Annotated in this window: 53 protein-coding genes (1 of these 53 only partly in view); 11 read left to right on the forward strand and 42 right to left on the reverse strand. The window is 72.9% G+C overall.

The window, feature by feature from the left end; all coding sequences use genetic code 11:
• Positions 1–256 precede the first annotated feature (256 nt).
• Entirely contained in the window at positions 257–631 is a 375-nt protein-coding gene (locus AB0B76_RS45525) for a VOC family protein (protein ID WP_360388154.1), read from the reverse strand.
• A gap of 60 nt (positions 632–691) precedes the next feature.
• Here AB0B76_RS45525 and AB0B76_RS45530 point away from each other — a divergent pair, with 60 nt between their 5' ends.
• The 3 genes from AB0B76_RS45530 to AB0B76_RS45540 all read left to right on the forward strand — a co-directional run bounded on the left by AB0B76_RS45530 (position 692) and on the right by AB0B76_RS45540 (position 3,545).
• On the forward strand, positions 692–1,543 hold the full coding sequence (locus AB0B76_RS45530; protein ID WP_360388157.1) for a metal ABC transporter substrate-binding protein: 852 nt from the start codon (positions 692–694) through the stop codon (positions 1,541–1,543).
• Positions 1,544–1,553: 10 nt separating this feature from the next.
• Positions 1,554–2,981 (forward strand): M1 family metallopeptidase, encoded by a 1,428-nt coding sequence (locus AB0B76_RS45535; RefSeq protein WP_360388160.1) that lies wholly within the window; start codon positions 1,554–1,556, stop codon positions 2,979–2,981.
• 240 nt (positions 2,982–3,221) lie between these two features.
• Positions 3,222–3,545 (forward strand): GYD domain-containing protein, encoded by a 324-nt coding sequence (locus tag AB0B76_RS45540; protein WP_360388163.1) that lies wholly within the window; start codon positions 3,222–3,224, stop codon positions 3,543–3,545.
• Positions 3,546–3,565: 20 nt separating this feature from the next.
• Here the strand turns inward: AB0B76_RS45540 and AB0B76_RS45545 are convergent, their stop codons facing one another.
• The 7 genes from AB0B76_RS45545 to AB0B76_RS45575 all read right to left on the reverse strand — a co-directional run bounded on the left by AB0B76_RS45545 (position 3,566) and on the right by AB0B76_RS45575 (position 11,215).
• On the reverse strand, positions 3,566–4,249 hold the full coding sequence (locus AB0B76_RS45545; RefSeq protein ID WP_360388165.1) for a hypothetical protein: 684 nt from the start codon (positions 4,247–4,249) through the stop codon (positions 3,566–3,568).
• Between the two features lie 309 nt (positions 4,250–4,558).
• Entirely contained in the window at positions 4,559–4,744 is a 186-nt protein-coding gene (locus tag AB0B76_RS45550) for a hypothetical protein (protein WP_360388168.1), read from the reverse strand.
• 77 nt (positions 4,745–4,821) lie between these two features.
• On the reverse strand, positions 4,822–6,546 hold the full coding sequence (malQ, locus tag AB0B76_RS45555) for a 4-alpha-glucanotransferase (protein WP_360388170.1): 1,725 nt from the start codon (positions 6,544–6,546) through the stop codon (positions 4,822–4,824).
• 27 nt (positions 6,547–6,573) lie between these two features.
• Positions 6,574–7,428 carry an MEDS domain-containing protein gene (locus AB0B76_RS45560; RefSeq protein ID WP_360388172.1) on the reverse strand — a complete coding sequence of 285 codons (855 nt, stop codon included), beginning with the start codon at positions 7,426–7,428 and terminating at the stop codon, positions 6,574–6,576.
• Between the two features lie 120 nt (positions 7,429–7,548).
• Positions 7,549–8,436 carry a polyphosphate kinase 2 gene (gene ppk2, locus AB0B76_RS45565; protein ID WP_360388175.1) on the reverse strand — a complete coding sequence of 296 codons (888 nt, stop codon included), beginning with the start codon at positions 8,434–8,436 and terminating at the stop codon, positions 7,549–7,551.
• Positions 8,437–8,501: 65 nt separating this feature from the next.
• Positions 8,502–10,163, reverse strand: a complete 1,662-nt coding sequence (locus AB0B76_RS45570; protein WP_360388177.1) for a VWA domain-containing protein — start codon at positions 10,161–10,163, stop codon at positions 8,502–8,504.
• Entirely contained in the window at positions 10,160–11,215 is a 1,056-nt protein-coding gene (locus AB0B76_RS45575; RefSeq protein ID WP_360388180.1) for a hypothetical protein, read from the reverse strand. Before AB0B76_RS45575 ends, AB0B76_RS45570 begins: the two co-directional genes overlap by 4 nt.
• 303 nt (positions 11,216–11,518) lie before the next feature.
• On the opposite strand from AB0B76_RS45575, the gene AB0B76_RS45580 reads away from it, so the two are divergent.
• Complete coding sequence (locus AB0B76_RS45580) at positions 11,519–13,204, forward strand: hypothetical protein (protein ID WP_360388183.1); 1,686 nt, start codon at positions 11,519–11,521, stop codon at positions 13,202–13,204.
• A 5-nt stretch (positions 13,205–13,209) separates the two neighbouring features.
• On the opposite strand, the gene AB0B76_RS45585 is transcribed toward AB0B76_RS45580, so the two are convergent.
• Positions 13,210–13,389 (reverse strand): hypothetical protein, encoded by a 180-nt coding sequence (locus AB0B76_RS45585; protein ID WP_360388186.1) that lies wholly within the window; start codon positions 13,387–13,389, stop codon positions 13,210–13,212.
• 138 nt (positions 13,390–13,527) lie between these two features.
• Between AB0B76_RS45585 and AB0B76_RS45590 the strand changes: the two genes are divergently transcribed.
• Positions 13,528–16,143: an AAA family ATPase gene (locus tag AB0B76_RS45590; protein ID WP_360388188.1), complete on the forward strand. Its 2,616-nt coding sequence runs from the start codon at positions 13,528–13,530 to the stop codon at positions 16,141–16,143.
• Positions 16,144–16,591: 448 nt separating this feature from the next.
• Here the strand turns inward: AB0B76_RS45590 and AB0B76_RS45595 are convergent, their stop codons facing one another.
• The 9 genes from AB0B76_RS45595 to AB0B76_RS45635 all read right to left on the reverse strand — a co-directional run bounded on the left by AB0B76_RS45595 (position 16,592) and on the right by AB0B76_RS45635 (position 26,314).
• Positions 16,592–18,208: a fucose isomerase gene (locus AB0B76_RS45595; RefSeq protein ID WP_360388191.1), complete on the reverse strand. Its 1,617-nt coding sequence runs from the start codon at positions 18,206–18,208 to the stop codon at positions 16,592–16,594.
• A 19-nt stretch (positions 18,209–18,227) separates the two neighbouring features.
• Positions 18,228–19,691 (reverse strand): FGGY family carbohydrate kinase, encoded by a 1,464-nt coding sequence (locus tag AB0B76_RS45600; RefSeq protein WP_360388193.1) that lies wholly within the window; start codon positions 19,689–19,691, stop codon positions 18,228–18,230.
• Complete coding sequence (locus AB0B76_RS45605; protein ID WP_360388196.1) at positions 19,688–20,671, reverse strand: LacI family DNA-binding transcriptional regulator; 984 nt, start codon at positions 20,669–20,671, stop codon at positions 19,688–19,690. The genes AB0B76_RS45600 and AB0B76_RS45605 overlap by 4 nt, the downstream gene beginning before the upstream one ends.
• A complete protein-coding gene (locus AB0B76_RS45610) occupies positions 20,668–21,516 on the reverse strand; it encodes an alpha/beta fold hydrolase (RefSeq protein ID WP_360388199.1) in 849 nt (282 codons plus the stop codon). Before AB0B76_RS45610 ends, AB0B76_RS45605 begins: the two co-directional genes overlap by 4 nt.
• On the reverse strand, positions 21,513–22,106 hold the full coding sequence (locus AB0B76_RS45615) for a hypothetical protein (protein WP_360388201.1): 594 nt from the start codon (positions 22,104–22,106) through the stop codon (positions 21,513–21,515). Before AB0B76_RS45615 ends, AB0B76_RS45610 begins: the two co-directional genes overlap by 4 nt.
• A complete protein-coding gene (locus AB0B76_RS45620; RefSeq protein WP_360388203.1) occupies positions 22,106–22,933 on the reverse strand; it encodes a carbohydrate ABC transporter permease in 828 nt (275 codons plus the stop codon). Before AB0B76_RS45620 ends, AB0B76_RS45615 begins: the two co-directional genes overlap by 1 nt.
• The gene (locus AB0B76_RS45625; RefSeq protein WP_360388206.1) at positions 22,930–23,868 is read right to left on the reverse strand and encodes a sugar ABC transporter permease; all 939 of its coding nucleotides are present in this window, start codon (positions 23,866–23,868) and stop codon (positions 22,930–22,932) included. Before AB0B76_RS45625 ends, AB0B76_RS45620 begins: the two co-directional genes overlap by 4 nt.
• Before the next feature lie 13 nt (positions 23,869–23,881).
• Complete coding sequence (locus AB0B76_RS45630; RefSeq protein WP_360388208.1) at positions 23,882–25,201, reverse strand: sugar ABC transporter substrate-binding protein; 1,320 nt, start codon at positions 25,199–25,201, stop codon at positions 23,882–23,884.
• Positions 25,202–25,348: 147 nt separating this feature from the next.
• On the reverse strand, positions 25,349–26,314 hold the full coding sequence (locus AB0B76_RS45635; RefSeq protein ID WP_360388211.1) for a LacI family DNA-binding transcriptional regulator: 966 nt from the start codon (positions 26,312–26,314) through the stop codon (positions 25,349–25,351).
• Between the two features lie 82 nt (positions 26,315–26,396).
• Between AB0B76_RS45635 and AB0B76_RS45640 the strand changes: the two genes are divergently transcribed.
• Positions 26,397–28,814 (forward strand): GH116 family glycosyl-hydrolase, encoded by a 2,418-nt coding sequence (locus AB0B76_RS45640; RefSeq protein ID WP_360388214.1) that lies wholly within the window; start codon positions 26,397–26,399, stop codon positions 28,812–28,814.
• Here AB0B76_RS45640 and AB0B76_RS45645 read toward each other — a convergent pair.
• Positions 28,712–29,605 (reverse strand): SRPBCC domain-containing protein, encoded by an 894-nt coding sequence (locus AB0B76_RS45645; RefSeq protein WP_360388217.1) that lies wholly within the window; start codon positions 29,603–29,605, stop codon positions 28,712–28,714. The two genes, AB0B76_RS45640 and AB0B76_RS45645, sit on opposite strands and share 103 nt — an antisense overlap.
• A complete protein-coding gene (locus AB0B76_RS45650) occupies positions 29,595–29,945 on the reverse strand; it encodes a metalloregulator ArsR/SmtB family transcription factor (RefSeq protein ID WP_360388219.1) in 351 nt (116 codons plus the stop codon). Before AB0B76_RS45650 ends, AB0B76_RS45645 begins: the two co-directional genes overlap by 11 nt.
• A gap of 78 nt (positions 29,946–30,023) precedes the next feature.
• Here AB0B76_RS45650 and AB0B76_RS45655 point away from each other — a divergent pair, with 78 nt between their 5' ends.
• On the forward strand, positions 30,024–30,896 hold the full coding sequence (locus AB0B76_RS45655; protein WP_360388222.1) for a hypothetical protein: 873 nt from the start codon (positions 30,024–30,026) through the stop codon (positions 30,894–30,896).
• Here AB0B76_RS45655 and AB0B76_RS45660 read toward each other — a convergent pair.
• Positions 30,887–31,483: a TetR/AcrR family transcriptional regulator gene (locus AB0B76_RS45660; RefSeq protein WP_360388225.1), complete on the reverse strand. Its 597-nt coding sequence runs from the start codon at positions 31,481–31,483 to the stop codon at positions 30,887–30,889. The genes AB0B76_RS45655 and AB0B76_RS45660 overlap by 10 nt on opposite strands.
• A 59-nt stretch (positions 31,484–31,542) precedes the next feature.
• Between AB0B76_RS45660 and AB0B76_RS45665 the strand changes: the two genes are divergently transcribed.
• The gene (locus AB0B76_RS45665) at positions 31,543–32,739 is read left to right on the forward strand and encodes an FAD-dependent monooxygenase (protein WP_360388228.1); all 1,197 of its coding nucleotides are present in this window, start codon (positions 31,543–31,545) and stop codon (positions 32,737–32,739) included.
• On the opposite strand, the gene AB0B76_RS45670 is transcribed toward AB0B76_RS45665, so the two are convergent.
• The 6 genes from AB0B76_RS45670 to AB0B76_RS45695 all read right to left on the reverse strand — a co-directional run bounded on the left by AB0B76_RS45670 (position 32,706) and on the right by AB0B76_RS45695 (position 35,920).
• Positions 32,706–32,933: a hypothetical protein gene (locus AB0B76_RS45670; RefSeq protein WP_360388231.1), complete on the reverse strand. Its 228-nt coding sequence runs from the start codon at positions 32,931–32,933 to the stop codon at positions 32,706–32,708. The two genes, AB0B76_RS45665 and AB0B76_RS45670, sit on opposite strands and share 34 nt — an antisense overlap.
• 182 nt (positions 32,934–33,115) lie before the next feature.
• A complete protein-coding gene (locus AB0B76_RS45675) occupies positions 33,116–33,550 on the reverse strand; it encodes a hypothetical protein (protein WP_360388233.1) in 435 nt (144 codons plus the stop codon).
• A complete protein-coding gene (locus AB0B76_RS45680; protein WP_360388236.1) occupies positions 33,547–33,921 on the reverse strand; it encodes a hypothetical protein in 375 nt (124 codons plus the stop codon). The genes AB0B76_RS45675 and AB0B76_RS45680 overlap by 4 nt, the downstream gene beginning before the upstream one ends.
• A 231-nt stretch (positions 33,922–34,152) precedes the next feature.
• A complete protein-coding gene (locus AB0B76_RS45685) occupies positions 34,153–34,602 on the reverse strand; it encodes a plastocyanin/azurin family copper-binding protein (protein ID WP_360388238.1) in 450 nt (149 codons plus the stop codon).
• 83 nt (positions 34,603–34,685) lie between these two features.
• Entirely contained in the window at positions 34,686–35,354 is a 669-nt protein-coding gene (locus AB0B76_RS45690) for a Rieske (2Fe-2S) protein (RefSeq protein ID WP_360388241.1), read from the reverse strand.
• On the reverse strand, positions 35,351–35,920 hold the full coding sequence (locus tag AB0B76_RS45695; RefSeq protein WP_360388244.1) for an RNA polymerase sigma factor: 570 nt from the start codon (positions 35,918–35,920) through the stop codon (positions 35,351–35,353). The genes AB0B76_RS45690 and AB0B76_RS45695 overlap by 4 nt, the downstream gene beginning before the upstream one ends.
• A 146-nt stretch (positions 35,921–36,066) precedes the next feature.
• Here AB0B76_RS45695 and AB0B76_RS45700 point away from each other — a divergent pair, with 146 nt between their 5' ends.
• Positions 36,067–37,674, forward strand: coding sequence for a family 10 glycosylhydrolase (locus AB0B76_RS45700; protein WP_360388247.1), 1,608 nt, complete (start codon positions 36,067–36,069; stop codon positions 37,672–37,674).
• Positions 37,675–37,921: 247 nt separating this feature from the next.
• Here the strand turns inward: AB0B76_RS45700 and AB0B76_RS45705 are convergent, their stop codons facing one another.
• The 4 genes from AB0B76_RS45705 to glgX form a co-directional block, all read right to left on the reverse strand.
• The gene (locus tag AB0B76_RS45705; protein ID WP_360388249.1) at positions 37,922–39,409 is read right to left on the reverse strand and encodes a carbohydrate-binding protein; all 1,488 of its coding nucleotides are present in this window, start codon (positions 39,407–39,409) and stop codon (positions 37,922–37,924) included.
• Between the two features lie 76 nt (positions 39,410–39,485).
• A complete protein-coding gene (gene treZ, locus AB0B76_RS45710) occupies positions 39,486–41,186 on the reverse strand; it encodes a malto-oligosyltrehalose trehalohydrolase (protein WP_360388252.1) in 1,701 nt (566 codons plus the stop codon).
• A 9-nt stretch (positions 41,187–41,195) separates the two neighbouring features.
• Complete coding sequence (gene treY, locus AB0B76_RS45715; RefSeq protein WP_360388255.1) at positions 41,196–43,394, reverse strand: malto-oligosyltrehalose synthase; 2,199 nt, start codon at positions 43,392–43,394, stop codon at positions 41,196–41,198.
• Positions 43,391–45,496, reverse strand: coding sequence for a glycogen debranching protein GlgX (glgX, locus tag AB0B76_RS45720; RefSeq protein WP_360388257.1), 2,106 nt, complete (start codon positions 45,494–45,496; stop codon positions 43,391–43,393). The genes treY and glgX overlap by 4 nt, the downstream gene beginning before the upstream one ends.
• 242 nt (positions 45,497–45,738) lie before the next feature.
• Here glgX and AB0B76_RS45725 point away from each other — a divergent pair, with 242 nt between their 5' ends.
• On the forward strand, positions 45,739–47,763 hold the full coding sequence (locus tag AB0B76_RS45725; protein ID WP_360388260.1) for an amylo-alpha-1,6-glucosidase: 2,025 nt from the start codon (positions 45,739–45,741) through the stop codon (positions 47,761–47,763).
• A gap of 25 nt (positions 47,764–47,788) precedes the next feature.
• Positions 47,789–49,249 (forward strand): glycosyltransferase family 4 protein, encoded by a 1,461-nt coding sequence (locus AB0B76_RS45730; protein WP_360388262.1) that lies wholly within the window; start codon positions 47,789–47,791, stop codon positions 49,247–49,249.
• A gap of 3 nt (positions 49,250–49,252) precedes the next feature.
• Here AB0B76_RS45730 and AB0B76_RS45735 read toward each other — a convergent pair whose 3' ends face one another.
• The 11 genes from AB0B76_RS45735 to AB0B76_RS45785 form a co-directional block, all read right to left on the reverse strand.
• Positions 49,253–49,870, reverse strand: a complete 618-nt coding sequence (locus tag AB0B76_RS45735) for a DUF2461 domain-containing protein (RefSeq protein WP_360388265.1) — start codon at positions 49,868–49,870, stop codon at positions 49,253–49,255.
• Between the two features lie 10 nt (positions 49,871–49,880).
• On the reverse strand, positions 49,881–50,519 hold the full coding sequence (locus AB0B76_RS45740; protein ID WP_360388267.1) for a DJ-1/PfpI family protein: 639 nt from the start codon (positions 50,517–50,519) through the stop codon (positions 49,881–49,883).
• 1 nt (position 50,520) lies between these two features.
• A complete protein-coding gene (locus tag AB0B76_RS45745; RefSeq protein WP_360388269.1) occupies positions 50,521–51,462 on the reverse strand; it encodes a GlxA family transcriptional regulator in 942 nt (313 codons plus the stop codon).
• A 223-nt stretch (positions 51,463–51,685) separates the two neighbouring features.
• A complete protein-coding gene (locus AB0B76_RS45750; RefSeq protein WP_360388272.1) occupies positions 51,686–52,414 on the reverse strand; it encodes a MerR family transcriptional regulator in 729 nt (242 codons plus the stop codon).
• Between the two features lie 925 nt (positions 52,415–53,339).
• Positions 53,340–53,804, reverse strand: a complete 465-nt coding sequence (locus AB0B76_RS45755; protein ID WP_223093836.1) for a bifunctional nuclease family protein — start codon at positions 53,802–53,804, stop codon at positions 53,340–53,342.
• Between the two features lie 296 nt (positions 53,805–54,100).
• A complete protein-coding gene (locus AB0B76_RS45760; protein WP_360388372.1) occupies positions 54,101–54,748 on the reverse strand; it encodes a MerR family transcriptional regulator in 648 nt (215 codons plus the stop codon).
• A gap of 73 nt (positions 54,749–54,821) precedes the next feature.
• Complete coding sequence (locus AB0B76_RS45765) at positions 54,822–55,262, reverse strand: FHA domain-containing protein (protein WP_350613525.1); 441 nt, start codon at positions 55,260–55,262, stop codon at positions 54,822–54,824.
• Between the two features lie 162 nt (positions 55,263–55,424).
• Positions 55,425–55,805, reverse strand: coding sequence for a glycine cleavage system protein GcvH (gene gcvH, locus AB0B76_RS45770; protein ID WP_360388276.1), 381 nt, complete (start codon positions 55,803–55,805; stop codon positions 55,425–55,427).
• A gap of 25 nt (positions 55,806–55,830) precedes the next feature.
• Positions 55,831–56,526 (reverse strand): DUF881 domain-containing protein, encoded by a 696-nt coding sequence (locus AB0B76_RS45775; protein ID WP_360388279.1) that lies wholly within the window; start codon positions 56,524–56,526, stop codon positions 55,831–55,833.
• Between the two features lie 3 nt (positions 56,527–56,529).
• Positions 56,530–56,862: a small basic family protein gene (locus AB0B76_RS45780; RefSeq protein WP_350613529.1), complete on the reverse strand. Its 333-nt coding sequence runs from the start codon at positions 56,860–56,862 to the stop codon at positions 56,530–56,532.
• Positions 56,859–56,934 carry the end of a DUF881 domain-containing protein gene (locus AB0B76_RS45785; protein ID WP_360388282.1) on the reverse strand. Its footprint extends 755 nt past the window's final position, so only the last 76 of its 831 coding nucleotides appear in the window; the start codon falls outside the window, past its right edge; its stop codon occupies positions 56,859–56,861. The genes AB0B76_RS45780 and AB0B76_RS45785 overlap by 4 nt, the downstream gene beginning before the upstream one ends.

The following is a 56,934-nucleotide window of genomic DNA, read 5'->3' on the forward strand; positions in this document are numbered from 1 at the left end:
CTGCCGGGTCGGCCGTGTGCCGTGCGCTGCGCGTCGTGCCGTGCGATGCCGGGTCGGCCGTGTGCCGTGCGCTGCGCGTCGTGCCGTGCGATGCCGGGTCGGCCGTGTGCCGTGCGCTGCGCGTCGTGCCGTGCGATGCCGTGTGCTTCGTGTCGGGCCTCGGTGGCCGGGCTGTGCGGTGCGGTGTGTGCGACATGTCGGATTTTTCGCCCGGCAGGGGATTAGCGAGTGCTGCGCGGCCGGGGTGTGCGGTCGTTCAGGCGAACTGCGTCAGCGACAGGTTGTTGCCGTCCGGGTCCGGGAACCACGCGATCAGGTCGCCGCCTGGTGTGGTCCACACGCCGTCCGGGTCCTGGGGTATGGCCTCGTACCGTGTGAACGCCACCCCCGCCGCGACCAGCCCCGCGACGGTGGTCCGCAGGTCCGGCACCGCCCAGCCCAGCACCGTGAACGGCTGCGCACGCAGTTCCTCCACCTTCGTCACACGCAGCATCGCCGGGCCCGCGCGGAACACGCACGCGAACGGGGTCTGCTCGGTCAGCTCCAGGCCCAGCACCCCGGCGTAGAAGGCGTGCGACCGGTCGAGGTCGGTGGACGGGACGAACGCGATGGCGGCGGCGTCGGTCAGCATGGCGCCCATCGTCTCATGCGTTTTTGACAATGATTGTCATCGCCAGGGAGACTTGCCGGCATGTACCTGCGGGCGGCGGCACTGGCGGCGGCCGTGCTCGCGCTCGCCGGCTGTGCGGTGCACCAACCGGCCGACGACGGGCGGGTGCACGTCGTGGCCGGGTTCTATCCGCTGCAGTTCGTGGCCGAGGAGATCGGCGGCGACCGCGTCGGCGTGCAGAACCTGACCCGGGCCGGCGCCGAGCCGCACGACCTGGAGCTGCAGCCCAGCCAGCTGGCCGCGCTCGAGGACGCCGACCTCGTGCTGTACCTGCGCGGCTTCCAGCCCGCCGTCGACGAGGGCGCCGGCCTGCAGGAGAAGGCGAAGACGTTCGACGTGTCGGCGATCGCATCCCTGCGCAACGCCGACCCGCACGTGTGGCTCGACCCGGTGCGGCTGGCCGCGATCGCCGACGGCGTCGCCAAGCGCATCGCCGCGGCCGACCCCGCCCACGCCGGCGAGTTCACCGCGCGCGCCGCCGACCTCGAGCGGCGGCTGGGGGAGCTTGACGGGGAGTACCGCCAAGGGCTGGCGCATTGCGTCCGGCACGACGTGGTCACCAGCCATGAGGCCTTCGGCTATCTCACCGCGCGCTACGGGCTGACCCAGGTCCCGGTCACCGGGTTGAACCCGGACGAGGAGCCCGGCCCGCAGCGCGTGCGCGACGTGGCCCGCGTCGCCCGGGAGCGCGGCGTCACCACGATCTTCTTCGAGTCGCTGGTCAGCCCGAAGCTGTCGGAGACCGTGGCCCGCGAGATCGGCGCGAAGGCCGCCGTGCTCGACCCGATCGAGGGCGTCGAGACCGGGGAGACGTACTTCACCGCCATGCGCACCAACCTCGCGACCCTCCGTGACGCGCTGGGCTGCGGTTAACCTGGGTTCGGTGCGACGCGCCCTGGCAACGACGGTCACGGTACTGCTCCTCGCCGGTTGTACACCCGGCGCGGTGCGGTCCCAGGGGCAGCCGCTGACCGGGGCGAGCACGATCGTCGAGGACCGCGGCAACCGCGACGGCACCTCGGCCCCGGTGGCCGATCCGCTCTACCCGGCCTACGGCAACCCCGCGCTCGACGTGCTGCACTACGACCTGGCCCTGACCTGGGCGCCGCAACCGCGCACCCTCACCGGCACCGCCACCATCCGCGTCCGGGCCGTGAGCGCCGTGCCGTCTTTGCGGCTCGACTTCTCCAGCGCGTACACCCTGGGCAATATCAGCGTCGACGGAGCCCCGGCCTCCGGGCGGGTCGCGGACGGCGACCTCGTCGTCGACAAGGCGCTGCCGGCGGGGGCGGTGGCGACCCTCGCCGTCCGGTACAGCGGCACTCCGGCCACCGTCCCGATGCCCTCCCACCGCGGCGACGTGGAGCCGCTCGGCCTCACCGTCACCGCGGACGGCGGCCTGTGGACGATGCAGGAGCCGTACGGGGCGAGCACCTGGTACCCGGCGAACGACCAGCCGTCGGACAAGGCGCTGTACGACATCTCGGTGACGGTGCCGGCGGGCTGGTCGGCGGTCGCGAGCGGCACGCCCGGCCCCAGCGGCGACGGCACCTTCCGCTACACGTCCACCGCGCCGGTCGCCTCGTACCTGACCACCCTGGCGGTCGGGCAGTACACGAAGACCGTCGTCACGGGCCCGCACAACCTCCCGATCACGCTGTGGACCCGCCCCTCCGACGACGCCACCCGGCTCGATGCGTTGCGCCGGATGCCGGTGTACGTCCAGTGGCTGGAGGACCGCTTCGGCCCCTACCCGTTCCCCTCCACCGGCGTCGTGCTCGTCCCGTCGCAGTCGGCGATGGAGACGCAGCAGATGCTGACCGTCGGCGGCGACGTGGTCAAGGACCCCGCGGGCGCGGCCGGCGTGCTGGTCCACGAGCTCGCGCACCAGTGGTTCGGCGACGCGGTCGGCCCGGCGACCTGGCAGGACGTGTGGCTGAACGAGGGCTGGGCCAGTTACACCGAGCAGTTGTACCGTGCCCAGTCCGACCCCGCCGCGATGGCCCGCTGGGAGCAGGCGGCCCGCAACGCCGACACCGACCTGCGCCGCCGCCTCGGTCCGCCGGGGAGCCCGCGCGCGGACAGCTTCGCGGAGAACAACGTGTACGTGTGCCCGGCCCTGATGCTGCGCCAGCTGCACAAGGCCCTGGGCGACGCGCGCTTCTTCGCGCTGGGCCGCGCCTGGGCCGCGTCCAACGCCGGCACCGCCCGCACGCGCGCCGACTTCATCGCGTTCGTGAACAAGCAGACGGGCCGCGATTTCACGGGCCTCATCAACGCCTGGCTGGACTCTCCGACCACGCCGGCCTAGAAGTACATTGCCGCTGGTCGAGCCTACTGACTGTCGCTGGCTGCGGCGGCGCCGAGCTCGACATCCGCTGGAGCCACCGGCTTGCTGATCGGACGAGCTGTTGGAATGTTTGTGTCGCCGTTATGAGGAAACTGTTCGGCCCTGGCGCCGCCATAGAAGGCGCAAGCCTGAGGTGGCCGTGGGTGGAACTTCCGTTTGGTTGCCAACAGAGGCCAACAACCCTAGAAGAAGGTGACGTGCGTGGCGAAGTACCTGTTTCAAAGCACCTACACCACCGACGGCGTTCGTGGCCTCCTCGACGAAGGCGGCAGCGGCCGCGTTACGCAGACCGAGAACTTGATCACCCGTCTCGGAGGCCGGCTGGAGTCGTTCTACTTTGCCTTCGGTGGTGCGGACGTACACATCATCGCGGATCTGCCCGACAACGCGACGGCCGCCGCCGTCAGCTTTGCCGCCACCGCCTCCGGCGCAGTCAGGACGAAGACGGTTGTACTACTAACGTCAGAAGAGATTGATCGAGCCGCCCAGCAAAAGGTCGGTTACCGACCACCCGGTGTCCAGTAGGGCAGAATCCACGGCCGCGGCTAGTGCGCGCGTTCCCGGGTCCGGATCGCGCGACCGACCATCCAGGGCGTCACCGGCCGCCCCAGGCGCCCGGTCAGCGTGCCGGCCGCCCGTTCGAGGACGGCGCGGCCCTCGTCCGGTGTCGCCGGTACGCCGTGGCGCGCGAGCCACCGCAGGATCAGCCGGTCGGGCTCGCCCGCCGTGTCGTCGCCGCAGTGCATCCACAGGCAACCGCGCCGGATGCCGAGCCGCCCCTCGCCGGGCACCGCGGCCAGGGCCAGGTTCACGGCCTCCCAGCGTTCCCGGTCGGCTCGGAGCCCCGCGACGGCGTGGAGGTCCGGCACGTCGTGCGCGTCGAGAATGCCCGCGTACCGCAGCGCCGCGTCGGCCTTGCTGATGCCGCCGGTCGTGGACGTCCGCTCGCCGTTCGTGTCGGACCGCAGCGCCATCGCGTCGGGGTAGCGCGCCCGGAACGCGGCCAGGGGCAACGGATCGGCGGGCAGCGGCTCGCCGGCGCCGACGAGCGGCCGCGGGTCGCCGTTGCGGGCCGCGACCCGACCGACGAGGGGGAGCACCACCTGGTCGTACCGCGCGGAGATGGACCACACCGCGTCGACGACGCAGTAGGAAATACTCGCCCACCGCGGCCCGCGCGGCTCGAGCGCCATCCCGGCGAGGGCCTCCACGACCAGATCGAACCCCATGACGCGCACGATGCCGGATCGCCAACCGGAACGGCATCGACGGACAGCGGGCCGGATCTGGCTGAACTCCTAGCTCGCTGCGCTCGCGGTGGGGGAGCTTCGCTCCACCCACGCCCCCTCAAGATCTGCGCCACGTCGCCCGGCACCGCGCCGGCTGCTCGTTGTTCAAGCGCGCCGCTTGGACGGTGAGCTGCCGGCCACCTTGCCGAGGCTGACGCGTGCCCTCGGCCCGCGCAATTCAACCGCGGCAGAAGAGTTTGCGGTTCGCCGAAGTCCGGCTCAGGGCCGAGCGGCGCTTTCGGGTCGGGTTTATCGCGAAACCGCGCGGATGAGCGCCGTCAGGATGGAGACGAAGCCCTTGATGATGGCGATCGTCAGGCTGAACATGCCCGAAATGAGTGAGACGACGATGCCCACCGCAACCTCCATGCCCGTCGGTGGCCGGCGCCGCCGAACTGTAAAGGCATCGTTCCGGCGGGCGATGTGGATGGCCATCGCCCGAAGCGATCGCTGTGCGCGCCGCGGGGCGGACTCATTCCGGCAATGAGGTCCGGCACAGCCGGACAGCAGGGTCAGGCTGAGCCGTCGAGGATTTCGGCGATGTGCAGCATGCGCGGGTCGGCCGTCAGGGACTCCAGGCTCAGCGGCAGCGGGATGCGCCAGTTCGGGTACTGCCCCATGGTCCCCGGCAGGTTGGGCTGGCGCGGCTCGCCCAGGACGTCGTACGGGGACGCGAGCAGGATTCGGCACGGGGTTCGGGTCAGCAGGCGGTGCATGGCCACCACGATCTCGGCGTCCGTGCTGTCCGGGGTGGCCAGGCCCTCGGCCGTGAGCAGGTCGAGCAGGGCCGTGCGGTCCTTCTCGGCCGCGGCCCGCTCCTCGGCCACCGGGCGGGTCAGCACGCCCGCCTCGGCGCGGGCGGTCACGTGCTCGCCGGTGAGGAAGCCCGTCGCGGTCGGGAGGTCGTGGGTCGAGATGCTCGCCATGGCGTTCGCGGGCCATCGGGCCGGCGGGATGAAGCGGCCGTCGTCGTCGCGGGTGAACCACAGGACGGCCGAGCCCAGGATGTTGCGGGCCTGCAGGGTCTCGGTCACGACCGGCTCCACGGTGCCCAGGTCCTCGCCGACGACCACGGCGCCGGCGCGCACGGCCTCCTCGATCAGCACGCCCAGCATCGCCGAGGCGTCGTAGTGCACGTAGGCGCCGCCGGCCGCGCCGTGGCCCGGCGGGATCCACCACAGCCGCCACAGGCCCGCCACGTGGTCGACGCGCAGGCCGCCGGCGTGGGCGAAGATGCCGCGCAGCAGGTCCCGGTACGCCTCGTAGCCCGTCGCGGCCAGCCGGTCGGGGCGCCACGTCGCCAGGCCCCAGTCCTGGCCCTGCTGGTTGAACGCGTCCGGCGGGGCGCCGACCTTCGCGTCCTGGGCGATCACGTCCTGCAGGGTCCACGCGTCGGCGCCGCCCGGGTCGATGCCCACGGCCAGGTCGTGCACGATCCCGACCGCCATCGTGGCGGCAGCCGCGTTCGCCGTGGCCAGCTGCTCGGCGCAGCGGCGCTGGAGCCACACGTGGAAGGCGGCGCGGGCCGGGTCGGCGGCGGCGTACGCGGCCGGCCCGGGGCGGCGCAGCTCCTCCGGCCAGGCGCGCCAGTCGACGCCGTGGGCCTCGGCGAGCGCGGTATAGGTGGCGAAGTCGCGCAGCGCGGGCGCAATATCCGAAATACCCGAATCATCAGAAATATCGGAAAAGAGGAGCTCCAGCGCCGCCCGCTTCGCGCGCCACACGGCGTCGTAGTCGATCAGGTCGGCCGCCGGCGGGCGGAGGGCGTCGACCCGGGCGCGAAGGGCGGGAGCGGCGGCCTTGTACTCGGGCAGGTCGGCGATCCGCAGATAGATCGCGTTCACGAAGCGCCGCGACGACGGCGAGTACGGCGACGACTGCATCGGGTCGACCGGCGCCACCGCGTGCAGCGGGTTGACCAGCACCGCACCCGCGCCGGTGAGCGCCGCCCAGCGCGAGAACGCCGCCAGGTCCGCGAAGTCGCCGACGCCCCAGGACGCGGCCGAGCGCAGGCCGTACAGCTGGATCATCCAACCCCAGGTGCGGGGCACCTCGGGGAGCACGACCGGCGCGGTGGCCGGGGTGACGCCCGCGGTCCGCGGCTCGAGCAGCGCCATGACGGCCCGCACGACGTCGGGTTCGATGTCGACGCGCCGGTGGCCGGCGGTCTCGTACCAGGTGGCGACGCCCCGGGCGGCGGCCTCGGCATTCAGGGACTCATCTGGCGAAAGCGGCACGCCGCCAGTCTTACCCCAACGGCGCGGTCACGAAGCGGGCGACACGGAAACCGCCGGGACCCGGTCGCGCAGCACGAGGCTCGGTACCGACTCCGCGCCCACCAGCTGCAGCGCCTGGCGCACGGCGCGGCCGCAGCGCACGACGGTGTGGCGGTGCGGGCGGGACGCGGCGAAGCGGACGATGTGCCCGGCCCCGGCCGCGTCGACGAAGTCGAGGTCGCTCGCGTCGAGCATGACCACCGAGTCGGCCCCGGCCACGAGCTCGAGGATGGAGGGCAGCGACTCGGCGTTGGAGGCGTCGAGCTCGCCGGTGAGCCGCAGGTGGGCCCCCCAGCCGCCGAGGGTGAACGCGAGCAGCGGGCCCGGGTGGACGGCGCCGATGCGGGCCAGCAGCTCCTTGCCGAAGCGGCGGCGGTCGTAGAGGCACAGGCCGGTGACGCGCGGGTCGCCGAAGAAGCGGTTCACCTCGTGCTCGTACGCGAACAGGTCGGTCGGCGTCCACGCGGGCCGGTCGGTCCAGGTCATCTGGCCGGCGACGGCGACCGCCGGCCAGCCGCCGCCGAGGGTGTCGTCGGCGAGGCGGGTGAGCAGGTCGAGCATGTCCGCCACGCCGAAGATCGGGCCACCGAAGGCGTCCAGCGGGGCACCGGTCTGACCGGTGTCGAAGCGGACCGTCGTGAACTGCCCGGGCGCGGCCCCGGTCACGCCCTTGGCCACCGCCCGGGCCAGGTCGCCCGATTCGGTGTCCAGGAAGACCACCACGCGGTGACCTGCGGTGACCGCCCGTTGCGCGAAGTCCGTCAGCAGCCCGCGAATCTCGTCGTCACTTGAGTAAGCGAGCGTGACGTGCTTGCCGAACAACGCCGCCCCAAGCTCCCGCACGGGCTACACATTACGACGTGAACAACCGTGCCGTGAATGCCGCGGGCGTGAATACCGAACCTGCTCTACTCAACCGCTCGGCGTGTGGTTACTCAAGGAAAGCGAATCATCTCCTACAACTTATAGGCGCGGCGCGTCGTCGGCCTTGTCGTCGGCGAGCGCGGCCGGGCCCAGGATGAGCGGGTCGGGCGCGGCGACGATCTCGCTGTCCTTGTTGTCGTACTGGAAGCGGCTCAGCACGTGCCGCATCGCCTCGAGCCGGGCCCGCTTCTTGTCGTTGCTCTTGACGACGGTCCACGGCGCGTCGGCGGTGTCGGTGTAGAAGAACATCGCCTCCTTCGCCTCGGTGTAGTCGTCCCATTTGTCCAGCGAGGCGAGATCCATCGGCGACAGTTTCCATTGCCGCACCGGGTCCACCTGGCGAATCAGAAATCGGGTGCGCTGCTCGTTGCGCGACACCGAGAACCAGAATTTGACCAGCTTGATGCCGGAGCGCACCAGCATCCGCTCGAGCTCGGGGGCCTGGCGCATGAACTCGAGGTACTCGGCCCGGTTGCAGAAGCCCATGACCCGCTCGACGCCGGCCCGGTTATACCAGGACCGGTCGAACAGGACGATCTCCCCCTGGGCCGGCAGGTACTGGATATAACGCTGGAAGTACCACTGCGTGAGCTCGCGCTCGCTGGGCTTCTCCAGCGCGACCACCCGGGCGCCGCGTGGGTTGAGATGCTCCATGAACCGCTTGATCGTGCCGCCCTTGCCGGCCGCGTCGCGCCCCTCGAAGAGGATCACGAGCCGGTCGCCGGTGTCCTTGATCGAGTTCTGCAGCTTGAGCAGCTCGATCTGCAGCAGGCGCTTGACTCGGTCGTACTCCGCCCTCGTCAAGCGCTCGTCATAGGGGTAGTCCTCCCGCCACGTGTCGACCGGCTGGCCGTCCTTGCGCAGCAGCACCGGGTCGTCATCGTCGTCGTCCTCGACCAGGTAGTCGTCGAGCGAGAGTTCCGTCATACTTTCGATCTACCCCACGCTCCGGCGTTTCACCACTGCCGGGGCTTGAACACCGCGTTACAAGATCACTGGTACCCGCGGATCTCCTTGAACGCCGCGGGCAGCGAACCGGTGCGCGCGTCGAAGGTGCGGCCCCCGGTCAGGTCGGCGATCTGCTGCATCTCGGCGACGTTGCCCTCGCCGAAGAGGATCGTGAACACCGGTACCTTCGCCAGCTGCGGCACCCGCGACTTGAACGCGTCCAGGCGCGCCCCGGCGGTGACCTCGCCGTCGGTGAGCAGGACGATCGACGTGAACCGGTCGGGGTCCTCCTTGGCCAGGGCGGCGGCCTGGTCGTAGGCGGTGAACAGGGCGTCGTAGATCGCGGTGTCCCCGGAGACCTTCAGCCCGCCGACGTACCCGCGGATCTGGTCGAGGGTCGGCTGGAAGTTGTCCTCGGGCACGTCGAACCGGCTCACCTGGCCCGGCTTGCTGCTGAACGGGATCATCAGCACCTGCTCGCGGCCGTTGAACCGGCTGAACTGCCCGGAGAGGCTGGTGTCGGCGCCGGTGAGGCCGATGAGGGCGTTCTTGAGGCCCTCGATCCGCTCGCCCTTCATCGACCCGGACAGGTCCAGCACGTAGATCGTGCGGGCCGGCTTGCGCAGGTCGTCGCCGAACGCCCCGATGAGCGCGTTGGCCGCCTCGAGCATGCCCGGGAACGGCAGCTCCGGCAGGCTCCCGCCGCCCTTGGGCCCGAACTCGGCGCCGAGCGCCAGGTTGGGCACCGCGGGCCGCCGCCACGTGCGCTCCATGATCTGCTGCTGCACGCTCGGGCGGCGCAGGTAGTCGGCGATCGCCGCGTAGTTGGTCTTCGTCTGCTCCGGCACCCCGGCGAGCAGGGTCAGCGGGTAGTCGGCGGTGACGACGCCGTCGGACGGGTACACCACCGAAAGCTTCTCGGGCAGTTTGCCTGACGCGTTGAGCGACAGGATCACCGACTCGTAGTTGACGAGCCCGTCGACGGCGTGGTCGTTCTTCGCCACGGCGTTCTTGGTGAAGGCGTCGGCCAGCCAGCCCGATGAGCCCGCGGTCAGGTTCTGCCCGGCGAAGAACGCCCGCAGCCGCGGGGTCAGCGGGGCGATCTGCTCGGCGCTGAGCGCGGCACCCGTGCCGGAGAGCGCCGCGGCGACCCCGACGAGCGCGGAGAAGCCCGAGTTCGAGCTGGCCGGGTTGGTCATGCCGTAGGTGAACTTGTGCTCGCCGGCCGCGACCGCGATCTCCGACCACGTCGGGCGGTGCTGGTCCCAGCCGAGCTGCTTGGCCACGGTCTCGCGCAGGCCCAGCACGACCGGGGAGGTCGCGACCTTGGTGGCGGTGCCGATCTTGTCCCCGGCGCCCGGGTGCAGCTGGAGGTACCGGTTGCTGGCGAACCAGATCGCGTCGTAGCTCTTGGCGGCGTTGCCCGACACCACGTTCTCGACGCCGTCGAGGGTGCCGGTGGCCTGGAGCTTGACCTCGACCCCGGTGGCCTGCCGGGCCTGGTCGAGGATCGGCTGGAGGTCGGCGAGCTCGCTGCCGGCGAGCACGCGCAGGGTGCCGGAGCCCTTGAGGAACGCGCCCTCGCTCGCGGCGGGCTCGGCCCCCTTCGGCTTCTCGGTGCAGGCGCCCAGCAGGAGAGCCGCCGCGAGTAACGCGACGCCGAGCCGCCGCATGCCGCCGCTTCCGCTTCGCTCCGTACCGCTCACGCCATCTTCTCCTCAAGCCTCGCCAGAAAATCGTGCTGGGCGTCGTAGTCGGGTTCGGGCACGGCGCCGGCGATGGAGTCCGGGAGTGCGGCGTCGCCGGGGCGCACCTTCGCGAAGACCGGCGCGGTAAGCGTGCTGTCCGCGGTGCGGAACCCGTGCTTGGCCGCCAGGCGCTGCAGGTCGGGGTCGCTCGCGAGGAGCTTGGCCACCGTCGCGCCGGCGTCGCTCAGCGGCACGATCGTGTGCTCGCACATGAGGGTCGGGGTGGGGTACAGCACCGTCTGCCCGTTGCTCAGGCCCTGGTTGACCGCGTGGTCGACGAACTGGGCCTCGTAGATGAGCACCATCGGCGCGAAGTTCGTGCCGCGGCCCAGGTAGCTCTCGAACGGCTCCTCGCTCGTGGTGTCCACGGCGCCCTGGTCGGTGAAGAGCTTGGCCACGGCGCCCAGGTCGCCGCCGGTGACCTGGTTGACCAGCGCGGCGAACATCGCCGCGGAGTTGGAGTCGGCCGGCCGGGTCGTGGCCACGAGCACGTTCTGCGCGACCGGCCGCGTCGTGTTGCCGGGGATGTCGGTCCACTTGAGGTTGCGGCGGTTGGCGTCGACAAGCGCCTTGAGGTCGAGCCGCCAGACCCGCGCGCTGTCGCGCTCGGCGAGGTGGGCGCTGTTGAGCAGGTCCACGATCGGCTGGAAGGTCGCGACGGCCAGCGGCGAGGAGAACACCGCGACGTTGTCGCCCTTCGGCGCGCTGTGCCGGCGGACCTCCTCGGCGGCGGCCTTGCTGCTGGGGAAGGCGAAGTCGTACCCGGCGGTGCGCGTGGGCATCTGCCGGGACCCGGCCGCGTCGGCCCGCACCGCCCACCCGTGCCGGGCCAGGGCGGCCTTGACGTCGGGGTCGGCGAAGTACGGCAGCTTCTCGGAGCCGACGATGGCCGTGAGCTGCTTGACGCCGCCCGCCCCGGCCCCGCCCCCGCGGCCGAGCAGGTGCCCGGCGACGGCGCCGATGACGACCAGCACGAGCACCAGGACGATCAGGGGTCCGGTCCGCTTCACGGCCCCGATTGTGCCCCATCGGTACAAACCCCGGCCGTCAATGTCCAGTTCAAATGACGTTCATGTCGTCCACAGTGGAGGATTATGCGCCGGCCCGGGCGGCCCGGCCGGCCGGTCTGACCTGTTTCCGACGGAACCGGAGCATTCGTGTCGATGTCGTCACCCTGCGTCGCGCACTGCGGTTGATCTGCGCAGAATGCACCATCCGAACGGCCGAGGCTCGCCTCCGACCGGCTGAGCAGGGGCCGGAATCCGCTCCCCTCGATGTCATACTTGCCCGCGGCCAGGGGGAGGGTGGCGAAAATGGGTAGGCATAAGGCGGGTACGCGCTCGCTCGGCGCGGTCATGCGCGGGCTCGTGCTGCTGCTCGCCGTCGGGCTCGTCGCCGGCGCGGGCTGGTACGCCCTTCGCGGGCGGCCCACCGGCGACGACGGCACCGGCTGCCCCACCACGCTGCGGGTGGTGACCGCCTCCTCGTTCTCCACCGTGGTCTCCGCCGCCGGCCGCGTGCTGCGCTCCGGCCAGGACTGCGTCCTGCTCGACATCACCGCCGCCGACGGCCGCCCCGCGGGCGGGCAGCTCGCGCAGGTCAACGCCGACGTGTGGATCCCCGACGACGCCTCCTGGGCCACCGTCGCGCCGCCGGGCCTGCTCGTGCCCACCGACAAGGACAAGGGCGGCGCCGTACAGCAGGAGACGAGCGCCGGGGCCACGATCGCGACCACCCCGATCCTCATGGTCACCGACCAGGCCACCGCGGACAAGATCAAGGGCGCGGGCGGCGGCTGGCTGGCCCTGGCCGGGCTGCTCGACGGCAAGAGCAGCGGCGTGCGGCTCGTCGTCCGCGACCCGTCGCTGTCCGGCGACGGCCTGGTCGCGGCCGGGGCCGTGGGCGAGGCGGTCTGGCTCAAGGACGGCATGGACGCCTCCTCGCTCGCGCTGAACACCACGCGGGCGGTGACCCGCACCGTCAACCACGACCTGGCCGCGACCCCGAACGAGGTGGGCGAGGTCGGGCTGGTTCCGGAGTACGCGCTGTTGCCGATCATGAACTTGGCGCCGAACCGCGTCTATCTCAGCGGGGCGGACCATACGGCGATCATGCGGTACACCTGGCTGCCCACCGCCGCGGCGGCCCGGGACCCGCAGCGGGCCGCGGCCCTCAAGCGCCTCCTCGCGAGCTTCGAGACCACCGAGGTCCGCCAGGCCATCTCCGCCGCGGGCCTGCGCGGCCCGGGCCAGGTCCGCCCGCCGTTCGAGGGCGGCTCCGCCCTGCCCGAGCCGACCGCGCCGCCGTTCGACGTGCTCGCGGCCCACCACGTGCAGCACGTCTTCGCCACGTGGGACCCCGAGGACCGGCGCAGCAACCTGCTCATCGCCGTGGACATAGCCGGCCCCGGCACCGGCGCGGGCTCCAGCCCCGCCGTGATCGGCAGCGCCGCGCCCGGCGGCCGACAAGCCCCGATCGACGTGCTCAAGTCCGGCTGCCGCGTGGTCGGCGACCTCATGCCGGTCGGCTCCAACCTGGGCCTGTGGGAGATCAGCCCCGGCCAGCCCGGCGGGTACCGCAAGCTGCTGCCGTCGGACCGCCTCGACGACACCTCGAGGGCCGCGTTCGCCCGCTCGGTGAGCACCCTGACGACGCACAAGGCCGGCGCGGGCCTGCTGGACACGGTCGTCGCCGCGTACCAGTCGGTGCGCGACGACTGGCACGACGACATGTTCAACCAGGTCTTCATCCTGACCGACGACGCGAACAAGGACAGCACGAACGCCCAGGCCGTGGCCGCGATGGTGCAGAAGCTCACGGAGCTGCAGGACAAGGAGCGCCCGGTCACGATCAGCGTGGTGGTCCTGGGCAAGAAGGACGCGGCGGACCGCTTGAAGGCGGCCCTGCAGCCGCTGGGCGCGTACGTCGACTACGCCCAGACGGTCGACGACGTGCAGGCCGCCTTCATCCACGTCATGGCGGGCGGCCTGCACGAGTAGCACCGTCAGCCGCTCGACCGGCCCCGCAGAAACCCGATCATCGCCAGCAGGAGCAGCTCCGTGCCGCCCACCATGCCGGCCCCGGACACCACTGCGGTCGGTGCCGCGGTGCCTCCGAGCCAGACCAGCGTTCCGCCGGCCGCGCCGAGCAGCACGCTCGCCAGCAAGGTGATCGCCAGCCACACCGCTCGATCCGAACGTCCCACCGTCACCACGTCCCATCTGCCGAACCGATGGAATTCACCGGCCAGGGGTGATGCAATCCGAACATCCGTCCTCCCGCCACGCGCTGGACGAGGCTGGACGGCTGGACGCCGAGGGGGATGATGACGAGCGCCTCCGACCCGGACGCGGTGACGAGCTGGGACGGCCTGCGCCGGGGCATCGCCGCTCTGCGCGCCGCGAGCGGCCACTCGTACCAGCGGATCGCGGCGGTCGCGGTCCGCTCCGGCCATTCGATAAGCAAGAGCGGCGTGGCCAACCTGTGCACCGGCGACGGGCGGCCGACCCGGGAGTCGCTGGCCGCCTTCCTGCACGGGTGCGGCGTCCCGGCGGAGTCGCGCGCGTCGTGGCTGCGCGCGTGGGACCGGCTGAGCCTGCCGCCGCCGGCCGACACCCCGTCGATGTCGGAGATCCTGAGACGCTGGACGCTGCAGGGCACGAACGCCCGCGACCACTTCGAGCGCCGGTCCCGGGGGCTGCTGAGCTACAGCCGCGGCGGCGACCTGTTCCGCGGGCGGCGGCACGCGCTCGCCGCGGCCCGGGACTGGCTCACCGGGCCGCCGCCGGGCCGCCCGCTGGTGATCACCGGCCAGCCCGGGGCCGGCAAGTCGGCGCTGCTCGCCCGGGCCTGCCTGCACCTGGCCCGCGACACCGGGCAACGCGGGCTGTACTTCCACGCGCGCGGCGCGACCTATCCGGATCTCTTCGCCGCCCTGCGCACCGCGTGCGCCGCGGCGCCGGACAGCTCGCTCGACGGGCTCCTCGAGACGCTCGACCAGGCCGGCTCCGTCCTGGTCATCGCCGTCGACGCCCTCGACGAGGCGGCCGGGCGCGACGACCGCCGGCGCATCGCCGAGCTGCTCCGCGAGGCCGCGGTGCTGCCGACGAGCCGCATCGCCGTCGCCACCCGCCCGCTGGTCGCGCCGGACCGTTTCGCGCCGGGCTCCCTGTTCGCCCTGCTCGGCGTGCCGGGCGCGAAGAGCGCGGCGCTGATCGACCTCGACACCGACCGGTACTTCGAGCCGGCCGGCCTGCTCCTGTTCGCCGCGGCGATGCTGACGCAGGAGGGCGCCCGCCATCCCGGGCCGCCGGACGCGGCCTGGACGGCCTACCGGGCCGACCCGGCCCTGACCGGACGCCTGGCCCGGCTCATCGCGGCGCGCGCCCGCCGCAACTACCTGGTCGCGGCGATGGCGGCACTGTCGATCTCGGTGGCGTCCCGGGTCGTCGACCCGGCCGCCGCCGGGTTCAACATCACCGACGTGCCCTCGACGGTCGGCGAGGCGCTGAGCAAGTACCTCGACAACCTTCCGGAGCTGCACCGCCAGCAGATCCGCACGCTGCTGCGCGCCCTGGCGTACGCCCGGGGCGACGGCATCAACGACACGCTGTGGCTGCGGTTCAGCGCCGCACTCGGCCATCCGGCCACCGAGCTGGACCTGGCGCTGCTGCGCGACTCGGCCGCCGCCGACTACCTGCTGCACACCGTCCCCGAGCGGTCCGGGATGCTGACCCGGCTCTTCCACCAGGCCCTCAACGACGAGCTGCAGGCGGGCCGGGACGAGCGGGCCGACGAGCAGTCGGTGTTCGCGGCCCTGGTACCGCCGGACGGCTGGACCGCCGCCGGGGACTACCAGCTCCGCTACGCGGCCGACCACGCGGTCGCCGCCGGGCGTACCACGCAGCTGCTGACCGACCGCGACTACCTCGCGCACGCCGACCTGTCACGCCTGCTGGCCGTGCTGCCGGAGCCCGCGGACACGACCGACCTGGAGCGGATCGTCGTGCTGCGGGCCGGCGCCTTCCGGGTGGCCGGGCACCAGCCGTCGGCCCGGATGAAGCTGCTCGATCTCATGGCGGCGCACGTCGGGCTCCCGGACGTCCTGTCGGCGGATGCGCCGGGCGGCCACGGCGCGATGACGCCGCACTGGGCCCACGCGCTCACGATCAGCCTGCACTCGATCGACGCCGCGAACCGCGGGGTCACGGCGGTCGCGGTCGGCACCGTCCACGGAACCGACGTCATCGTGGCGGGCGGCACCGACGGGACGGTCCGGCTGTGGGACGCGTTCGCCGGACAGGTCATCCTTGCGACGCAGCCGGCCGATCCCGACGAGCCGGCGCGCCCGGCCGCGCTCGCGACGTGCACGACGGACAACGCGGACGTGCTCGTCGTCGCCACCGGCTACCAGATCCACGTGGTGGACGCGCTGACGGGCCGGGCCGGCCCCACCGCGCTGATCGGCCAGCCGAGCCAGATCACCGCCATCACGACGGGCGTCGCCGGGGACCGGCCGGTCGTGGCGGCCGGCGACGCCCACGGCCGGGTCCGCGTGCTGGACCTGCTGGACGGGGCCCTGCGGTACGAGTACCGCACCGGCACCGGCGCGGTCGAGGCCCTCGCGACCGACGGCGACCAGCTGCTGACGATGGCCGGCGACGGCGCCGTCACCGTGCGCGAGCTGGGGACGGGCCGCTGGCTGCGGGCGTTCCGGACCGGACAGCACGCCGCCCCGGCCGCGATCGCCGTCGGCCGGACCGGCGCGCAGACCCTGCTGGCCTACACCGGCCCGGACGGCGTCGTCGGCCTGCACGACGCGACGACCGGGCAGGCGCTCGACACGTACCGGATGCTCGGCCCGGGCCGGGCCCTGGCCTTCGGCCCGCAGCGGTTGTACGTCGCGGCCGGCACCACCGTCGCCGCCTTCCGCCTGTGAGCCGTCACCGCCGACGTTGACGCCCTTTGATACGAAGGGGCGGTGTTCGAGGAGCGCGCCGTCCTGGCACCGCCGCTCCCGTGACGCAGGAGGGGCCCCGCGGCACGCGGCCGGTCGAGCACCGGCAACGGGGGCGCGCCGCGGGCCACCCTTCCGGCGCCGGCCACGACGGCCGGGTGCGAGGATGTGCCGGTGGAACAGCCGGCTTGGTCCGAGATTTCGGCACGACGGGTTGCCGGATGTGGCGGCCGCGATGGTTCCGGGAGCGGGTCGTCTGGTCGTCGCGTTCGACGTGATGGGCGGGCAGTTCGTGTGGATGCCGGCCGAGCGGGGCGTGCGGCCGACGGTGCACTGGCGCGCCAGCTCGGCTTCCTCCAGTAGCCGGCAGGTCGCCGTCCAAGCGCCTGCTTGAACGGCGAACCGCCGGCGAGCGCGGCGAGCCTGGGAATCAGACCGATACGTCCCCGCAGAGGTGGACCTCTATGCCCAGCGCGGACAGCATCGCGGCCTTCGCGATGAGGGCCTTGTCGGCGGTTGCGGCGTCGGGGGCGTAGGCGACGTTGAGGTGGTTGGCCTTGTGCCGGGCCATGAACTGGTCGCGGGTGACGCCGTGCAGGACGGCGTGCATGATGGGCCACGCCGGGGTTGTCGCGTTGGAGCGGCGCTGCGACTCCTCCGCCGGCAGGGACACGGCCGATGCGCGGCCGAGGTCGGCGTGCAGGGTGCCGTGCTGGATGAAGACCCGGCTCCAGACGACTTCGCCGGGTTTGCAGATGCCTTTGATGGTCGAGCCGCCCAGCGGGAAGTACACGGGGTCCTGGCGCCAGCCCTCCGCCTCCGCGTAGCCCGTGGCGAAGTGGGACGCCGGGACCGAGCCGGAGATTTCCCAGACCCAGACGAAGTCGTCGCCGTAGGTTTCGCCCCAGCGGACGTCGTGAAGGGTCGTCGCCGGGTCCAGGCCCATCGCGGTCCAGATGCGGTTCGTGACCAGTGCGTCGACGGCGACGCCTTCGTCGGCTTCGTTGAAGTGGGGCAGTGGGGCGCCGTCCCACAAGACGCGGGTGCCGTCGCGGGTGGTGACCGGGGGGCGGGCGGCGTTGTTGAGGAGGCCTTCGGCGAGGTCGGAGGCGGGGCTGAGGTCTTTGAGGCCCTGCTGGTATTGGATGCCGATGGCGTCGAGGCCGTAGTCGTCGGCGATGCGCAGGGCGGCGATGTACATCTTGAGCTGCCACTGGACCTGTTCGCGGGTCAGGGCGGTGGTTTCGTCGGTGCCGAACCGGAAGGTCATGCCGTGGGCGGTGAGCCAGTCGAAGGCGGCGTCGGCCTCGGCGGTGGGGACGTGTTGCATTTCGGCCCAGAGGGCGCTCTGGGAAAGGCGTTCCTTGTAGATGCCGGTGGGGTTGAGGAGTTCGTCGTCGATGATGGCGTTGTACATGCCCATGCAGCCTTCGTCGAAGACGCCGATGATGGCCTTGTCCGCGAGGAGCTGCGCGGCGAGGGCCCGGCCGAGGTCGGTCTCCGGGGTGGGGGGCAGGGCGGGAAGGTCCCGGACGTGGGAGGTGTCGTGGGGGACGGTGCCGGTGGTGATCCAGGAGCGCAGGCCGGATGTGAACCAGCTGTCGGTGAAGTCGACGGACCAGAGGGTGGCGTAGTCGCGGCCCATTTTGGTCAGGCCGGCGTTGAGGCCGAGGAGGCCGACGAGGCCGGGCCAGTCCCCGGCGAAGTTCGCGACGGTGAGCAGCGGCCCGCGGTGGGTGCGTAGGCCGGCGAGGACGTGGTGACTGTACTGCCAGACGGCTTCGGCGACGACGAGCGGCGCGTCGGGCGGGATGGTTTTGAAGACTTCCAGGCCCATGCGCTGGCTGGAGATGAAGCCGTCGTGGGCGCGCCGGACGGTCCAGCCGAGTTCGGCGAAGGCGGCGGTGATGGCGGCCTCGACGGCGACCTGGGTGGGCCAGCCGGCCTGGTTGGCGGCGGGGCGCAGGTCGCCGCTGGCGATCAGGTAGACCGTGTCCGGCTCGGCCGCGGGCCGTTCGACCGCAGCGGGGAGGGTGTAGGAACTCATGGGGGTCCTCCGGGAGACGTCACGCGCGCTGCCGCTGACGGGCCGCGAGCGTATGGGCGATGGTGCGGGTGGCCGGGTAGAGGTCCCGGTAGAGCGCGTAGAGCTCGTCGTACCCGGCCCGCTCGGCCGGGTCCGGCTCGACGATCCCGGCGGGCGGGTTCCACCGGTCGATGTCGATCGGTGACGTCAGCGAGGCGGCCAGGACGGCGGCTCCGTACGACGCGCCCACCGTCACCCGCGGCACCACCTGGGCCAGGCCGGTGATGGACGAGACGATCCGGGTCCAGAGCCCGCCCCGGGTGCCGCCGCCGACCGCCACGACGCGCCGGACGTCCGCGCCGGCGTCGCGCAGGGCCTCGACGTTGTGCCGCACGCCGAGCGCGGTCGCCTCGAGGGCGGCGCGGTACAGGTCGCCGCGGGTGTGCGACAGCGTCAGGCCCGCGATCACGCCGCGGGCGTCCGGGTCCTGCAGCGGGGTGCGCTCGCCGGCGAGGTACGGCAGCATCAGCAGCCCCCGCGCGCCCGGCCCGGACGCCTCCGCCTCGGCCAGCAGCGCCGGGTAGTCCGCGCCGGTGAGCCCGGACAGCCAAGCGGTCACCGCGCCCGACGTGGCCATCCCGCCGGCGAGGCTGCGCGTGCCGGGGAGGGCGCCGACGGTACCCCACATGACCGGGCTGGTCAGCGGGCGGTCGACGGTCGCGATGAGGAACATCGTGGTGCCGTACATGAGCATGAGGTCGCCCGGGCGCTGGGCGCCGACGCTTACCGCCTCCGTCCAGGCGTCGATGGTCCCGGCGATCACCGGGGTGCCCGCGGGGATGCCGGCGACCGGGCGCGCGGTGGTGCCGGCCACGTCGCCGGGCCAGACGAGCGGCGGCAGCTCCAGGCCCGGGGCGATCAGCCCCGCCCAGGGGCGGTGCCAGGCCCGGGCGTGGGTGTCGAACAGCGGCGTGCACTGGCTGGCCGAGTGGAAGTCAAGAACATAGGAGCCGGTCAGCCGGTACACCAGGAAGGAAGCGGGCATGAAGAGCCGGCGGGCCCGGGCGGACACCGCGGGCTCGTGCGCGGCGATCCACGCCAGCTTCGGGCCGGCCGCCTGGGAGGACAACGCCGAGCCGCAGCGCTCCCGGATCGCGTCGGCGCCGCCCAGTCGCTCGGTCAGCGCCGCGATCTCGGCGGTGGCGCGGGTGTCGACGCCGTACAGCACCGCCGGGCGCAGCGGCGTGCCGTCCGCGCCGGTGAGCAGCACGCACGGGCCCATACCGCTGACCCCGACGGCGGCGACGGTCACGCCCGCGGTCAGCTCGCCGGCGAGGGACACGAACTCGTCCCACCAGACCTCGCCGTCCATCTCGACGTGGCCCGGATGCGGGCGGTCGACGGTGTGCTCGCGCACCGCCGTCCGCAGGACGGTCCCGTCGGCGTCGACGAGGACGCCCTTGCTGCTCGAGGTACCGATGTCGACACCGAGATACAAGGTCACGACTGCACCGGGCCGCTTTGACCGGTGGTGCGCAGCACCACCGTCTTCGCCGGGCCCGTGTCGCCGCCGATGCGCTCCAGCAGCAGCGTGGCCGCGGCCTCGCCCAGCTCGCGGGCCGGCACGTCCACGACCCGGATGCCGCGGCGGCCGAACGACGCGAACGGCAGGTCGCCGAAGACGGCCAGGCCGAAGCCGGGCGGGGCCAGCCCCGCGTCGTGCAGCGCGTCCAGGGCGCCCGCGGCCATGAGGTTGTTGGCCACGACCGCGGCGTCCGGCGGCTCCGGCAGGGCGAGCAGCTCGGCCATCGCGGCCCGGCCGCCGTCGACGCGGTAGTCGGCGTAGCGCAGCAGCTCCTCCAGGTAGCCGCCGCCGGCGTGGCGGGCCGCCGCCTGCCGCCAGCCCGCCATCCGCAGCTGGGCGGTCTCGACCGAGCTGGGGCCGGTGATGCACGCGACCCGGGTGAAGCCGGCCGCGAACAGCGACTCGGCCGCCGAGTGGCCCCCGGCCCGGTTGTCGACGGTGACCGCGTCGACGTCGGCGCGAGCCAGGCTGCGGTCGACGGCGACGACGGGCCGGCGGTGCGCGACCAGCCGGCTCACGTCGCTGGCGTCGTCGGCCGGGGCCAGGATCACCCCGGCCATGTGCTCGGCGAGCGCGATGCCGATGTACGTCGCCTCACGCTCCGGGTCCTCGTCGGTGTTGCACAGCACCACCGAGTAGCCGGCGGCCCGGGCGCGGTTCTCCACCCCGCGGGCCAGCGCGGTGAAGAACGGGTTCTCGATGTCGGGGATGATCAGGCCGATCACCGCCGAGTGCTGGCCGCGCAGCCGGCGGGCGGTGCGGTTCGGCGTGAAGTCGAGCTCGGCGGCGGCCGCCCGCACCAGCCGCTCGGACTCGGCGGAGACCCGGGCCCCGTTGAGCACCCGGCTGACGGTCGCGGGGGAGACGCCGGCCCGGGCCGCCACCTCGTAGATCGTCACCACGTGCGGAAGTCCTCGCGCAGCGAGCGGCGCAGCGCGGCCAGGCGGCGCTCGCGGGTGGCGACGCTGGCGGCGGCGTCCGGGTCGTAGACCTCGAACGCGTGCACCCCGCCCGGCACCAGCTCGAACACCGTCGGCACCCCGGCCTCGGCGAGCCGCCGCGCGTAGCCGGCGTCCTCGTCGCGGAACAGGTCGAGGGAGCCGGTGTCGACGTACGTGGGCGGCAGGCCGCGAAGGTCGGTCGCGCGGGCCGGGGCGGCATACGCGTCGGCGGGCGCCCCGCCGAGGTACGCGGCCCAGGCCAGGTCGGCGAGGCGCCGGTTCCACACCGGCGCGCCGGCGTTCTCCCGCGCGCTCGGGGTCTCGTGGCGGTCGTCGAGCATCGGGTAGTACAGGTGCGCGGCCGCGATCGCCGGGCCGCCCTCATCGCGGGCCAGCAGGCACAGCGCCGCCGCCAGCCCGCCGCCGGCGCTGCCCCCGGCCACCACGACCCGCTCGTAGCGCCCGGCGCACCAGGCCAGGGCCGTGCGGCAGTCGTGCACCGGGGCCGGGTGCGGGTGCTCGGGGGCGAGGCGGTAGTCCACCGCCACGACCGCGGCGCCGAGCGCGGCGGCCAGGTCGCAGCAGAAGGCGTCGTCGTACTCGGCGGCGCCGAGGAACATGCCGCCGCCGTGGATCCACAGGACGCAGGCGTCGCCCGTCCCGTGGACGCGCAGGCCCACCGGGCCGCCGACGACGGTGGGGGCGGCGGCGGGGGCGATCGGCACGCGCAGCCGGTCGTCGATGGCGCGTACCGCCGCCACCGAGAGCGGGCCGTCGGGCAGGTGTTCGGTGAGCGGGATCATCGGGCGGCCTGCAGCGCGTCGATCTCGGCCAGCAGGGCGGCGGTCTGGCGGGCCGCGATCGTCAGCAGCAGCGGGGCGGCGACGAGCGCGAGCACGCCCGCCGAGGCCGCGGCCGCGAAGGCGCCGATGACGGTCAGGCCGGTCAGCGTCAGCGCCCAGGCGGGGCGGTACGCGGCGAGGATGACCCCGCCGCGCAGCGCCGCCAGGCCGCGCTTGCCCCGAACCGCACCGTAGGCGAGCGCGTAGGGCCCGACGAGCAGGACGGCCGCGGCCGGCACGACGCCCCAGGGGGCGAGCAGCGCCAGGCCGGCGACCGAGAGGAGCAGCGCCAGGACCGGGTCGACCTTGAACAGCACCGTCAGCCGGGAGCCGTCGCCGGCGGTCAGCGCGGCGAGGCCGGTCAGCGCGAGGGTCACCGGCAGCGTCGCGGCGGCCGCGACCCAGCCGGGCGCGCCGGCGACCAGGGCGGCGCCGAGCGGCACCGCGCCGAGGCCGAGCAGCAGCCCGGCGCCCAGGTTGCGGGGCAGGTCGTGCCAGAAGGCGGTGGCGCCGGACCAGGCGAGCGCGGGAAGTGTGGTGGTGGTGTCCATCAGAGTTTCAATCCGCTCGATGCGATCGACTGCACGATGTAGCGCTGGGCCACGATGAACACGACCAGGACCGGGACGATCGCCATCGCGATGCCGGCCGCGATGGTGCCCAGCGAGCCGGTGGAGAACCGCCCGGCCAGCAGGACCAGGCCCACGGGGAGGGTCTGCCGGCCGGTGTCGCTGATCATGACCAGCGGCAGCAGCAGGTCGTTCCACCAGTACGTGAAGCACAGGATGCCCAGCGTGGCGATCGACGGGCCGGACAGCGGCAGGATGACCCGGACGAACGTGCGCAGGTGCCCGGCGCCGTCGAGCTTGGCCGCCTCCTCCAGCTCGTACGGCAGCGCCAGGAAGTGCTGGCGCAGCAGGAAGATGCCGAACGCGCTGAAGATGCCGGGCAGGATCAGCGCCCACAGCGTGTTGGTCAGCTGCAGCTTCGACATGACCAGGAACAGCGGCACGATTGTCACCTGGATCGGGATCATCAGCGAGCCGATGACGACCGCGAAGAGCACGCCCTTACCGCGGAAGCGCAGCCGCGCGAACGCGTAGCCGGCCGTCGAGCAGGTGACGAGCTGCGCCACCGTGATCGTCGTCGACACGATGATCGAGTTCAGGAAGAACCGGAAGTACGGCACCTGGTCGGTGACCTTGCCGAAGTTCGCGGTGGTCACGTTGTCGGGGTCGAACGTGGGCGGGAGCCGGTACAGCTCCGCGTCCGAGGCCGAGAACGCGCCCCGGAAGACCCACAGGAACGGCGCACTGATGGCGACGGCGGCGACGACCAGGATCGTGAACGTCGCCGCCCGGGCGAGGATGCGACTCATTCGTAGAACGTCCATCTTCTCGACAGCCGGAACTGGATCGCGGTGAGGACGATGAGTACCAGCATGAAGGTGATGCCGATGGCGGAGGCGTAGCCGAGGTCGAAGTCGCCGAAGGCGCGGTCGTAGAGGTACTCCACGATGGTCCGGCTGGCGTCGCCCGGCCCGCCCTGGGTCAGGACCCGCGGCTCGGCGAAGATCTGGAACGAGTTGATGGTGTTGATGACGACCAGGAAGAAGATCGTCGGCGACAGCATCGGGAACGTGATGCGCCAGAAGCGGGTCCACGCGTTGGCGCCGTCGACGATCGCGGCCTCCTTGAGCGCGTCCGGGATGGCCTGCAGGCCGGCGATGTACACCAGGATCGAGAACCCGATCGTCTTCCACGAGTTGACCAGGATCACCGACACCGGCGCGAACGCCGAGGAGCCCAGCCAGTCGATGCGGTCGACGCCGGCCAGGCCGAGCGCCCAGTTGACCAGGCCGAGGTCCTTGTTGAGCAGGAACCGCCAGATCAGCGCGACCGCCGAGGCCGACACGACGAACGGGAACAGGAACGACAGCCGGAAGAAGCCGCGCAGCCAGCGGGGCATGCGCGTCTCCAGCAGCACCGCGAGCAGCAGGCCCGCGACCACGTTCACGGCCAGGATCGCCACCGCCATGTAGGCCGTGGAGCCGTACACGCCGAGCAGCCGCTCGTCGTGCACGAGCCGGTCGAAGTTGGCCAGGCCCACGAACTCGCCGTCGCTGAGCAGGTTCCAGTCGTAGAAGCTCAGGTACAGCACGCCCGCGGTCGGGGCGAACACGAAGACCAGGAACGTCACGATCGACGGGGACAGGAACCCCAGGGCCGCGAGGCCGTCCCGGCGCCGGCGGCGGGGGACCCCCCGGCCGGGGTCGGCGACGACCGCGGCCGGGGGGATGGTGCCAGTTGTCATGAGATCAGCCATTTCAGCAGGTGACGATGCTGCTCAGTTCGCCCTGCATGTTCTTGAGGCCGTCGGCGACGCTCGTCTCGCCGGCGAAGATGAGCTGCAGGTGGCGCAGGACGGTCGACTCGAAGGCGCTGTACTTGGCCGGCGCCGGGTAGGGCACGAGCGTCGGGTACTTGTCGATGCTGTCGTAGTAGAGGTCGGAGTTCGCGGGCGGCACGCCGACCTTGGAGATGGTCTGGGCGAGCGAGCGCCGCGACGGGATCGAGTCGCCGGGCTTGTCGGGGGTGCCGACGTACTGCTTCTCGATCTCCTCGCTGACCGTGAACTTCTGGTACTCCCAGGCGAGGTCGGGGTTCTTGGACGACTTCAGGATCGGGTACCCGGCGCCGCCGAAGACCGTCTTGTAGGTGTCGCCCTTGGGGTACAGCTGGATGTCGAACGCCTTGAACCCGGCGGGCAGGAAGGTCGCGATCGGCCAGCGACCCGCGCCGAACATGGCGACCTGGCCGTTCTGGAAGCGGGTGAAGACGTCGCTCATGGGCATCGGCGCCGGGGCGACGTTGGTCTTGATGAGGTTCTCCAGGAACGAGACCGCCTTGTTGACCTGGGGCGTGTCGGCGGTCGGCTTGCACACGTCGTCACTGGTCAGGTTGCCGCCGGCGTTGGCGACCCAGGGCATGATGCCGGGGAAGATCTCGTTGCTGGCCCAGGTGAAGCCGTACCGGTCCGGCTTGCCGTCGCCGTTGGTGTCCGCGGTGAGCTTCTTCGCCGTCGCCTCGAAGTCGGCCCACGTCCAGTCGGCCTTCGGCGGCGCGACGCCGGCCTGCTTGAACACGTCGGTGTTGTAGTAGACGACCATGTCGTTCCAGCCGTACGTCAGCGTGACGACGTCGCCCTTGACCGTGAAGCCGTCGATGAGGCCCTTGGCGATGTCGCCGGTGAGGGTCTTCGCGTCGGCGTCCTTGTCCAGGTACTTGTTGATCGGCAGCACCAGGTTGTTCGCGTGCACGAACTGGGCGCCCTCGCCGGAGATGACCATGACGTCCGGGCGCTTGCCGGAGGCGATGAGCGTGGCCACGTTCGCGTAGTAGGTGCCCCAGTTCTCGCCGGTGACGGGGGTGAGCGTCACCTTGGTGCCGGCGTGGGCGGCCATGAAGGCGTCGGCCGTGGCCTTGTTGCCGGACTCGGCGGCGGGGCCGTAGTTCCAGTAGACGATGTCGAGCGACTTGTCGCCGCCGGAGGAGCCGGAGTCGTCGTTCGAGCAGCCCGCCAAGGGTGATACCGCGAGCGCGGCGGTCGCGCAGAGCAGCGCGAGCTTGCGTAACGGGGTGTTCATGAGCCTGCGTCCCTCTCGGATTGAGGCGGTTGGGAGGCGGTGCGGTGGGCACAGTGAAGTCCAAGAAATCGATTTCGTCAAGGACTCCTCAAGACGCGGCTCATGTCGGCCCTGATCAGGGAACTTTTCGGCTGGTATCGATTGCAGCTACGGGGCCAGCTCGGCCCGCAGGACGATCGTGCGGGGCGGCTGGGGGTCGCCGCCGATGCGCTCCAGCAGCATCGTGGCGGCGGTGGTGCCCAGGTGCCGGGCGGGCAGGCGGACCTGCACCACGGCGGGTGGGGTCAGGAACATGAACGGCAGCTCGCCGACGACCGCGAGGCCGAACGTGGCCGGGTCGACGCCGTCCTCGACGATCGCCTGCAGCGCCCCGACGCCCATGAGGTTGTTCGTGGTCAGTACCGCGTCGGGCGGCTCCGGCAGCGCGAGGAGCCGGCGCATCGCCGCGTGCCCGCCGTCCGCGCGGAAGTTCGCGTGCTGCAGGAAACCGTCGGCCACCGGGGCCCGCCGCGCGGTCATGACCTGCCGCCAGCCCAGGAACCGGTCCTCGGTCGCCTCGATGCCGACCGGGCCGGCGATGCAGGCGATGCGGCGGTACCCCGCGTCGAACAGCGCCGTCGCGGCGGCGATGCCGGCCGCCCGGTTGTCGACCTTCACCGCGTCGACCGGGTAGGGCGTGGTGCGGTCGACGGCCACGACCGGCCGGCCGAGCGAGGCGATCGCGCCGAGGTCGGCCTCGTCGGAGGCGGGGGCCAGGATCACCCCGGCCATCTGCTCGGACGCGGCGATCTGCAGGTAGCGCAGCTCCTTGCCCGGGTCGTCGTCGGTGTTGCACAGCACCACCGAGAAGCCCGAGGCCTGGGCCCGGTCCTCCACGCCGCGGGCGAGCGCGGTGAAGAACGGGTTCTCGATGTCGGGGATGAGCAGGGCGACCACCTCGGAGCTCTGCTTGCGCAGGCGGCGGGCGGTCTTGTTCGGGGTGAAGGCCAGCTTGGCGGCGGCGTCGCGCACGGCCCGCTGCTTCTCGGCCGAGACGGTGTTGCCGTTGAAGACGCGCGACACGGTCGCGGGCGAGACCCCCGCCAGCGCCGCTACCTCGTAGATCGTGGCCATGGAGCCACACTTTAGGGCCTCTTGACATGCCGGGGGCCAGGATCTACCTTCCGTGAAATCGATTTCATCTACGGAGGTGGCTGTGCGGTTCACCGGAGACGCCCGGCGCGCGGTGGCGTTCCCGCTCGGCGGGCTCGGCACCGGGCACGTCGCGCTGTGCGGCGACGGCGCGCTGCGCCAGTGGCAGCTCAACGGGCCGCCCAACCACGCGGGCCTGCTGCCCGACTCCTTCTTCGCGGTGCGGGTCTCGTCGCTGGAGCCGCCGGACGACGTCGTGCGGCTGCTGCGGGCCGCGCCCATCGGCCCGCACCCGAGCCCCGCCGCGAACGTCTCCGACGCCGACGTGCCCGACGCGGGCGAGGCCTGGCGCTGGCCGTTCGTGGCCGGCACGACGTTCGAGGCGGCGTACCCGTTCGCGAACGTCACCTACGACGACCCCGGGCTGCCCGTCGCGATCCGGCTCGAGGCGCACACGCCCTTCGTGCCGCTCGACGCGGATGCGAGCGCGCTGCCGATCGTGCGGTACCGCTTCACGGTCCGCAACGACAGCGCCGGGTTCCGGCACGGCTTCCTGCTCGGCGCGCTGCAGAACGCGGCCGGCTGGGACGGCGTGACGCCGATCCGCGGCACCCGCGGCGCCGGCTACGGCGGCAACGTGAACCGGCTCCTGCGCCGGCCCGGCCAGTCCGGCGTGCTCATGGACCATCCGGGCCTGGCCGAGGACGACCCGGCCGCCGGCGAGCTGCTGTTGTGGACCGACGCGCCCGCCGCCGTCCTGCCCCGCGCCCACGACGCCGACGCCCTGCTGCGGTTCGTGGAGACAGTCCGGCTCGCCGCCCCGACCCAGCTCGGCGACTACTCGGACGCGGCGCTGCGCTCGGCGCTCGGCCCGGGCGCGTCGCCGATGCGGGCGCCGAGCGGGCCGAGCCCGGCCGGGCACACCTGGGACGCCGGCGTCGCGGCCGCGTTCGCCCTGGCCCCGGGGGAGTCCACCACCATCGACATCGTCCACGCGTGGTGGTTCCCGAACCGGTACGCCGACTTCGACCGCTTCGGCCCCCAGCACCACTACGGCCCGAGCCGCTTCTGGGTCGGCAACCACTACGCGACCCGGTTCGGCGGCGCCCTCGACGTGCTCGACGCCTACCTGGCCGGCCGCGACCGGCTCGACGCCGCGTCGCGCGCGTGGGCCGACGCGGTGGCGGGCAGCGACCTGCCGGAGCCGCTGCGGGAGACGATCGCGGCCCAGCCGGCCCTGGTGCGCTCGCCGAGCGTGTTCCGCACCGCGGACGGGCGCACGTACGCGTTCGAGGGCGCCCTGGGCGCCTCGACCCGCAACTGGAACGGCGACGCGGGCGGCTCGTGCCCGCTCAACTGCAACCACGTGCTGAACTACGAGCAGGCCCTGGCCCGGCTGTTCCCGTCCGTGGGGCGGGACATGCGCGAGACGGAGTTCGCGGTGCAGGCCGCGGACGGTTCGATCCCGCACCGGGTCGTCCTGCCGCTGTACCTGCCGCAGCTGCACGGGGTGCCGATCGGCGGGCCGGAGCGGCCGGCGCTGGACGGCATGCTGGGCGCGGTGCTGAAGACGTACCGCAGCGTCCTGGACGGTGCCGGCGTCGAGTGGCTGTCGTCGCACTGGGCTTCGCTGGTCTCCCTCATGTCCTACGTCTCGGACACGTGGGACGTCGCCGGCGACGGGGTGCTGCGCGGCGACCAGCCGGTCACGTACGACATCTCGCTGCACGAGCCGAACATGTACGTCGGCGCGCTGTGGCTGGCGGCGCTGCGGGCCATGCGGGAGATGGCGGGCCGGCTGGGTGTGGCGGCCGCCTACGACTTCGAGCGGGCCTCGGAGGCGTACGACCGGCTGCTGTGGAACGGCGAGTTCTACGACTTCGGCGGCGGCTGCCTCGCCGACCAGCTGCTCGGGCAGTGGTGGGCGCACGAGCTCGGGCTCGGCCACCTCCTGCCGGCCGGGCGGGTCCGGGCGGCACTGCGTTCGATCGTGCGGTACAACCTCCGCACGCACTTCGAGCCGCACGGATACCGTTCGTTCGCCGACGGCGACGAGACCGGCCTGGTGGTGTGCAGCTGGCCGCACGGGGGGCGCCCGGCCGTCCCGCTGCGCTACTGCGACGAGGTGTGGACCGGCGTGGAGTACCAGGTCGCCGCCCACTGCTTCCACGAGGGCCTCGACGAGGAGGGGCTGGCGATCGTCCGCGGCGTGCGGGCCCGCTACGACGGCACGCGCCGCAACCCGTTCAACGAGGTCGAGTGCGGCGACCACTACGTGCGGGCGATGGCCGGCTGGTCGCTGCTGACCGCGTGGAGCGGGGTCCGCCACGACGCGACGGCCGGGACGCACACCAGCGGCGCGCGCCCCGGCCGGTACCCCTACGTCGCCGGCTCGTCCTGGGGCACGCTCACGGTCGCCGCGGACGGCGGGATCTCCTGCAGCATCCACGAGTTGCCGTCGGGGTCGGCGAACCCGGCGTAGAGGATCCCGCCCATGTCCATCACCTCGCCGGCCTCGACGCCCCGCTTGAGCAGCGCCTCGCGGACCTGGCGGACGTCGTCGACGACGAGGTGCAGGCCCTGCACGGCGCCCGGCGCCTGCCGCAGGCCGGGCAGGCCCGTGGAGAGCAGGATCGAGCAGGCCGAACCGGGCGGGGTCAGCTGCACGATCCGCGCACCGTCCCCGGGCTGGATGTCGTGGTCGACGTGGAAGCCCAGCTTGCCGGCGTAGAAGGCCAGGGCCGCGCCGACGTCGGCCACGGGGACCGGGACCAGCTCCAGGCGCATGGTGAACTGCCCGGCGAGGTAGGCCTCGAGGTTGGCGAAGCTCGCCTCCATGCCCTCGCGCATCCCGCTGTGCAGCGCGTTGTCCCGCGCCTCGGCCGACGGGTACGCGATGTGCGTGGTGATCCGGGTCCGGCCGCCGAGGTCGGTGAACGTGAGCGTGTTGCGGGTGGTGGCCCAGCCGCCGCTCCACGCCTCGGTGCTCACGAGCCGCCCGGGCCGCTCGATCTCCTCGAACGTGCCCGAGATCGTCAGCTCCTCGCCGGCCCCGGTGCGCCAGACGTACCGGAACGGCCCGCCCGGCCGCAGGTCGATCTCGCACACGGGCATGGTCCAGCCGGGCGGGCCGAGCATCCAGTGCGGCAGGTGCCGCGGGCTGGTGTACACGTCGAAGACCAGCTCGGGCGGGGCCGCCACGACGCGGGTGACGCGCACGCCCAGGTCGCCGTCGAGCTCGAAACCGGTCACGCCGAGGGTGTCAGTGCTCATCGTCGGGCTCCTTGATGTCGTCTTGCAGAAACTGCAGGTAGGCGTCCAGGCGCGAGTAGCTCTCGTCCCAGAACCGCCGGTACTCCTCGGTGAACGCGGCGACCTCCTTCAGGGGCCCGGCCTCCAGCCGGCAGGGCCGCCACTGCGCCTCCCGCCCGCGCGAGATCAGCCCCGCCTGCTCCAGCACCCGCAGGTGCTTGGAGATCGCGGGCCCGCTCATCGTGAACGGCGCCGACAGCTCCTTCACGGTCGCCTCGCCGGCGCTGAGCCGGGCCAGAATCGCCCGCCGCGTCGGGTCGGCGAGCGCCGCGAAGGTCATACTCAGCCGATCAGTGCTCATCCTGTACCTAACCAAGTGGTTATCTAACCTCTTGGTTACTCAAGCAGGTCAGCCACCCTTCGTCAAGAGGAGTCGCTCGTGCGGATCGACGCCGCCCGCCCCATGGCCGCCTGGGTCGCGGTGCTGCCGACCCCGGACGGGCCGCTGCTGGCGCCGTGCGGGCCGCTCTTCGACGCGCGCACGAAGGCGCTGCGGGGCAACTGGGCGGCGGTGGTGCGGGCGGCGGCGTCGCTGCCGGGCGGGCGGACCGTGCTGCTGGCCGCCGGGGTCGCCGGGCCGCGCCGGTTCGACCTCGGCGCCGGTTCCGAACTGCCGCCGGTCGACGACCCGGCCGAGGTGGCGGACGTGGCGGTGGCCCCGCTGCCGGACGGGCGGGTGGTGCTCGCCGGGGCCGGGCCGGGGGGCGTGCACCGCTGGGACGCGGCGACGGGGGAGCGCCTGGGCCGCCGCCCGCTCGTGGGGCCGGCCCTGCGCGCGGTGACCGCCGCCCTGCGCCCCGGTGGCGTGACCCTGATCGCGTGCGACGACACCGCGCTGTACCGCTGGGACGCCGCGACCGGCGAGCCGCTGCGGCCGCCGCAGCAGACGGCCGCCGAGTCCCTGGGCGGCCTGGCCCTGGCCCCGACCGGCCGCGAGATGCTGGTCGGCGGCGACTGGGACGGTGCGGTACACCGCTGGGACCCCCACACGGGCGAGGAGCTCGGCGCCGCGATCCCGGTGCCGGCGCCGGCCCGCCTGGCCGGCTGCTTCGCGGGGCGCCTCGACCGCCCGTGCGCCCTGCTGCTCGCGGCCGACGCCCGCTACGACACCGCGGTCGCCGTCGACCTCGAGCGCGGCGAGCGCATCCCGATCCCGGCCGGGACGCGGGCGGTCTTCGCGCTCGACGGCGAGACCCTGGCGGTACTGGTCCACCCGGGCGGCCAGCTGACGATCGAGCCCCTCTACGGCTGACGGCGCAGGCCGTCCAGGGTCGTGGCCGTCGCCTGCTCCCACACGCGGCGGGCGGTGTCCTCGTCGCCCAGGACCCCGCGCAGTTCCAGGGTCGCCAGGCCGTGCACGAGGGCCAGCAGGTGCCGGCCGACGGTGAACTCGTCGCGGCCCGGGAACAGGCCCAGGGCGAGGCACCGGCGGATCGTGCCCAGGACGCGGTCGAAGCTCGCGTACACCAGCCGGAACACGGGATCGCCGGGGTCGGCGCCCGCGTGGACCTGGGCCATGAACAGGTCGTAGAGCTGCGGCTTCTCCCGTGCCGCGGCCCGGAACCCGGCGACGAGCAGCGGCAGCTCGGCGAGCGGGTCGGCCCGCTCGGGCACGGCCGCGTGGTGGCGGCGCATGGTCTCGGCGACGTCGAGGGAGAGCGCGCGCAGCAGGCCGTCCTTGTCGCCGAAGAGGCTGTACACGGCCCGGGTCGTGGTCCCGACCGCGTCCGCGACCCGCCGCACCGACACGCCGGCCGGCCCCTCGGCGTGCACGAGCTCACCCGCGGCGGCCAGCAGCGCCGCCCGCGTGTCCGCGCCGTGTTCCCGGGGTCGTCCCATCGCTTGCCAGCATATCGTGACGCTGTTACGTTACGGTGTATCAAAATCGGGAGGAGCCGATGGTGTACGACGTGATCGTGGTCGGCACGCGCCCGGCCGGGGCGGCCACGGCGCTGCTGCTGGCCCGCGCGGGACTGCGGGTCCTGGCGGTCGACCGGGCCCGGTTCCCCAGCGACACGCTCTCCACGCACCAGATCCAGCCGCCGGGGGTTGCCCTGCTGCGCCGGTGGGGCCTGCTCGAAGCGCTGCTTGCCGCCGGTACACCCATGATCCGAACGGCCCGTTTCGACCATCCGGCCGCCGTGCTGGACGGCGCCTACCCGGGCCCGGACGGCGTGCTGAGCCCGCGCCGCACGCTGCTGGACGCGCTCCTCGTCGACGCGGCCCGGTCCGCGGGCGCCGAGGTCTGGGGGGGCTTCGCCGTCACCGATCTGCTGTGGACGGACGGCCGCGTGACCGGCGTCGAGGGCGCCTTCAGGCGCGGCGCCCCGGCCTCGGCCCAGGCGGTGGTCGTGGTCGGCGCCGACGGCAAGCGCTCGACGGTCGCCCGGCGGGCCGGCGCCCGCTCGTATCGGGCGCGCCCGTCGACCTCGGGCGCCTGCTACGCGTACGTGGAGGGCCTGGAGCTGGCGGGCGGCGAGGTGTACCCGCGCGCGGACCGGCTCGCCTCCGTCTGGCCGACGAACGACAACCTCGCCGTCGCCTTCCTCTCGGTACCGCGGGCCCGGTTCGACGACGTGCGCGGTCGCGGGTTCCGGGCCGGCTTCGGCGAACGCCTCGCGGGGGCCCGCCTGGCCGGGCCCGTCCGGGCGACGATGGACCTGCCGAACGGGTACCGGGTGCCGTTCGGCCCGGGCTGGGCGCTGGCCGGGGACGCCGGCCTCGTCATGGACCCGATCACCGGCCAGGGCATAGGCAACGCCCTGCGCGACGCCGACGCGCTGGCGGCCGCACTCGTGTCGGGCCTCGGCGGCGAGCGCCCGCTGCGCGCGGCCCTGGCGGCCTACCAGCGCCGCCGGGACCGGCAGCGGCGCGCGATGTACCGCATCACGACCTCGATGGCGGCGTTCGGGCCGGACCGGGTCGGGCGGTGGCTGTACCCGGCCCTGGCCCGCGACCCGGCCGGCGTGACCTGTTTCCTGGGCGTGCTGGCGGGGCTGACGCCGCCGAACCGGCTGTGGCCGGCCGCACTGCGCGGCCTGCGGCTCACCGTGCCACGAGCTCAGCCGCTGAACACGGCCGAGGAGCGGTTCTGAGCCGGCCGCGTGTCTGCACGGCGTCGCCGCGCAAGGCGGTAGAGCGGGGTGAGCGCCAGGCCGGCCGCGAACGCCCAGCCATGGTGGTCCCCGGCCCCGATCAGCACGGCCGCGGCGAGCACCGAGACCCCGATCAGCGCGAGGTCGGCCCCGCCGCGGCCAGCGGCCTCGCGCGGACTGGTAGAGCCACGCACCGGCCACGATGACCACCACGGCCGTGATCAGGTTCGTGCGGCTGACCAGGGTGATCGCGGCCAGGAAGTAGCCGACGAACATCAGGGAGACCGACGGGGCCCGCTCGCCCAGCACGACGGCCATCGCGAACAGCGTCACCGAAGACCCAGGTCAGATCAACCACGGCCGCCCGGGCCGGGGGTCAGCGGGGCCGGGCCGCCCGCACCGCGGCGACCGCGTAGGCGAGCAGGACCACGGCCTCGGCGACCACGCTGAGCGCGGCCTGCGGGGCGGGCTGCCAGCCGCGTTCCACGAAGCCGAACACCCCGACGGTACGGGACAGCACGAAACCGGCCAGGGCGCCGCCGGCGAGCGCGACGCCGGCCGGCAGCAGCCACGGCGGCTCGCGCAGCCAGGCGCCGGCCAGCAGCAGCAACGTCAGCGCGGCGCTGCCGCCCGCCTGGAGCAGGAACATCGGCCCGATCCAGGCAATGTGTTCGTACCCGTGGATGTACCGCTCCGCGTGCACGTAGCCGCTGGCCGCGAGGGCGAGCACGACCGGGAGCCGCAGCGGCAGGGCGAGCCGGGGCACGGCGGCGGCCGTGAGCCGGGACCCGAGCGCGACGGGCCCGGTCATGCCAGGCTCCGGTCCCGCAGCGCGAGCTGCTGCCGGCCGCGCACGTAGCCGACCTCGCGGATGCCCAGCGCCGCGCGCAGTCTGCCGGCCGGCAGCGTCACCGGCGCGGGCGCCGGCCCGTCGCCCGGGTGGGGCAGCGGGTAGGCGGTGGTGGTCGCGCTGTGGAACGTCACGTTTCCCTCCGTCTTGGTGAACAGCTGGTGCACGTGCCCGTTGAGGCAGGTCACCGAGGCGAACCGGCGCAGCAGGGCGAGCACCTGGGCCGCGTCGTCGGTGCCCCAGCCCCAGGCCGGGTACATCGCGAACAGCGGGATGTGGCTGAAGACCACGATCGGTGTGTCGCTGGACAGGCCGGCCACGTCCTGGCGCACGAAGGAACGACGCCTCCACGGCGGTGTTGGCCGGGCCGGTGAAGCCCAGGTGGCTGTCGCTGATCTGGACGAATCGCAGCGCGGTCGGATCGGCGGCGGCGGCCGGCGCGTCACCGCCGACGTGGCTGATCACCTCGCCGCCGCTGACGGTGAGCACGACCGCCGCGCCGAACCAGGCCGTGTGGCGCAGCAACTGCCGCCGGCTCATGCCCTGCGGGTCCCCGCCGGCGGTCATGCCGTCACCGTCACGGTCGCGGTCATGAACGGGTGGATGCTGCACAGGTACTCATAACGGCCGGGCGCGGTGAACGTGAACGTGTCGCCGGCCTTCAGCGTCCCGGAGCGGAACCCGCCGCCGGGCGCGCCCGGCTGGGTGACCACCGTGTGCGGATCCTGGTCGTGGTTGGTCCAGGTGACGGCGGTGCCGACCGGCACGGTCGCGTTCGCCGGCGCGAACGCGAAGCTCTTGATGTCGATCGCGTTGGCGCCGGCCGGTGCGTCCTGGCCCGCCGTGGCCGACGCGCTCATGCCCGGCATCCCCGGCATCGGCGTCGCGGCCCCCGTCGTCGGCGGCGCCGGGTCGCTCCCCGGTTGCCCACCGCCCGTCCCGCCACCGCAGCCGGCGAGCGCGAGCGACGCGGCCGCCGCCATCGCGACCGACACGTACCTGGGGTGTCTCACGTGGTACCTCCGTCCGGTTCGGACCCACGCTCGGGTCCCTCACCGGGAGATAGCGGCGCGGGTTACACCCGGCGGCCGGACCGCTACGCCGGAGCGAGCACCTGCACCGCCCCGTCGACCTCCCGGACCACCAGCCGGGGCAGCGGGGCGGGCGCCTTCCTGAGCTGGTGGCGCACCAGCGTGCCGTCGAGGTCGAAGGCGGCGTTGTGGCACGGGCAGGCCAGCTCCCGCCGCGGCTGGTCGAGCGCCAGGCGGCAGCCGAGGTGGGTGCAGACGCCGGAGACCGCGGAGAGCCGGCCGCCCGTGCGACGGACGAAGCCGTTGACGGCGCCCAGGTCGAACGGCTTGACCGCGCCGTCGGGCAGCTCGGCGCTGGTGGCCACGGTGCGCCAGGTGCCCGCGTTCGGGCGTAGCTCCGGCGACGGCCCGGGGCGCTGGGAGAGCTCGTTCTGCACGGTGGCCCCGACGGCCGCGCCGGCCGCCGCGGTGGCCGCCGCCGCGGAGGTCCACAGCACCAGCCGGCGGCGGGTCGGCCGCGGCGCCGGCGCCGGCGCGTCGTCCAGCTCGGCGGCGAGGCGCCGGCGCAGCCCGGTGACGAACTCCTCGCTCGGCATCCCGCTGCCCGGCCGGGCAGCGCGCAGCGTGATCGCCGCGCGCAGCATCCCGGCGTCCTCCTCGTCGGCGCGGAAGGCGGTGGGCCGCTTCCCGGCCAGCAGGGCGTTGATGTACCGCCGCAGTCGCCGGGTGCTCATCTCGTCGTCCTCTCGTTGGCCGCCGCCTGCCGCAGCGCCCGGAACTGCAGCACCTTCGCGTTGGCGACGCTGATCCCCATCCGCGCGGCCGCCTCCTTGATCGGGCACGCCTCAAGGAACCGCAGCTCGAGAATGCGACGGTACCGATCCGGCAGCCCGGCGAGAATCCGGTCCGCCCGGGCCGTCGCCTCGTGGTTCTCCGGGGCGGCCGCCAGCAGGTCGGCCACCTGCTCCGGGTCCAGCTCGGTGATCTCCCGGCCCAGGGTACGCATCCAGTGCCGGGCGAGCACGGTGCGCGCGGTGGCCAGCAGGTACGCCCGCACCTCGCCGACGCTCGCCGAGGTGCGCAGCGGGCCGAGCGCCGCCAGGAACACCTCGGTCGTCAGGTCCTCGGCGTCCGGGCGGTTGCCGACCTTCGCGAACATCATCAGGTACACCCGGTGCACGTTGTCCCGGTAGATGGCCTCCCAGTCGGGGTACCGGTCGTCGGTGACCAGCCGCAGCCGCGGCGCCGGCGGGTCCGCCGACCGCCGGCGCCGGATCCAGGACGCTCGTCCCTCTGCCACTGCCGCACCACCCAGCTTCCGGCACACATCGTCGGATACGGATAGCGGTCCGGGTTACACCGGGCCGAGCTGTTGAAAGTTGCCAACCATCGGGGTTCAATAGGCGAAATATTTCGTCATCGACCCGTGTGGATGAAGGTGGCGCCATGTCCGTCCGTGCACCCCGCCTGCTCGCCGCGGCGGCCGCCCTTGCGCTCCTGGCGGTCGTGCCGCTCGCCCCGGCAGCGCCGGCCGCCGCGGCGGCGGTCACCGGCTGCCCGGCCGATCCGGCCACGCCCAAGCACCAGATGCGCGCGATGTGGATCGCGAGCGTGGTCAACATCGACTGGCCCAGCGCGCCCGGCAAGAGCCAGGCCGAGCTGCAGGCCGAGTACGACGGCTGGCTGACGCTGGCCCGGTCGCTCAACTACAACGCGGTGATCGTGCAGGTCCGGCCGCATGCTGACGCGTTCTGGCCCTCGCCCTACGAGCCGTGGTCGCAGTATCTCACCGGCGTCGCCGGCCAGGACCCGGGCTGGGACCCCCTCGAGTATCTGGTCCGCCGCGCCCACGAGGAGAACCTCGAGTTCCACGCCTGGTTCAACCCGTACCGGGCCAGCATGCCGGCGCCGGGCGGGGCCGGGACCGACGTGGCGAAGCTGCCGGAGAACAGCCCGCTGCGCGTGCACCCCGAGTGGGCGGTGCCGTATCCGGTGAACAACGCCGCCGGGCGGCTGTACCTCAACCCCGGCATACCCGAGGCCCGGCACTGGGTGGAGACGGCCGTCATGGACGCGGTCACGAAGTACGACATCGACGGCGTGCACTTCGACGACTACTTCTACCCGTACCCGGCCGCCGGGCAGGACTTCGGCGACGACGCGACCTTCGCGCAGTACGGCGGCGGCTTCGCGGGCAAGGCCGACTGGCGCCGCCACAACATCGACCTGCTCGTGCAGGAGATGGACGCCCGCGTCCACGCGGCCAAGCCCTGGGTGAAGTTCGGCGTCAGCCCCTTCGGCATCTGGCGCAACCAGGCGGCCGACCCGCTGGGCTCCGACACCAACGGCACGCAGTCCTACGACGCCAACTACGCCGACACCCGCAAGTGGGTGAAGGAGGGCTGGATCGACTACATCGTGCCCCAGGTGTACTGGAACATCGGCTTCACCGTCGCGGACTACGCCAAGCTCGTGCCGTGGTGGGCCGACGTCGTCGCCGGGACCGATGTGCAGCTCTACATCGGCCAGGCCGACTACAAGGTCGCGGCGGCCGGGCAGCCCGCGGCCTGGTTCGACCCGCGGGAGCTGTCGCAGCACCTCACGTTCAACCGGGACTACCCGCAGGTGCTCGGCGACGTGCACTTCAGCGCCGTGCAGGTGCGGGCGGACCGGCTCGGCGCCGAGACGATCCTCGCCGCCGAGCACCACAGCCGCCCGGCGTTCCCGCCGTCGTGGGGCCCGGCCAAGCCGTTGCTCTTCCCCGTCATCACCGCGGCCCGCCGTACCGCCGCCGGAAACGCACTGCGCTGGCGCCCGACCGCGAGCGGCACCGGCCCGTTCGGCGCGGTGGCGTCCTACGGCGTCTACCGCTTCGACGGTGTCACCGCGCCCGCGGCCTGTGACCTGGCCGACGCCGCCCACCTGGTGGCCACGGTCCGCGGGACCGAGTGGACCGACGCGGCGGCCGAGCCCGGCCACCACTACACCTACGTGGTGACCGCGCTGGACCGCTTGTGGCACGAGAGCCCGGCCGGCCCGCCGCGCTGGGTATGACGCCGTCAGCCGCCGGAGCGGCCGGAGAGCAGATCTCACCGGCCGGCCGACGGCTGGACATCAAGGCCTGGGCGGCAGGACGAACGCTCCGGCGCGGTGGGTGCACCCCGACGCCCGGAGCGGCCCGAACCTGTGAGGTGCGGTCGGCCGCCGGAACGACATGGAGCTGGCCGGGCTCTCGACCGCGATCACGAGCGGTGACCCGAGGGGCCGGTGCCGTGGCACCGGCCCCCAGGGCAATGCGATCTCAGCCCGTGAAGGTGGCCGTGATCTGGGTGAACTGCCAGTTGTTCTGGGCGATGCCGGAGCAGTTGGACACGACGCCGCCGCCGGGGCAGGGGCGGTCCCGGTTCACCGACCAGAAGGCCAGGCGGGCCAGGTGGTTGTTCTGCGCGTAGTCGCGGATCTGCTGCCACTGCGCGGGCGAGGTGTTCTCCTGCTGGTCGGACAGGCCGTTCATGCCGGAGATGCCCATGTGCCGGTAGGCGGTGGCGTCGTCCCAGCCGAAGGCGGGCTTGAGCATGTTCTTGAGGCCCTCGGAGGCCGAAACCGTGCTCTGGTACATGTTGGCGCCGCCGCCGAAGTCGAACGGCATGATCGTGAAGATGTCGATGCCGGCGCCGGTCGAGGCGGCGCGGCTGATGAGCTGCTGCGCGTAGTAGCCGGGGCCCGTGGTCGCCGTGCCGAAGGTGACGATGACCTTCAGCGAGGGGTTGTTCTGCTTGACGATCTTCAGGGCGTCGACGATGCGGTTGCGGACCGTGTCGTTCTCGAACTCGTCGGTGTTCTCGATGTCGATGTCGATCGCCTTCAGGCCGTAGGCGTTGATCACGGTCTGGTAGGCGCCGGCCAGGGCCTGCGGGGTGGAGCAGTTCGGGCCGAGCTTGTTGCCCTGCCAGCCGCCGAACGACGGGATCACGTCGCCGCCGCCCGCCCGGATCTGGCTGATCGCGGTCGCGTCGGCGCTGCCGCTGAGCGGGCGGCTGCCGTCCCAGGCGGGGGCGCAGCCGCCGCTGGAGAGGACGAACGCCATCGTGAACCACTTGATGCCGGTGGCCGACTGGACCGTCTGCGGGTTCGGCGGGTCGCCCCAGCCCTCGTAGAGGTAGGGCGCCGCGCCCATGGCGCCGGACGGGGGCGGGGTGGTGCCGCCGGTCGTGGTGCCGGTGGCGCTGTTCGACGCCCCCGACTCACCCTGGGCGTTGTACGCCTTCACCGTGTACGTGTGCGTCGTGCCGGCGGTCAGGCCGGTGACCGTCGTGCTCGTGGCGGTGACCGTGGCGCGCACGGTCGAGCCCTCGTACACCCGGTAGCCGGTCACGGTGCCGGTGGAGGCGTTCCACGCGAGCGCGATGCTGGTGTTGGCGGTGCTGGTGACCCGCAGGTTGCCCGGCGCGGACGGCACTCCGGACGGGGTGGTCGGCGGGGGCGTGGTCGGGCCGCCGCCACCGGTGCAGGTGCCGAGGTCCTTCCACAGGGCCGGCGTGCTGGACGGCGTCCAGCCGGCGCCCGGGTAGGCGGTGTGCGTCTGCAGGGCCTGGTACGTGTGGCCCTGGTAGGTGACCTGGGTGCCGACCGTGTAGGTGTTGCCCTCGGCCCAGGTCGGGGCGGTGCAGGCGGCCTGGATGGCGGTCGTGGCGGCCTGGGCGTTGAGCATGGGCACGAGGATCATGCCCGTCACGATGGTCAGCGCCGCGCCCGCTGCCAGGGCCAATGTGCGACGACGAGATCTCATGGGACTCCTCACCATCGATGGATCGATGGTGAGGAAGGCTATCAGTTAACATTATTAATTGTAAGAGTCGACAACCTTAAAGGATCGCGGCCGACTCCCCGGGCAGGGTCAGCAGGCCGGACTGCAGCAGCACGGCGTCGTCGGTCGCGAACAGGACGCACTCCGAGCGCAGCGGGACCGTCCGGGGGTCAGCGGTCAGGTTCGCCACCACGGTGTGCTCGCCGCGGCGGATGAGCAGGACCCCGTCGTCGTGGACCACGTGGACGCGGTCCAGGCGCGGGTCGGCCAGGCCGGGCAGCTTCTTGCGCAGCGCGATCAGCCGGCGGTACACCCCCAGCATCTCCTGGTCGAGGCCCGCCCAGTCGAGGTGGGAGCGCGCGAACGTGCCGGGGTCCTGCGGGTCGGGCACGTCGCCGGGCGGCCAGCCGTGCGCGGCGAACTCCTCGCGGCGGCCCTTGGCCACGGCCGCGGCCAGGTCCGGCTCCGGGTGGCTGGTGAAGAACTGCCACGGGGTGCGGGCCGCGAACTCCTCGCCCATGAACAGCATGGGGGTGAACGGCGAGGTCAGCAGCAGCGTGGCGCCGACGCGCAGCAGCCCGGGGGAGAGGGTCGCGGTGAGCCGGTCCCCGGTCGCCCGGTTACCCACCTGGTCGTGGTTCTGCAGACAGACCACGAAGCGGTACCCCGGGATGCGCTCCCGGTCCACCGCCCGCCCGTGCACCCGCCGGCGGAACGAGGACCAGGTGCCGGCGTGGAAGAACGCCGACTCCCACACCGTCCGGAAGCACTCGGGGCTGCCGAAGTCGCCGTAGTACCCCTGCCGCTCCCCGGTCAGCAGGGCGTGCAGCGAGTGGTGGACGTCGTCGTCCCACTGGGCGTGCAGCCCGTAGCCGCCGCCCTCCCGCGCGGTGATCAGGCGGGGGTCGTTGAGGTCGGACTCGGCGATGAGCGTCAGCGGGCGGCCGAGCTCGGCCGACAGGGCGTCGACCTCGGCCGCGAGCTCCTCCAGCAGGTGGGTGGCGCCGCGGTCGACGAGCGCGTGCACGGCGTCGAGGCGCAGCCCGTCGGCGTGGTAGTCGCGCAGCCACTGCACGGCGCTGTCGATGATGAACCGGCGGACCTCGCCGCTGTCGGCCTCGTCGAGGTTGAGCGAGCGGCCCCACGTGTTCGCGCCCGCGGACAGGTACGGGCCGAACTGCGGGGTGTACGCCCCGGACGGGCCGAAGTGGTTGTAGACGGCGTCGACGAGCACGCCGATCCCGGCCCGGTGGGCGGCGTCGACGAACCGCTTGAGCCCGTCGGGCCCGCCGTAGCTCTCCTGCACCGCATGCCAGCCGACGCCGTCGTACCCCCAGTTGTGCTCGCCGTTGAAGGCGTTCACCGGCAGCAACTCGACCAGGTCGATGCCCAGCTCCTTGAGGTACGGCAGCCGCTCGATCGCCCCGTCGAAGGTCCCCGACGGCGTGAACGTGCCCACGTGCAGCTCGTAGATGACGCTCCCGGCCAGCTGCCGGCCGGTCCAGGCGCCGTCGCCCCAGTCGAACCGGCCGTGGTCGTAGACGCGGCTGCGCTCGTGCACCCCGCCGGGCTGCCGGCGCGAGCGCGGGTCGGGCAGTACCCGCTCGTCGTCGTCGAGCGCGAAGCCGTAGTCGGTGCCGTCGCCGGCGGAAGGGTCCTGCGCCGTCCACCACTGGCCGTCGGCGGTCATCGATATGGCGGCGGTACCGCTGTGCAGGATGACGCGGCGCGCGGACGGCGCCCAGACGCGGAACTCCATGGCAGTCGTTCAGTCCTTCACCAGCAGCGCGACGGGGTAGGAGGCCAGCAGGCCGGCCAGGGCCGGGGAGGTGGCCCGGCGCCCGGTGAGGGCGTCGGTCCACTCGCCGGCCGGCAGCTCGAGCGCGGTGTCGTCCCAGCCGCCGGCGGCCTCGAGGCCGACCGGGAGCCGGGTGGCGACGCTCAGCGCCCCGCCCCGGTCGAACGCGACGACGTGCCCGGCCGCGGCGCCGGTGGCGGCGACCGGCCGGTAGCCGGTGAACAGCCCGGGCCGGTCGCGGCGCAGCCGCAGCGCGCGGCTGACGACGAGCAGCTTGGCCGCGCCGGAGACGTCGACCGGCGGCAGCGGGTGCCCGCCGGCCGCGGCGGCGTCGAGCGCGGCGAGCAGGTCGAGGCGCTCGGCGAAGTCGACCGGGCGGCGGTTGTCGGGGTCGACGAGGGAGTTCTCCCACAGTTCGGTGCCCTGGTACACGTCCGGGACGCCCGGCATCGTCAGCTGGACGAGCTTCTGGCCCAGCGCGTTGCTCCAGCCGTACGGGGTGATCCGGGACGCGAAGTCGTGCACCGAGTCGCGCAGGTCGCCCTCGGCGAGGACCCGGGCCAGGCTCGCCCCGACCGCGGCCTCGAAGGCCTCGTCCGGCTCGTCCCACGAGGTCGAGCGGTTCGCCTCGCGGGCGGCCTTCGTGAAGTACAGCCGCAGCCGCTCCTCCTCGATCGGCCAGGCGCCCACGATGGTCTGCCAGAAGAGGGCCTCGAACGACGGGTCGTCGAACGTCACGGCCCCGCGCCACGACCCGACGGCGGCGGCCCACTCGCCGGGCACCTCGCTGAGGACCGCGATGCGGGCCCGCACGTCCTCGCCGCGCTTGGTGTCGTGCGTCGACAGGGTGGTCATGGTGTCCGGCCACTCGCGGAGCCGGCGCTGCTGGGCCGCGTGGAACTCCGCGGGCCCGACGCCGGCGCGGCTCGGGTCGCCGCCGACCTCGTTGAGGGCGACGAGGCGGTTCCAGCGGTACATCGCCGTGTCCTCGACGCCCTTGGCCATCACGGCCCCGGTGAGCTGCTGGAACCGCTGGGCCAGCTCGTCGTCCGGGTCGTGCAGCCGGGGGATGCGGATGTTCGTGCGCTGCTCGGCGGCTTCGAGGTGCTCGACGCCGTACGGCAGGTATGTCCGGTAAACCGCGAAGTTTGCGGCGAGTTCCGACAGATCCGCTTTGTCGCCGCCGAGGCGGGCGAGGCGGTTGAGCTCGGCGCCGAACAGCCGCCTGGTCACGTCCCGCTTCTGCGCGAGGGCCTCGTCGGCCCAGGAGGAGTCCGGCTCGTCGGAAAACCCGGGATCGATGAACAGGCCGCCCACCTCGGCCAGGGCCTCGTAGCCCGTGGTGCCGTCGACCGGCCAGGGCGGCAGCGGCTCGCCCCGCTCCAGGATCTTCTCGACCAGCAGCCAGGTGTCCGGCGCGTGCTCGCGCAGGCGGGTCAGGTACCCGCCCGGGTCGCGCAGGCCGTCGGGGTGGTCGACGCGGATGCCGTCGGCGAGCCCCTCGCGGACCCAGCGCAGGATCTCCGTGTGCGTGGCCGCGAACACGGCCGGGTCCTCGACCCGCAGCCCGGCCAGCTCGGTGACGGCGAAGAACCGGCGGTAGTTGAGCCGCTCGTTGCCTTCCCGCCAGTACACGAGCCGGTAGTGCTGCCGCTCGTGCACCTCCTGCGGGGTGCCGTCGCCGGTGCCCGCGGCGATCGGGAAGCGGTGCTCGTAGTACCGCAGCTCGCCTTCCTCGACCTTCAGGTCGTCCAGCGACGGCGACCCGAGCACGGGCACGACGAGCGGCCCGGCGTCCCAGTCGATGTCGAACCAGTCCGCGTACTCGCTGCCGCGCCCCTTGGCCAGCACGTCCCACCACATCGGGTTGGCCGCCGGCTGGAACAGGCCCATGTGGTTGGGCACGATGTCGACCACGAGGCCGAGACCGTGCGCGCGCAGGGCCGCGACCAGCCGGTCGAGGGCCGCGGCCCCGCCGAGCTCGGGGTTCACGACACGGGGGTCGACGACGTCGTACCCGTGCGGCGAGCCCGGCGTCGCGGCCAGCAGCGGTGCCGAGTAGAAGTGGCTCACGCCGATCGCGCGGAGGTACCCGGCGAGCCCGGCCGCCGCGTCCAGCCCGAAGTCCGGGCGCACCTGAACCCGGTAGGTCCCCGTGGGCGTGCTCATACCGTGCGGTCCAGTACGACGAGCGAGCGGTCCGGGACCGTGATCGTGCCGCCGGCGGTGTAGCCGACCCCGTCGCGGGCCGGGCCCGTCGCCGTCGCGATCACCAGCTCCCACTCCTTGCCGTACTCCTGCGGCGGTACGACGAACTCGAGCGGTTCGTAGTGCGCGTTGAAGCACAGCAGGAACGAGTCGTCGACGTGGCGCTCCCCGTGCGAGCCGCGCTCGGTGATGCTCTCGCCGTTGACGAAGAGCATCAGCGCCTTGCCGAAGTGGTTGTCCCAGTCCTCCTCGGACATCGCCCGCCCGTCGGTGGCGAACCAGGCGACGTCCGCGATCGGGGTGCCCTCGGTGCGGGCGATCGGCCGGCCGGTGAAGAAGCGCCGGCGGCGGAACACCCGGTGCCGCTCGCGGAACAGCGCCAGGCCGCGCGTGAACGCCAGCAGCTGCTCGTCGACGTCGTTCCAGTCGATCCAGCTGATCTCGTTGTCCTGGCAGTACGCGTTGTTGTTGCCGCCCTGGCTGCGCCCGAGCTCGTCGCCCGCGCAGATCATCGGCACGCCCTGCGACAGCATGAGCGTGGTGAGGAAGTTGCGCCGCTGCTTGGCCCGCAGCGAGTTGATCGCCGGGTCGTCGCTGGGCCCCTCGGTGCCGCAGTTCCACGAGCGGTTGTGGCTCTCGCCGTCGCGGTTGTCCTCGGTGTTGGCCGCATTGTGCTTGTCGTTGTACGAGACGAGGTCGTTGAGCGTGAAGCCGTCGTGGCAGGTGACGAAGTTGATGCTGGCGAAGGGCCGCCGCCCGTCGTCCTGGTACAGGTCGGCCGAGCCGGTGATCCGCGAGGCGAACTCGCCGAGCGTCGCGGGCTCGCCGCGCCAGAAGTCGCGCACGGTGTCGCGGAAGCGGCCGTTCCACTCCGTCCACAGCGGCGGGAAGTTGCCGACCTGGTAGCCGCCCGGCCCGACGTCCCACGGCTCGGCGATCAGCTTCACCTGGTTGACCACCGGGTCCTGCTGCACGACCTCGAAGAAGGTCGACAGGCGGTCGACGTCGTAGAACTCGCGGGCCAGGGTCGAGGCGAGGTCGAAGCGGAACCCGTCGACGCGCATCTCGGTCACCCAGTACCGCAGCGAGTCCATGATGAGCTGCAGAGTGTGCGGGTTGCGCACGTTGAGGCTGTTACCGGTACCCGTGTAGTCGGTGTAGTACCGGTTGTCCTCGTCCTCGAGCTTGTAGTAATGCCCGTTGTCCAGGCCCTTGAACGACAGCGTCGGCCCGAGATGGTTGCCCTCGGCGGTGTGGTTGTAGACCACGTCGAGGATGACCTCGATGCCGGCCGCGTGCAGCGCCTTGACCATCCCGCGGAACTCCTGCACCTGCTGGCCGCGGTGCCGCCGGGCGTAGCCGTGGTACGGGGCGAAGAACCCGATCGTGTTGTAGCCCCAGTAGTTCGACAGCCCCAGCTCGACCAGGCGCTGGTCGTGCACGAAGTGGTGCACCGGCAACAGCTCCAGCGCGGTGATACCCAGCCGCTTGAGGTGCTCGATGATGGCCGGGTGGCCGATGCCGGCGTACGTGCCGCGCAGCTCGTCGGGCACGTCCGGGTGGCGCATCGTCAGGCCGCGCACGTGGGCCTCGTAGACCACGGTGTGGTGGTACGGCACCCGCGGGGCGGAGTCGTTGCCCCAGTCGAAGTACGGGTTCACCACGACCGCCTTGGGCATGAACGGCGCCGAGTCGGTCTCCGACATCGACTCCGGGTCGTTGAAGTCGTACCCGTACACCGCCGGGTCCCACGCGATGTCGCCGTCGATCGCCTTCGCGTACGGGTCCAGCAGCAGCTTGTTCGCGTTGCAGCGCAGCCCCCGGGCCGGGTCGTACGGCCCGTCGACCCGGAAGCCGTAGCGCTGCCCCGGTTCCACCCCCGGCAGGTAGGCGTGCCACACGAACGCGTCGACCTCGACCAGCTTGATGCGCTCCTCGGCGTTGCGATCGTCGAAGAGGCACAGCTCGACGGACCGGGCCACCTCGCTGAATATGGCGAAGTTCGTGCCCTGCCCGTCGTAGGTCGCGCCCAACGGGTACCGGTTGCCCGGCCAGACCTGCATACTCGCTCCTGGTCTATTGCTCGGCACCGCCGTTCAACGGCGCCCTCGTTGCCACAACGTTACGTGCGTCGAAAGTTCACGCACGGGTACGCGCGAAGCTGGCTGCCATATGCCCCGCGGGCCCAATAATGAATCGTGCTCGGCGACACGTCGGATTTCCGACACGGTCGCGGGATGAATCTCCGGCAAATTCAGCCGTGGCGTGCGTTTGAAACAAGGGGGAACGGATCATAGTTGGGCACATGCCCCCCGGTTCGGTGATGACCTTCGGCCCGCATGCCTGTGCCACCCCGGCGGGATTCGAGGCGGAGTGGCTGGTCACCGACGGACTCGGGGGATACGCGACCGGCACCATCGCGGGTCTGCGCACCCGGCGGTACCACGCGCTGCTCGTCACCCCCGAACGCCGCGTCGCCCTCGCCGCCCTCGACCCGGTCCTGCGCCTGACCGGCGGGGCCGAGCACCGCCTCGCCGTGCACGAGTGGGGCTCCGGCGCGATCGACCCGTCCGGCCATCACCTCCTCGAGTCCTTCGAGCTCGTCGACGGCGTACCCCGGTGGCGCTGGCGGATCGGCGAGTACGTCCTCGAGCGCGAGGTCGCCATGGTGTACGGCCGCAACGCCGTCGCCGTCGTGCACCGCCTGGTCGCCGCCCCGCCCGGGGCACGGGTCCGGCTCACGCTCAGCGCCCTGTGCACGTGGCGCGACGCCGACACCGAACGCTGCCGCACCGGCGAGCCGCCGGCCGTCGCCGCCGCCGGCACCGGGTTCGCCGTCGAGGACGCCTACCGGGTCGACGGGCCCGGCTTCGTGCCGACCGGGGCGTGGTACCTCGACGCGTACTACCGCGAGGAGACCGCCCGCGGCCTCAACCCGGTGGAGGATCTCTGGGCCGCCGGGACGTTCGCGGCCGACCTGCGCGCCGGCGAGACCCTCACCGTCACCGCCCGCTCCGGCCTCGCCGACCCGGCCCCGCTGCCCGACGGCCCCGCCGTCGTCGAGGCGGCCCGCCGCCGCGCCCGCAAGCTCGTGCGCCAGGCCGGCGTGCGCACCGCCGCCGAGCGCCTGCTCACCCTCGCCGCCGACCAGTGCATCGTCGAGCGCGACGGGGTGCCCGACGTGATCGCCGGGTACCCGTGGTTCGGCAGCTACCTGCGCGACACCATGACCGCCTACGAGGGGCTGTTCCTGCACACCGGCCGCGCCGCCGAGGGCCGCCGGCTGCTGCGGTCCCACGCCGGCCTCGGCGCCCGCATGCGGGCCGAGGAGCTGGGCGAGGCCGACGGGCCGCTGTGGTACGTCCACGCCGTCGAACGGCACGTCGCCCGCACCGGCGACCAGGACCTCGCCGCGGAGCTGCTGCCGGCGGTGGAGGCGGTCGTCGCGGCGTACACCAAGGGCACCCGCGACGGCGTGACCGTCGACCCCCTCGACGGGCTGCTCGCCCTCGACGCCGAGCACGCCGGCCGGACCTGGATGAACACCCGGCTGCCGCGCGGCCCGGTGACCCCGCGCGACGGCAAGCCGGTCGAGCTCAACGCCTTGTGGGCCAACGCCCTCGGCGCCGTCGCCGCGCTGCGGGAACGCTGCGGCCGCGACGCGTCGGTCGTGCACACCCGCCGCGATGCCGTGCGCGCCCAGTTCGTGAAGCGCTTCCGGGCCCCGGACGGCTGGCTGCACGACATCGTCGACGCCGGCCCCGCGCCGTACCCGAAGGGCGGCTCCGGCGTCCACGACGACTCGGTGCTGCGCCCCAACCAGCTGCTCGCCTTCAGCCTGCCGTACGCGCCCGGAGCCGACGAGCCGCGCCTGCGCGATGACGTGCTGCGCGCCGTGGGCGAGAGCCTGCTCACGCCGCTGGGACTACGCACGCTCGGGCCCGGGGAGTACGGGTACGTTGGGGCGCACCGTGGTGGTGTCGTCGCCCGGGACACGGCATATCACCAGGGAACGGTGTGGCCGTGGTGGCTCGGGCCGTACGTCGACGCGATGTGTGCCGCCGGCCGGCCGGTGGACGCGCTCCCCGCCGCCATTGAGGGACATTTGGGCGAGTGCGGTCTCGGCTCGGTCAGCGAGATCGCGGAGGGTGACGCCCCGTACCGCCCGACCGGGGCGCCGTTCTCCGCCCGTTCGGTCGCGGCATTGCTGCACGCCCGTGCGGTGATCAGGCAAAACTGCAACTTGCAAGGTGCACGCCCGGCCGCTCCGGGAAAAGCAAAATTGACCCGCGAAGCCGGTCCGCGGAAGCGTCGGAACGCGCTACGGTGACAGTCGGCGACGAGAGGTATCCGCTATGCGTGTATTGATGATCGCCTGGGATTTCCCTTCTAGTGATGGACGGACCGGTGCGCTCTCGGCCGCGCTGGCCGCCGCCGGCCACGATGTCACGGTCGTCGCGCGCCACCAGCCGGGCGCCCCGTCGGCCGCGGGCGCCGTCCGTGTGGTCCGCGCCGCCGCCGCCGGGCCGCTCACCGACGACTCCGACCTCGCTCACACCATGGCCGTCAACCACCTGCTGGCCGAGGCCGCCGTGCGCACCGCGCCCGCGGCCGGCTACGACGTGATCCACGCCCACGGCTGGCTCGTCACCCACGCCGCCGTCACGCTCAAGGAGCACTTCGGCATCCCGTTCGTCGCCTCGCTGCAGGCCACCGAGGCCGGTCGTCACCAGGGCTACCTCGAGGGTGAGCAGAGCCGGTCCGTGCACTCCGTCGAATGGTGGCTGGGCTCCGAGGCCTGCCGGGTGATCGTGCCGACCGAGTACCTGCGCTGGGAGGTCCAGCACCTCTTCGACGTCCCCGCCGAGCGGGTCGACGTCGTGCCCAGCGGCATCGACCCCGACATCTGGACCGCCGAGCCCCGCGCCGTGCGGCAGGCGAGGCTCCGGTTCGCCGGCGAGGGCCCGCTGCTCGTCTTCGCCGGCCGCCTCATCGCCGAGAAGGGCGTGCAGGACCTGCTGGCCGCGATGCCCGCGATCCGCGAGCGCCACCCCGGCACCCGCGCGGTGGTGGTCGGCGACGGCTCGTACCGCGGCGCCCTGATCGAGGAGGCGCGCCGCCTCAAGCTGCACCGCGCCGTCTCCTTCCCCGGCACCCTGGACCAGCCGACCCTGGCCGCGGTCCTCGCCGCCGCGGACGCGTTCGTCATGCCCAGCCGCTACGAGCCGACCGGCACCGTCGCCCTGGAGGCCGCGGCCTCGGGCGCCGCCCTGGTCGTCGCCTCGACCGGCGGCCTCGCCGCGATCGTCGAGCACGGCGTCACCGGCATCCGCTTCCCGGCCGGCGACCCCGACGGGCTCGCCGACGCCGTCGGCGCCCTGCTGCAGGACCCGATGTTCGCCCAGACCCTCGCCACCCGCGCCCGCGCCATGGCCCGGGAGCGGCACTCGTGGCACGCGATCGCGGCCCGCACCGCGGCCGTCTACGGCGCGGCGGTCGACGAGGCCCCGGCCTTCGAGGCCCGCCGGCGCGCCACCGTCCTCGGCAGCGGCCTGCCCGTCGTCTTCGTCCCGCCCGGCAACCTCCTCGCCGACCCGCCGAGCGTGCCGGTGGGCGAACGGCCGTCGAGCCTCGTCCGCGCGGCCGCCGAGGAGGCCGCCTGGCAGGCCGGCGCCGACGCGGCGCGGGCGGCGCTGGCCGCGGAGGGCCGGCGGTGGTCCGAGCCGGCGGCACGGGAGGCGGCCGACCGTGACGCCGCCGCCCGGGCGGCCGCGGCGCCGTTCGACGTGCTGATGGCGGCCGTCGAGCGCCGCTGACGCCTACGTGTGGGTGGCCAGCCATTCCTGCAGCGGCCGGCAGCCGCGCAGGAACGTCTCGACGTGCCCGCGGGCCTTGGCCGTGCCCAGCCACGGCTTCAGCGGGAACTGGTGCCAGGCGATGAGCCCCTTGTGGCGCAGCAGTTCCGCCCGCGGGTGCTCCTTGTCGAAGCCGCGCGGCACCGTCTTGAGCTGCTCGTGCGACGTCACCGACCAGCCGCGCCCCTCCAGCTCCGCCACGATGCCGGCGAGCCACAGCCCGCTGGCGTCGGCGGCGACGGCCTGGCGGTACCGGGCCAGCCGCGCCGGTTCCATCATGTACGCCCCGGCGCCGGCGGCGAGCCCCGCGGCCGTGAGCTGGAGGTAGCCGCCGCGCTCGAAGGAGGCGGCGCACGACGTCTTGTACGGGGACTTGTCGGCGCTGAAGCGCACGTCCCGGTACGGCCGGAAGATCTTCGCCGGTCCGAACTCCGGCTCGAGCTCCGCGAGCAGCTCGGTCATCGGGCCGCGCACCTGGTCGTCGTACGTGCTCTTGTGCGCGGTCCAGTACGTCTTGGAGTTGTCCGCCTCGAGGCCGTCGTAGAACTCGAGCGCCTCGGCGGGCCAGCCACGGAACGTCACGCCCTGGAGCTTACGACGAGACCACCAGGTGCCGGTTGGCGCGCAGGTACTCCACGATCCCCGGCGGCGCCGAGGCGGGCGAACCGGCGGCGAAGGGCGGGCGCGGGTCGTACTCGATCGCGAGCTGGATCGCCTGCGCGACCTGGGGTCCGGCGATCCGCCCGGCGAGGGTGAGGGCAAGGTCGATGCCGGCGGAGACGCCGGCCGCGGTGGCGTACTTGCCGTCGATGACCACCCGTTCGGGCGAGGGCGTCGCACCGTACTCCCGCAGCTTGTCGGTGACGAGCCAGTGGGAGGTGGCGGCGCGCCCGCGCAGCAGCCCGGCGGCGGCGAGGATCAGCGAGCCGGTGCACACCGACGCCATCCACGTCGCGGTGCCGTCGACCGTGCGCAGCCACTCGTGCAGCTCCTCGTCGCCGACCTGGGCGGCGATGTCGGGGCCGCCGGGGACGACGACGAGGTCCGGGTCGGAGACCTCGGAGAAGTCGCACGTCACGCCCAGGCTGAGCCGGCCGGTGTCCGTCGTGACCGTGCCCCGGCCCGAGCCGGTGAACACGATCTCGGCGCCGGGCAGGCGGGACAGGACCTCGTAGGGTCCGACGATGTCCAGGGCGGTCATCCGGGGGTACAACACCATCGCGGTTCGCATTTCAGAATCGCTCCCGATAGTCGGCCGGGCCGACGCCCAGCTCGCGGACGAAGGCGCGGCGCAGCGCCTCCGGTGTGCCGTATCCGCACTCCTTGGCCACCTCTTCGACGCCGTGGTGGCCCTCTTCGAGCAGCCGGCGGGCGGCCTCGAGGCGCACCCGGTCGACGTAGCGCCCCGGCGGCGTGCCGACCTCGGCCGCGAAGGCGCGGCTGAACTGGCGCGGCGACAGGTTGGCGCGGCGGGCCAGCGCGGGCACGGACAGGTCGGCGCCGGGGTGCTCGGCCGCGTACCGCTGGATCTCCCGCAGCGGGTCCCGGACGGCGACCTGGGCCGCGAGCTGGACACTGAACTGCCGCTGCCCGCCCGGCCGGCGCAGGAACATGACGAGGTGCCGGGCGATGCCGAGCGCGACGTCGCGGCCGAGGTCGGCCTCGACCAGGGCGAGGGCCAGGTCGATGCCGGCGGTGACCCCGGCCGAGGTCCAGATCGCCCCGTCGCGCACGAAGATCGGCTCCGCGTCGACGGTGACCTGCGGGAAGCGCCGCGCCAGCGACGCGCATTTGTCCCAGTGCGTGGTGGCCCGCCGCCCGTCGAGGAGCCCGGCCTCGGCCAGCAGGAACGCGCCGGTGCAGACCGACATCAGCCGCGGCGCGCGCGGGCCGTGCTCGCGCAGCCAGGCGACGAGCCGCGGGTCGTTCGTGCGGGTGCCGTCGCCGCCGGGCACGACGAGCAGGTCGGCGTTCCCGGCCGCGGCGAGTGTGACGTCGGGCAGCAGCCGCAGGCCGCTGGAGGTGCGCACGGGGAGTCCGTCGAGGCCGGCGATCCGGGTTTCGTACCGCCCGCCCGCCGCGTTGGCCCCGGTGAAGACCTCGAGGGGGCCGGTGACGTCGAGGCTCTGGACCCCGTCGAAGACCAGGATCACGACTTGCTGCGCCGCCGTCATGCGGTCGATCCTGGCGGTTCGTTCGGCACGTCAGCAACGACGGGCTTCCCACCTTTTCGGCCATGCCCGGGTTTTTGTCGTACCCCTGTTCTAAGTTGGAGACATGTTCAGGGCACTGCTCCACCGTCGGGTCTCGGCCGCCGGCGCGTCGGCGTCGGCTCCGATCCGTTGGTGGGGTCGGTCAGCCGGCGCGGCGGCGGCGCGGTTTCGCTGGTGGGACCGGTCAGCCGGCGCGGCGGCGGGCGCGGCGCATCGCCAGTTCGTCGCCGCCGGTGAACGCCTCGCCGGCGCTGCCGGTCGCGGGGAGCGCGGGCAGCTCCTCGCCGGTGGTCGCGGCCTCGGCCGGCAGGTGCGACAGGGTGCCCTCGATCTCCTTGAACGCCCCGGATATGGCGATGCCGAAGACGCCCTGCCCGCCCTGGAGGAGGTCGACGACCTCTTCGGGGGACCGGCACTCGTAGACGGTGGTCCCGTCGGAGATGAGGGTGATTCCGGCGAGGTCCCCGACTCCGCGCGAGCGCAGCGTGTCGATGGCCTTGCGGATGTTCTGCAGGGAGACCCCGGCGTCGAGGAGGCGCTTGACGACCTTGAGCACGACGATGTCGCGGAAGGAGTAGAGGCGCTGGCTGCCGGAGCCGCTCGCGTCGCGCACGGAGGGGACGACGAGCCCGGTGCGGGCCCAGTAGTCGAGCTGGCGGTAGCTGATGCCCGCGGCGTGGCAGGCGGTGGGCCCGCGGTATCCGACGTCGTCGGCGTCCGCGATCCCGGACGTGCGGCCGTTTTCGAAGCCCGTGCCGGACCCGGTGCTGGAACCCGCCTCAAAGGCGTCCACGTCGCCTCCGATGCTGCTGCTGTGGTGGTGGCCCGGGTGGGCGGTGCCGGCGCCCGGGTGGGGACGGTGGTCGAGCTGCGGACCGGCGGCGTACGCGGGGCCGGCCGTGCGGTGATCCATGGTCGGGGTCACCTGGGCGTGCTCAGTGGCATGGCCGGGTATCCCGGGATCGGGCGGCTGTTGCATTGCGACCCACCTCCAGCGTCAACACCCGCAACCCTATAGCGCACCTTGAGGGTCGGCGGGGAGGTAACGCCGCGACACGCCGCGTGCCGGTGCGGGAAACCTTGCGCGCGTCCACCCGCGCCGGCGGCAAACCGTCGGTGACGGCACCCCGACGCTGCGGTTGACCCAGGCTCGACGCTACCTGTCCGGCCCCGGAAGACAAGCGCGTTCACCGAACTGCGCAGCCGAATCCGCCCACGTCACACGGCCGTGTGCCCGTTTTGTTACCCGCGGCCGCCACCCCGCCGACTCGGCCCACCCGCGCTCACCCCCGGGCGGCGGCCGGCGCGTGCCGGGACGGGCGCGGGGGAATCACCCGCCCCGTGGTTGAGGTGCTTCGCCCGCGCTCACCCGTGCCGGCGTACGTGGTTTCCGCATTCACCCGCGGCGTTCACCTGCACGCCCGGGCGCGTCGCGCCGGCGCCGGTTCGCCGAGGGGGCGGCGGGCCGGGATCACTGCTTGGCCGGCCGCCTGCGCTTTCGGCTCGGCCGGTTTGGGCCCGGCCCCGCCGCTTTGCGTTGCGGTGACCGGTGGGTGCGGCGTGTCTGTGGTGTTCGGCCGTGGCCACGGGTTTCTGCGCTGCCGGGCGGGTCGACTGCCTGTCCGCGGGGTGAGTGCGGCGTGCCGGTGGCAATCCGCGACGAGGTCGGCGCGGACCCTGGACCTGTATGGCGTCCGTCCGCCGCTGATCCGCTGCCTGGGTGTCAGTACGGTGCGTGGCTCGCGGTCATCTGCCGGGCTGCCAATCCCGTCCGCTCGGGCGCGGCCTTCTCCGCTTTCTGAAATCGCCGGGCGCCGCCGGCCGCGGTCCGGCCGATGTCAGCCGGCGAAGTCCTCCGGGCGGACCTGCTCCAGGAACTCGCGGAACTTCTCGACCTCGTCCTCCTGCTCGTCGGGAATGACGATGGCGGCCTCGGTCAGGACCTGGTCAGCGCAGCGGATCGGGGCGCCCACGCGCAGGGCGAGCGCGATCGAGTCGCTGGGACGGGCGGAGACCCGGACGTTGTCGCCGATGACGAGCTCCGCGTAGAAGATGTTGTCGCGCATCTCCACGATCTCGACGGCGTGCAGCGGGGCCTTGAGGGCCGCGAGCATGTCGCGCATCAGATCGTGGGTCAGGGGTCGGGCCGGCTTCACGCCCTGCTGCTCGTAAGCGATCGCGGTGGCCTCTACCGCGCCGATCCAGATCGGCAGGTAACGGTCCCCGTCGACCTCCTTGAGCAACACGATGGGCTGATTGGTAGGCAGCTCCACGCGAACTCCGACCACATTCAGCTCTCGCACTGCCGCCTCCGTGTCGACTTGCCTCTCCCTGCACGTTACACGGACTCCACCGCAGTCGTGCCACTCGCGATGCCGGTGTGATGTGCCGAGTGGTGAAGATCGCCCAGGAACGAGGGCTGCGCGAAAGGTCCCGTTCACCCAGGTTTCTCCCGGAAGGGGGAGAACGTCCCTCCGGTGGGGGACGCCATGGGACGTCCTGGGCCGTGGAGGAACGCCGTGAGGACGTCCCGGGCGGCAGAGAAGGCGGTGGGGACGTCCCGGTCGTGGCTGAGGAACGACGGAGACGGGAGCCGGCCCTACTTGCCGAGGATCTCGCGCAGGCCCGCGCGCACCAGGGCGGCGTGCACACGCTGGGTCAGGGCCGCCAGCTCGTGGACCGCGTCCGCCGCCCGGGCACGCCCCGCCGGGCCGTTCTGCCGGGTCAGCGGGGTCACGAGCTGGCTGAACAGGCCGATCTCGCGATCCGCGGCGGCCCGGTACGCGCGCAGGTGCCTCGGCTCCACGCCGAACTCGGCCAGGCGCGCGGCGGCCGTGGCCACCTCGAGCGCGTCGGCGTCGTAGCCGGCGCCCGGGCGGGGCTTGAGCAGGCCGTGGTCCTCCAGGGCCTGCAGCGCGGCGTCGGTGAGGCCGGCCTTGTCGAGGAGCTCGGCGCGGGTGAGGCGGGTCTCCGCGGGTGCCTCGGCGGGTACCGAATCGGACACGTCGGTCAGGGGCTCGCGCATGGTCGCGAGGTGCTCGCGGATGACCCTCAGCGGCAGGTACTGGTCGCGCTGCGCGGTCAGCACATAGCGCAGCCGGGCCACGTCCGTCCAGGTGTACTTGCGGTAGCCGGCCGGCGTGCGGCGCGGCTCGACGAGTCCCTCGGTCTCCAGGAAGCGCAGCTTGGAGATGGTGACGTCGGGGAAGTCGCCGCGCAGGTGCGCGAGGACCTCGCCGATGCTCATGAGACGCTCACCCCGGGTGATGTCCTCACCCGGGGTGGGGTTGTTCCAGGCGGCCGCCGACGCCGTCATCGCCTCAGCTCTCGTCGGGGCGCGGTCCTGCCACGAAGACGAGGCGGAACTTGCCGATCTGGACCTCGTCGCCATTGCTCAGCGTGGCCGCCTCGACCCGCTCGCGGTTGACGTAGGTGCCGTTGAGGCTGCCGACGTCGCGCACGGTGAAGGTGCCGCCCTCGCGGTGGAACTCGGCGTGGCGGCGCGAGACCGTCACGTCGTCGAGGAAGATGTCGCTGTCCGGGTGCCGGCCGCTCGTGGTCACGTCGTGGTCGAGCAGGAAGCGCGCGCCCGCGTTCGGGCCGCGGCGCACCGCCAGCAGGGCCGTGCCCGGCGGAAGTGAACCCGACATGCGGGTGGGCACCATGTCGTTGTCCGGCCCCTCGATGGCATCCTCAATGGCGCCAAGGTTGAGCGTGGACGTGACGTCGAGCGGGGGAAACTCGTCGTCTGGGCGCGTCATCGAACCACCTCACGGTCGTATGTCGGGATCAGCCGGATGCATCGGAAGCCGATTCACGCATACGGTTGACTGAGCGAGCCTAGTCACGCGCGAAATCACGGGTCAACCGGACGCGCGGCACGTGCGTACTACAAAAGCACGTGCGTCCTGAAAAATGAACGTTCAGCCGGCGGTGAGCGCCTCGTACGCCTTGGCGTCGAGCAGCGCGTCGACGGCCGCCGGGTCGGTGACCTTGAGCTCGACGAGCCAGCCCTCGCCGTACGGGTCGGAGTTGATGAGCTCCGGCGCGCCCTCCAGGGCGGGGTTGACCGCGACCACCTCACCGGCGACGGGCGCGTAGATCTCCGAGACGCTCTTGGTCGACTCGACCTCGCCGAGCGACCCGCCGGGCTCGAAGGCGGCCCCGACCTCGGGCAGCTGGACGAAGACGATGTCGCCCAGCGAGTCCTGCGCGTAGTGCGTGATGCCGACCTTGAAATTGCCATCCCCGGCGGGGGCGAGCCATTCGTGTTCGGTGGTGTACCGCAGATCGTCGGGAATCACGTCAAGTCCTTCTTCGGTCGGCTGGCTATTGAGCGGGCTTGGCGTACTGCAGCGCACCGGCATTGTGCAACGCGTTGACGTGCACCGGGTCCATTTCGCGCACGGAAACCGTACCGCCGTGCTGGCGGACACTGTCCACGACCCCTCCCGGGATGTTCAGCGCCGTCCGCATGGTGTCCGGTCCTCCGATGACCGTGATCGTATACGGCGCGGTCACCGTCGTCCCGTCGACCACGAGGCGGCCCGCCTGCGGGGCGTCCACGAAGTACGTCGACGCCACGACGCGCACCGCGGGCCCGCCGGCCCCGGCGATCTGCATGGCCTCGGCCCCGGCCCCGCGCAGCTCCTCGATGGCGTCGAGCACGGTTTCGGATTTTATTGCCTCGGTACCCGCCATGAGGTCGATCTGCAAACCAGGCCCCTCGGCGGGGAGGGTCCCGGCGAGGATTCCGAGCTCGTCGGCGCGCTTGCGGGCCTCGGCCAGGGCCGCGTCGCGCCCCTGGGCGCCGGAGTCGAGCTGCCGCTGGGTGTCCTCGAGGTCGCCGATCTCGCTGCGGAGCCGGTCCTGCTGCGCGTCGAGGTCGGAGAGGATGCGCACGAGGTCCTCCGGCCGGGCGGAGGACAGCTCGGCGTCGCTGCCGCCGGCCTTGAACTGCACCGCGACGGCGAAGCCGAGCAGGGCCAGCAGCACGGCGATGACGAGGTTGGCGGATCGGCCCACGGCTCAGGCCCGGAACAGGTGCCGGCGGATGGCCGCCACGTTGCCGAAGATCCGCACGCCGAGCACGACGACGACCCCGGTGGACAGCTGCCCGCCGACGCCGAGCTTGTCGCCCAGGTACACGATCAGCGCCGCGACCAGCACGTTGGACACGAACGACACGACGAACTGCTTGTCGTCGAAGATGCCGTCGAGCTTGGCCCGCAGCGCGCCGAAGACGGCGTCGAGCGCGGCGACGACGGCGATCGGCAGGTACGGCTGCAGCCCGAGCGGCACCGACGGCTCGAGGAAGACGCCGGCCGCAACCCCGATGGCCAGGGCGATCACGGCGATCATCGGGTGGGACCTCCAGAGGGAGAGGGTGTCCGGGCGTACTTCAACGGCGGCTCGCCGGAGCCGGCGAGCGTC

The organism is Dactylosporangium sp. NPDC049140 (genome assembly GCF_040648435.1).

Coding starts and splice junctions, on each gene's coding strand:
- AB0B76_RS45545 (WP_360388165.1), bottom strand. CDS start 4,249: ATGGGGTTCGATCTGGTCGTGGAGGCCCTCGCCGGGATGGCGCTCGAG.
- AB0B76_RS45725 (WP_360388260.1), top strand. CDS start 45,739: ATGCCCCCCGGTTCGGTGATGACCTTCGGCCCGCATGCCTGTGCCACC.
- AB0B76_RS45595 (WP_360388191.1), bottom strand. CDS start 18,208: ATGAGTTCCTACACCCTCCCCGCTGCGGTCGAACGGCCCGCGGCCGAG.
- AB0B76_RS45705 (WP_360388249.1), bottom strand. CDS start 39,409: ATGAGATCTCGTCGTCGCACATTGGCCCTGGCAGCGGGCGCGGCGCTG.
- treY (WP_360388255.1), bottom strand. CDS start 43,394: ATGAGCACGCCCACGGGGACCTACCGGGTTCAGGTGCGCCCGGACTTC.
- AB0B76_RS45650 (WP_360388219.1), bottom strand. CDS start 29,945: ATGAGCACTGATCGGCTGAGTATGACCTTCGCGGCGCTCGCCGACCCG.
- AB0B76_RS45580 (WP_360388183.1), top strand. CDS start 11,519: ATGGGTAGGCATAAGGCGGGTACGCGCTCGCTCGGCGCGGTCATGCGC.
- AB0B76_RS45690 (WP_360388241.1), bottom strand. CDS start 35,354: ATGAGCACCCGGCGACTGCGGCGGTACATCAACGCCCTGCTGGCCGGG.
- AB0B76_RS45745 (WP_360388269.1), bottom strand. CDS start 51,462: ATGACGGCGGCGCAGCAAGTCGTGATCCTGGTCTTCGACGGGGTCCAG.
- AB0B76_RS45675 (WP_360388233.1), bottom strand. CDS start 33,550: ATGACCGGGCCCGTCGCGCTCGGGTCCCGGCTCACGGCCGCCGCCGTG.
- AB0B76_RS45765 (WP_350613525.1), bottom strand. CDS start 55,262: ATGACGCGCCCAGACGACGAGTTTCCCCCGCTCGACGTCACGTCCACG.
- AB0B76_RS45700 (WP_360388247.1), top strand. CDS start 36,067: ATGTCCGTCCGTGCACCCCGCCTGCTCGCCGCGGCGGCCGCCCTTGCG.
- AB0B76_RS45660 (WP_360388225.1), bottom strand. CDS start 31,483: ATGGGACGACCCCGGGAACACGGCGCGGACACGCGGGCGGCGCTGCTG.
- AB0B76_RS45615 (WP_360388201.1), bottom strand. CDS start 22,106: ATGGACACCACCACCACACTTCCCGCGCTCGCCTGGTCCGGCGCCACC.
- AB0B76_RS45610 (WP_360388199.1), bottom strand. CDS start 21,516: ATGATCCCGCTCACCGAACACCTGCCCGACGGCCCGCTCTCGGTGGCG.
- AB0B76_RS45525 (WP_360388154.1), bottom strand. CDS start 631: ATGCTGACCGACGCCGCCGCCATCGCGTTCGTCCCGTCCACCGACCTC.
- AB0B76_RS45780 (WP_350613529.1), bottom strand. CDS start 56,862: ATGATCGCCGTGATCGCCCTGGCCATCGGGGTTGCGGCCGGCGTCTTC.
- AB0B76_RS45630 (WP_360388208.1), bottom strand. CDS start 25,201: ATGAACACCCCGTTACGCAAGCTCGCGCTGCTCTGCGCGACCGCCGCG.
- glgX (WP_360388257.1), bottom strand. CDS start 45,496: ATGCAGGTCTGGCCGGGCAACCGGTACCCGTTGGGCGCGACCTACGAC.
- AB0B76_RS45665 (WP_360388228.1), top strand. CDS start 31,543: ATGGTGTACGACGTGATCGTGGTCGGCACGCGCCCGGCCGGGGCGGCC.
- ppk2 (WP_360388175.1), bottom strand. CDS start 8,436: ATGACGGAACTCTCGCTCGACGACTACCTGGTCGAGGACGACGACGAT.
- AB0B76_RS45625 (WP_360388206.1), bottom strand. CDS start 23,868: ATGACAACTGGCACCATCCCCCCGGCCGCGGTCGTCGCCGACCCCGGC.
- AB0B76_RS45550 (WP_360388168.1), bottom strand. CDS start 4,744: ATGGCCATCCACATCGCCCGCCGGAACGATGCCTTTACAGTTCGGCGG.
- AB0B76_RS45530 (WP_360388157.1), top strand. CDS start 692: ATGTACCTGCGGGCGGCGGCACTGGCGGCGGCCGTGCTCGCGCTCGCC.
- AB0B76_RS45635 (WP_360388211.1), bottom strand. CDS start 26,314: ATGGCCACGATCTACGAGGTAGCGGCGCTGGCGGGGGTCTCGCCCGCG.
- AB0B76_RS45740 (WP_360388267.1), bottom strand. CDS start 50,519: ATGCGAACCGCGATGGTGTTGTACCCCCGGATGACCGCCCTGGACATC.
- AB0B76_RS45760 (WP_360388372.1), bottom strand. CDS start 54,748: ATGAGCATCGGCGAGGTCCTCGCGCACCTGCGCGGCGACTTCCCCGAC.
- treZ (WP_360388252.1), bottom strand. CDS start 41,186: ATGGAGTTCCGCGTCTGGGCGCCGTCCGCGCGCCGCGTCATCCTGCAC.
- AB0B76_RS45730 (WP_360388262.1), top strand. CDS start 47,789: ATGCGTGTATTGATGATCGCCTGGGATTTCCCTTCTAGTGATGGACGG.
- AB0B76_RS45750 (WP_360388272.1), bottom strand. CDS start 52,414: ATGGATCACCGCACGGCCGGCCCCGCGTACGCCGCCGGTCCGCAGCTC.
- AB0B76_RS45590 (WP_360388188.1), top strand. CDS start 13,528: ATGATGACGAGCGCCTCCGACCCGGACGCGGTGACGAGCTGGGACGGC.
- AB0B76_RS45620 (WP_360388203.1), bottom strand. CDS start 22,933: ATGAGTCGCATCCTCGCCCGGGCGGCGACGTTCACGATCCTGGTCGTC.
- AB0B76_RS45645 (WP_360388217.1), bottom strand. CDS start 29,605: ATGAGCACTGACACCCTCGGCGTGACCGGTTTCGAGCTCGACGGCGAC.